This is a genomic window from Chryseobacterium sp. JK1, from assembly GCF_050632815.1.
Lineage (GTDB): Bacteria > Bacteroidota > Bacteroidia > Flavobacteriales > Weeksellaceae > Chryseobacterium.
This window is the reverse complement of sequence record NZ_JBODRU010000003.1, coordinates 57,672-115,342: the sequence shown is the minus strand read 5'-3', so window position 1 is coordinate 115,342 and position 57,671 is coordinate 57,672. Positions and strand designations below refer to the sequence as shown.

The 57,671-nt window shown below is 34.9% G+C and carries 57 protein-coding genes and 1 pseudogene (2 of these 58 cut by a window edge); 41 read left to right on the top strand and 17 right to left on the bottom strand.

The features are described 5' to 3' along the window. From ACQ76T_RS17180 to ACQ76T_RS17095, 18 genes are all read left to right on the top strand, one after another. Positions 1-459, top strand: partial view of a polysaccharide biosynthesis protein gene (locus ACQ76T_RS17180; protein WP_431344486.1) — the 3' portion only. It extends 576 nt beyond the left edge of the window; the window shows 459 of its 1,035 coding nt (coding positions 577-1,035); its start codon lies off the left edge, out of view; its stop codon occupies positions 457-459. A gap of 12 nt (positions 460-471) precedes the next feature. Continuing rightward, positions 472-900, top strand: a complete 429-nt coding sequence (locus ACQ76T_RS17175; RefSeq protein ID WP_431344485.1) for a WxcM-like domain-containing protein — start codon at positions 472-474, stop codon at positions 898-900. Next, positions 897-2,015, top strand: a complete 1,119-nt coding sequence (locus ACQ76T_RS17170) for an NAD-dependent epimerase/dehydratase family protein (protein WP_431344484.1) — start codon at positions 897-899, stop codon at positions 2,013-2,015. Before ACQ76T_RS17175 ends, ACQ76T_RS17170 begins: the two co-directional genes overlap by 4 nt. Position 2,016: 1 nt before the next feature. After that, positions 2,017-3,231 (top strand): O-antigen ligase family protein, encoded by a 1,215-nt coding sequence (locus tag ACQ76T_RS17165; protein WP_431344483.1) that lies wholly within the window; start codon positions 2,017-2,019, stop codon positions 3,229-3,231. After that, positions 3,179-4,315 carry a non-hydrolyzing UDP-N-acetylglucosamine 2-epimerase gene (gene wecB / locus ACQ76T_RS17160; protein ID WP_431344482.1) on the top strand — a complete coding sequence of 379 codons (1,137 nt, stop codon included), beginning with the start codon at positions 3,179-3,181 and terminating at the stop codon, positions 4,313-4,315. The genes ACQ76T_RS17165 and wecB overlap by 53 nt, the downstream gene beginning before the upstream one ends. 2 nt (positions 4,316-4,317) lie before the next feature. Further along, entirely contained in the window at positions 4,318-5,523 is a 1,206-nt protein-coding gene (locus tag ACQ76T_RS17155; RefSeq protein ID WP_431344481.1) for a glycosyltransferase family 4 protein, read from the top strand. A gap of 255 nt (positions 5,524-5,778) precedes the next feature. Continuing rightward, the gene (locus ACQ76T_RS17150) at positions 5,779-7,020 is read left to right on the top strand and encodes a hypothetical protein (protein ID WP_431344480.1); all 1,242 of its coding nucleotides are present in this window, start codon (positions 5,779-5,781) and stop codon (positions 7,018-7,020) included. A gap of 145 nt (positions 7,021-7,165) precedes the next feature. Next, positions 7,166-7,753: a sugar transferase gene (locus ACQ76T_RS17145; protein WP_431344479.1), complete on the top strand. Its 588-nt coding sequence runs from the start codon at positions 7,166-7,168 to the stop codon at positions 7,751-7,753. Further along, entirely contained in the window at positions 7,746-8,705 is a 960-nt protein-coding gene (locus ACQ76T_RS17140) for a methionyl-tRNA formyltransferase (RefSeq protein ID WP_431344478.1), read from the top strand. The genes ACQ76T_RS17145 and ACQ76T_RS17140 overlap by 8 nt, the downstream gene beginning before the upstream one ends. Continuing rightward, entirely contained in the window at positions 8,702-9,376 is a 675-nt protein-coding gene (locus ACQ76T_RS17135) for a PIG-L deacetylase family protein (RefSeq protein ID WP_431344477.1), read from the top strand. Before ACQ76T_RS17140 ends, ACQ76T_RS17135 begins: the two co-directional genes overlap by 4 nt. A 39-nt stretch (positions 9,377-9,415) precedes the next feature. Then, positions 9,416-10,057 (top strand): acetyltransferase, encoded by a 642-nt coding sequence (locus ACQ76T_RS17130; protein ID WP_431344476.1) that lies wholly within the window; start codon positions 9,416-9,418, stop codon positions 10,055-10,057. A gap of 1 nt (position 10,058) precedes the next feature. Further along, positions 10,059-11,195, top strand: a complete 1,137-nt coding sequence (locus ACQ76T_RS17125) for an aminotransferase class I/II-fold pyridoxal phosphate-dependent enzyme (protein ID WP_431344475.1) — start codon at positions 10,059-10,061, stop codon at positions 11,193-11,195. A 14-nt stretch (positions 11,196-11,209) separates the two neighbouring features. Beyond that, the gene (locus ACQ76T_RS17120; RefSeq protein ID WP_431344474.1) at positions 11,210-11,779 is read left to right on the top strand and encodes a sugar transferase; all 570 of its coding nucleotides are present in this window, start codon (positions 11,210-11,212) and stop codon (positions 11,777-11,779) included. A gap of 14 nt (positions 11,780-11,793) precedes the next feature. Next, the gene (rfbC, locus tag ACQ76T_RS17115; protein WP_431344473.1) at positions 11,794-12,339 is read left to right on the top strand and encodes a dTDP-4-dehydrorhamnose 3,5-epimerase; all 546 of its coding nucleotides are present in this window, start codon (positions 11,794-11,796) and stop codon (positions 12,337-12,339) included. A gap of 96 nt (positions 12,340-12,435) precedes the next feature. After that, positions 12,436-13,737, top strand: a complete 1,302-nt coding sequence (gene rimO, locus ACQ76T_RS17110; RefSeq protein ID WP_431344472.1) for a 30S ribosomal protein S12 methylthiotransferase RimO — start codon at positions 12,436-12,438, stop codon at positions 13,735-13,737. Positions 13,738-14,142: 405 nt separating this feature from the next. Further along, on the top strand, positions 14,143-14,745 hold the full coding sequence (locus ACQ76T_RS17105; protein ID WP_431344471.1) for a hypothetical protein: 603 nt from the start codon (positions 14,143-14,145) through the stop codon (positions 14,743-14,745). 28 nt (positions 14,746-14,773) lie between these two features. After that, positions 14,774-15,514, top strand: coding sequence for a hypothetical protein (locus tag ACQ76T_RS17100; protein ID WP_431344470.1), 741 nt, complete (start codon positions 14,774-14,776; stop codon positions 15,512-15,514). Positions 15,515-16,068: 554 nt separating this feature from the next. Further along, on the top strand, positions 16,069-16,440 hold the full coding sequence (locus ACQ76T_RS17095) for a septal ring lytic transglycosylase RlpA family protein (protein WP_422693741.1): 372 nt from the start codon (positions 16,069-16,071) through the stop codon (positions 16,438-16,440). A gap of 68 nt (positions 16,441-16,508) precedes the next feature. On the opposite strand, the gene ACQ76T_RS17090 is transcribed toward ACQ76T_RS17095, so the two are convergent. The 5 genes from ACQ76T_RS17090 to ACQ76T_RS17070 form a co-directional block, all read right to left on the bottom strand. Further along, positions 16,509-17,273 (bottom strand): exodeoxyribonuclease III, encoded by a 765-nt coding sequence (locus tag ACQ76T_RS17090; protein ID WP_431344469.1) that lies wholly within the window; start codon positions 17,271-17,273, stop codon positions 16,509-16,511. Further along, positions 17,273-17,563 (bottom strand): YciI family protein, encoded by a 291-nt coding sequence (locus tag ACQ76T_RS17085; protein ID WP_431344468.1) that lies wholly within the window; start codon positions 17,561-17,563, stop codon positions 17,273-17,275. The genes ACQ76T_RS17090 and ACQ76T_RS17085 overlap by 1 nt, the downstream gene beginning before the upstream one ends. Before the next feature lie 100 nt (positions 17,564-17,663). Next, on the bottom strand, positions 17,664-18,041 hold the full coding sequence (locus ACQ76T_RS17080; RefSeq protein ID WP_431344467.1) for an MliC family protein: 378 nt from the start codon (positions 18,039-18,041) through the stop codon (positions 17,664-17,666). 121 nt (positions 18,042-18,162) lie between these two features. Further along, complete coding sequence (locus tag ACQ76T_RS17075; RefSeq protein ID WP_431344466.1) at positions 18,163-19,707, bottom strand: PglZ domain-containing protein; 1,545 nt, start codon at positions 19,705-19,707, stop codon at positions 18,163-18,165. Between the two features lie 132 nt (positions 19,708-19,839). After that, positions 19,840-21,480 carry a S41 family peptidase gene (locus ACQ76T_RS17070; protein WP_431344465.1) on the bottom strand — a complete coding sequence of 547 codons (1,641 nt, stop codon included), beginning with the start codon at positions 21,478-21,480 and terminating at the stop codon, positions 19,840-19,842. A 210-nt stretch (positions 21,481-21,690) separates the two neighbouring features. Here ACQ76T_RS17070 and ACQ76T_RS17065 point away from each other — a divergent pair, with 210 nt between their 5' ends. From ACQ76T_RS17065 to ACQ76T_RS17020, 10 genes are all read left to right on the top strand, one after another. After that, positions 21,691-22,908, top strand: coding sequence for an HD domain-containing protein (locus ACQ76T_RS17065; RefSeq protein WP_431344817.1), 1,218 nt, complete (start codon positions 21,691-21,693; stop codon positions 22,906-22,908). 80 nt (positions 22,909-22,988) lie between these two features. After that, a complete protein-coding gene (gene lpxD / locus ACQ76T_RS17060; RefSeq protein ID WP_431344464.1) occupies positions 22,989-24,020 on the top strand; it encodes a UDP-3-O-(3-hydroxymyristoyl)glucosamine N-acyltransferase in 1,032 nt (343 codons plus the stop codon). Next, complete coding sequence (locus ACQ76T_RS17055) at positions 24,013-25,410, top strand: bifunctional UDP-3-O-[3-hydroxymyristoyl] N-acetylglucosamine deacetylase/3-hydroxyacyl-ACP dehydratase (RefSeq protein WP_431344463.1); 1,398 nt, start codon at positions 24,013-24,015, stop codon at positions 25,408-25,410. The genes lpxD and ACQ76T_RS17055 overlap by 8 nt, the downstream gene beginning before the upstream one ends. Beyond that, the gene (gene lpxA, locus ACQ76T_RS17050) at positions 25,411-26,205 is read left to right on the top strand and encodes an acyl-ACP--UDP-N-acetylglucosamine O-acyltransferase (RefSeq protein WP_431344462.1); all 795 of its coding nucleotides are present in this window, start codon (positions 25,411-25,413) and stop codon (positions 26,203-26,205) included. It abuts the gene before it with no gap. A 24-nt stretch (positions 26,206-26,229) separates the two neighbouring features. After that, positions 26,230-26,565: a hypothetical protein gene (locus ACQ76T_RS17045; RefSeq protein ID WP_431344461.1), complete on the top strand. Its 336-nt coding sequence runs from the start codon at positions 26,230-26,232 to the stop codon at positions 26,563-26,565. Between the two features lie 15 nt (positions 26,566-26,580). Then, the gene (gene efp / locus ACQ76T_RS17040; RefSeq protein ID WP_422693730.1) at positions 26,581-27,147 is read left to right on the top strand and encodes an elongation factor P; all 567 of its coding nucleotides are present in this window, start codon (positions 26,581-26,583) and stop codon (positions 27,145-27,147) included. A 67-nt stretch (positions 27,148-27,214) separates the two neighbouring features. Next, positions 27,215-28,114 (top strand): UDP-3-O-(3-hydroxymyristoyl)glucosamine N-acyltransferase, encoded by a 900-nt coding sequence (locus ACQ76T_RS17035; RefSeq protein WP_431344460.1) that lies wholly within the window; start codon positions 27,215-27,217, stop codon positions 28,112-28,114. Further along, positions 28,114-28,680, top strand: a complete 567-nt coding sequence (locus ACQ76T_RS17030; RefSeq protein WP_431344459.1) for a hypothetical protein — start codon at positions 28,114-28,116, stop codon at positions 28,678-28,680. The genes ACQ76T_RS17035 and ACQ76T_RS17030 overlap by 1 nt, the downstream gene beginning before the upstream one ends. Positions 28,681-28,770: 90 nt before the next feature. Next, on the top strand, positions 28,771-29,643 hold the full coding sequence (sucD, locus tag ACQ76T_RS17025) for a succinate--CoA ligase subunit alpha (RefSeq protein ID WP_002977143.1): 873 nt from the start codon (positions 28,771-28,773) through the stop codon (positions 29,641-29,643). Between the two features lie 18 nt (positions 29,644-29,661). Then, on the top strand, positions 29,662-30,333 hold the full coding sequence (locus tag ACQ76T_RS17020; protein ID WP_431344458.1) for a porin family protein: 672 nt from the start codon (positions 29,662-29,664) through the stop codon (positions 30,331-30,333). Positions 30,334-30,549: 216 nt separating this feature from the next. Here ACQ76T_RS17020 and ACQ76T_RS17015 read toward each other — a convergent pair whose 3' ends face one another. From ACQ76T_RS17015 to ACQ76T_RS17005, 3 genes are all read right to left on the bottom strand, one after another. Then, positions 30,550-31,860, bottom strand: coding sequence for an ABC transporter permease (locus tag ACQ76T_RS17015; RefSeq protein ID WP_431344457.1), 1,311 nt, complete (start codon positions 31,858-31,860; stop codon positions 30,550-30,552). 4 nt (positions 31,861-31,864) lie between these two features. After that, complete coding sequence (locus ACQ76T_RS17010) at positions 31,865-32,776, bottom strand: ABC transporter ATP-binding protein (RefSeq protein ID WP_431344456.1); 912 nt, start codon at positions 32,774-32,776, stop codon at positions 31,865-31,867. Between the two features lie 106 nt (positions 32,777-32,882). Next, on the bottom strand, positions 32,883-33,233 hold the full coding sequence (locus tag ACQ76T_RS17005; protein ID WP_431344455.1) for a T9SS type A sorting domain-containing protein: 351 nt from the start codon (positions 33,231-33,233) through the stop codon (positions 32,883-32,885). A 118-nt stretch (positions 33,234-33,351) separates the two neighbouring features. Between ACQ76T_RS17005 and hemB the strand changes: the two genes are divergently transcribed. Then, positions 33,352-34,341, top strand: a complete 990-nt coding sequence (hemB, locus tag ACQ76T_RS17000; RefSeq protein ID WP_431344454.1) for a porphobilinogen synthase — start codon at positions 33,352-33,354, stop codon at positions 34,339-34,341. 73 nt (positions 34,342-34,414) lie between these two features. Here hemB and ACQ76T_RS16995 read toward each other — a convergent pair whose 3' ends face one another. Both ACQ76T_RS16995 and ACQ76T_RS16990 read right to left on the bottom strand, forming a co-directional pair. Beyond that, entirely contained in the window at positions 34,415-35,143 is a 729-nt protein-coding gene (locus ACQ76T_RS16995) for a hypothetical protein (protein ID WP_431344453.1), read from the bottom strand. Between the two features lie 102 nt (positions 35,144-35,245). Further along, a complete protein-coding gene (locus tag ACQ76T_RS16990; RefSeq protein WP_431344452.1) occupies positions 35,246-35,539 on the bottom strand; it encodes a TM2 domain-containing protein in 294 nt (97 codons plus the stop codon). A 149-nt stretch (positions 35,540-35,688) separates the two neighbouring features. On the opposite strand from ACQ76T_RS16990, the pseudogene lptB reads away from it, so the two are divergent. Beyond that, positions 35,689-36,414: pseudogene (gene lptB / locus ACQ76T_RS16985) on the top strand (LPS export ABC transporter ATP-binding protein); the annotation flags it as partial. A gap of 361 nt (positions 36,415-36,775) precedes the next feature. Here lptB and ACQ76T_RS16980 read toward each other — a convergent pair. The 3 genes from ACQ76T_RS16980 to hmpA are packed head-to-tail and all read right to left on the bottom strand — an operon-like array spanning position 36,776 to position 38,624. Beyond that, positions 36,776-36,985, bottom strand: coding sequence for a DUF2798 domain-containing protein (locus ACQ76T_RS16980; protein WP_431344451.1), 210 nt, complete (start codon positions 36,983-36,985; stop codon positions 36,776-36,778). Next, positions 36,966-37,415 (bottom strand): Rrf2 family transcriptional regulator, encoded by a 450-nt coding sequence (locus ACQ76T_RS16975; protein WP_431344450.1) that lies wholly within the window; start codon positions 37,413-37,415, stop codon positions 36,966-36,968. Before ACQ76T_RS16975 ends, ACQ76T_RS16980 begins: the two co-directional genes overlap by 20 nt. 6 nt (positions 37,416-37,421) lie before the next feature. Then, a complete protein-coding gene (hmpA, locus tag ACQ76T_RS16970; protein WP_431344449.1) occupies positions 37,422-38,624 on the bottom strand; it encodes an NO-inducible flavohemoprotein in 1,203 nt (400 codons plus the stop codon). 432 nt (positions 38,625-39,056) lie between these two features. On the opposite strand from hmpA, the gene ACQ76T_RS16965 reads away from it, so the two are divergent. Both ACQ76T_RS16965 and ACQ76T_RS16960 read left to right on the top strand, forming a co-directional pair. Then, on the top strand, positions 39,057-40,784 hold the full coding sequence (locus ACQ76T_RS16965; RefSeq protein WP_431344816.1) for an ABC transporter ATP-binding protein: 1,728 nt from the start codon (positions 39,057-39,059) through the stop codon (positions 40,782-40,784). Between the two features lie 63 nt (positions 40,785-40,847). Beyond that, complete coding sequence (locus tag ACQ76T_RS16960; RefSeq protein WP_431344448.1) at positions 40,848-41,801, top strand: helix-turn-helix transcriptional regulator; 954 nt, start codon at positions 40,848-40,850, stop codon at positions 41,799-41,801. Positions 41,802-42,020: 219 nt separating this feature from the next. Here the strand turns inward: ACQ76T_RS16960 and ACQ76T_RS16955 are convergent, their stop codons facing one another. Continuing rightward, entirely contained in the window at positions 42,021-42,512 is a 492-nt protein-coding gene (locus ACQ76T_RS16955) for a DinB family protein (protein WP_431344447.1), read from the bottom strand. Positions 42,513-42,681: 169 nt separating this feature from the next. On the opposite strand from ACQ76T_RS16955, the gene ACQ76T_RS16950 reads away from it, so the two are divergent. The 6 genes from ACQ76T_RS16950 (at position 42,682) to ACQ76T_RS16925 (ending at position 49,901) form a co-directional block, all read left to right on the top strand. Beyond that, positions 42,682-43,266, top strand: a complete 585-nt coding sequence (locus ACQ76T_RS16950) for a hypothetical protein (RefSeq protein ID WP_431344446.1) — start codon at positions 42,682-42,684, stop codon at positions 43,264-43,266. Positions 43,267-43,601: 335 nt separating this feature from the next. Continuing rightward, positions 43,602-46,022, top strand: coding sequence for a TonB-dependent receptor plug domain-containing protein (locus tag ACQ76T_RS16945; RefSeq protein WP_431344445.1), 2,421 nt, complete (start codon positions 43,602-43,604; stop codon positions 46,020-46,022). A 191-nt stretch (positions 46,023-46,213) separates the two neighbouring features. Then, positions 46,214-46,783, top strand: a complete 570-nt coding sequence (locus tag ACQ76T_RS16940) for a cob(I)yrinic acid a,c-diamide adenosyltransferase (protein WP_431344444.1) — start codon at positions 46,214-46,216, stop codon at positions 46,781-46,783. Continuing rightward, positions 46,773-47,420: a thiamine diphosphokinase gene (locus ACQ76T_RS16935; protein WP_431344443.1), complete on the top strand. Its 648-nt coding sequence runs from the start codon at positions 46,773-46,775 to the stop codon at positions 47,418-47,420. Before ACQ76T_RS16940 ends, ACQ76T_RS16935 begins: the two co-directional genes overlap by 11 nt. An 88-nt stretch (positions 47,421-47,508) precedes the next feature. Further along, positions 47,509-48,384, top strand: a complete 876-nt coding sequence (locus ACQ76T_RS16930) for a tyrosine-protein phosphatase (RefSeq protein ID WP_431344442.1) — start codon at positions 47,509-47,511, stop codon at positions 48,382-48,384. 122 nt (positions 48,385-48,506) lie between these two features. After that, positions 48,507-49,901, top strand: a complete 1,395-nt coding sequence (locus tag ACQ76T_RS16925; protein WP_431344441.1) for an arginine decarboxylase — start codon at positions 48,507-48,509, stop codon at positions 49,899-49,901. A gap of 66 nt (positions 49,902-49,967) precedes the next feature. Here the strand turns inward: ACQ76T_RS16925 and ACQ76T_RS16920 are convergent, their stop codons facing one another. Beyond that, positions 49,968-50,627 carry an HAD family hydrolase gene (locus ACQ76T_RS16920; RefSeq protein WP_431344440.1) on the bottom strand — a complete coding sequence of 220 codons (660 nt, stop codon included), beginning with the start codon at positions 50,625-50,627 and terminating at the stop codon, positions 49,968-49,970. Between the two features lie 222 nt (positions 50,628-50,849). Here ACQ76T_RS16920 and speB point away from each other — a divergent pair, with 222 nt between their 5' ends. The 3 genes from speB to ACQ76T_RS16905 all read left to right on the top strand — a co-directional run bounded on the left by speB (position 50,850) and on the right by ACQ76T_RS16905 (position 53,431). After that, positions 50,850-51,707 (top strand): agmatinase, encoded by an 858-nt coding sequence (gene speB / locus ACQ76T_RS16915; protein WP_431344439.1) that lies wholly within the window; start codon positions 50,850-50,852, stop codon positions 51,705-51,707. A 69-nt stretch (positions 51,708-51,776) separates the two neighbouring features. Beyond that, the gene (locus ACQ76T_RS16910; RefSeq protein ID WP_431344815.1) at positions 51,777-52,619 is read left to right on the top strand and encodes a bifunctional helix-turn-helix domain-containing protein/methylated-DNA--[protein]-cysteine S-methyltransferase; all 843 of its coding nucleotides are present in this window, start codon (positions 51,777-51,779) and stop codon (positions 52,617-52,619) included. Positions 52,620-52,819: 200 nt separating this feature from the next. Beyond that, a complete protein-coding gene (locus tag ACQ76T_RS16905) occupies positions 52,820-53,431 on the top strand; it encodes an alpha-ketoglutarate-dependent dioxygenase AlkB family protein (RefSeq protein WP_431344438.1) in 612 nt (203 codons plus the stop codon). Positions 53,432-53,516: 85 nt separating this feature from the next. Here ACQ76T_RS16905 and ACQ76T_RS16900 read toward each other — a convergent pair whose 3' ends face one another. Then, positions 53,517-55,376 (bottom strand): CocE/NonD family hydrolase, encoded by a 1,860-nt coding sequence (locus ACQ76T_RS16900; protein WP_431344437.1) that lies wholly within the window; start codon positions 55,374-55,376, stop codon positions 53,517-53,519. Positions 55,377-55,527: 151 nt separating this feature from the next. After that, a protein-coding gene (locus ACQ76T_RS16895; protein ID WP_431344436.1) for an outer membrane beta-barrel protein crosses the window boundary here: on the bottom strand, positions 55,528-57,671 show its 3' portion. Its footprint extends 562 nt past the window's final position; the window shows 2,144 of its 2,706 coding nt (coding positions 563-2,706); the start codon falls outside the window, past its right edge — the gene reads right to left on this strand; the stop codon is at positions 55,528-55,530.

The following is a 57,671-nucleotide window of genomic DNA, read 5'->3' as shown; positions in this document are numbered from 1 at the left end:
CCGAACATGACAAGATTTTTAATGTCATTGGAAGAAGCTGTTGATTTAGTATTATTTGCTTTTGAACATGGAAATCCTGGTGACTTATTTGTTAATAAAGCTCCTGCAGGAACTATTGGGGATCTGGCAACAGCTCTAAAGGAAATGTTTAAGTCAGAAACTCCTGTAAAAATCATTGGTACAAGACATGGTGAGAAACTTTATGAAACACTATGTACACGCGAGGAAATGATTAAAGCTGAAGATATGGGAGACTTTTACAGAATTCCTGCAGATAACAGAGATCTGAACTACGCTCAGTATTTCTCCGAAGGAGTAGAAGATATCTCTAAAATTGAAGACTATCATTCCCACAATACAGAACAACAGGATGTAGAAGGAATGAAGAAGTTATTATTAAAACTCCCATTAATAAGAAAAGAGGTTTTAGGAGAAGATATCATGCAATATCCAGACTAATATTTGATAATCATGGAGAATCCCAAAATAATAGATGGTGGAAAGCATTCTGATGAAAGAGGAAGTCTTTTCTATAACAATGATTTTGGACTTCAGAATATTAAAAGAATATATTGTATTGAAAATGCCGATATAGAATTTATAAGAGGGTGGACTGGTCACAGGATAGAAGAAAGATGGTTTGCTGTGATGTACGGAAGTTTTATCCTGAGACTGGTGAAAATTGATGATTGGGAAAATCCGGCAGAAGAATCTGAAATATTAGAATTCAGAATGGATGCAGACAATTTAAATATACTTCATATGCCTAAAGGCTATGCAAGTGCTATTCAGGCAAGAGAAAAAAATTCAAAGTTATTGGTAATGGTCGATCACTCACTAGGAGAGATTGATGATGATTATCGGTTTCCGATAAATTATTTTAAAAAATTATTACGATGAAGAAAGTTGGAATTACAGGCCAGAATGGTTTTGTTGGTTCACATTTGTATAATACATTAGGGTTAAAACCTGAAGAATTTGAGAGAGTTGATTTCCATAAAGAATTCTTTGATTTTCCTGAAAAATTAGACGCTTTTGTTGGGCAATGTGATGTTATTGTACATCTTGCTGCAATGAACCGTCATCCGGATCCTGAAGTCATTTATGAGAACAATGTAAAATTGGTAAGAGAACTTACGGCATCATTGGAGAGAACCGGATCGAAAGCTCATGTTCTTTTTTCATCGTCCTCTCAGGAAGAAAAAGACAATCTTTACGGAAAATCAAAAAAAGAAGGCCGTGAAATTTTTGCGCAATGGGCAGAAGCTGCTGGAGGAAAATTTACAGGAATGATTATCCCAAATGTATTTGGTCCTTTTGGCAAACCAAACTATAATTCTTTTATTGCAACCTTTTGTCATAAACTTACCCATGGAGAAACCCCGGTAATTGACAATGATGGCGAAGTAAAGCTAATCTATGTAGGAGAATTGGTTCAGGAAATTATCAGTCAGATAGAAGGTAGTAAAACGAACAATGTATATGAAGTTTCACATACTTCTGTAAACAAAGTTTCAGAAGTACTTCTGAAACTTGAAAATTATAAAAAACTTTATTTTGAAAACGGAGAGATCCCTGTATTGGAATCAAAGTTTGATCTGAATCTCTTCAATACATTCAGATGTTATTTTGATATTAAAAACCACTATCCCGTAAAATTTACACAACATACTGATCCAAGAGGAGCTTTTGTAGAAGTAATAAGATTGGGAATAGGAGGACAATGCTCATTCTCTACTACAGTTTCTGGTATCACAAGAGGAAACCACTTTCATACAAGAAAAATAGAAAGATTCGCAGTAATAAAAGGAAAAGCTCTAATACAGCTTAGAAAAATAGATACCGATAAAGTTCATGATTTTTATCTGGATGGTGCAGAGCCCGCTTATGTAGATATGCCAGTTTGGTACACCCATAATATTAAAAATATAGGAGACGAAGAATTATATACAATTTTTTGGATCAATGAACCTTTTAATCCTGAGGATTCAGATACTTATTTTTTAAATGTCTAATATGGAATTGGTAAAAAAACATAATATTGGATTTATCTTTTTACTAACCTTCGGGTATATATTTTCATACTCGTTCGCTATTTTAGTAAATGCAGATTCAAATAATTATTTTTCTGTTCCTTTCCGTATCATAGTCTTATTGCTTGGTTGTTATGTTATTTATCAAAATTTTGAGAACATTAAGAAAAGAAAATTTACAATTATCTGTACATTTCTTTTCTGGATGTTCTATTTATTCAAAGCTATTTATAGTTTTAAAAATGACACTTACTTACCAGATACAATCAATGAAGAAAATAGAACTTATATAAGGATTATTTTTTTGAACCTGATCCCTTATATAGCTGTTTTAGGAATTAGTTTTACAAAAAAGATGACGGTGAAACTGAATTCTCTTATATTCAACTTCCTATTAATTATATTGGGAATAAGTTCTTTATGGACAATATTTGTATTTCAGCACTTTGAAAAATCAAGTGGAATATTTGCCAGTTACTATATAAGTGTTGGGCATTATGGTTTGTCATTGCTGATATTATCAATTTTCTCTTATTTTCAATCTCCTCAAAAATGGCTAAAACCATTTTTAGGTAGCCTAATAGGAGCATTTACCATATTTAGCTCCTCTGCAAGAAGTCCTATATTGGCTGCATTTATTATTTTGCTGATTGTATTAATGTATATCAATAAATTGAAATATTGGATTATATTAATATTCTTTACGCTACTTTTTATTGTTAGCATTTATATATTAAAGCAAACATCAGTATCTGATTTTGAATTTATCAATAGAATGTATGTTGCCATTTTTGAAACAGATGGAAGTGGACGCTCTTATTATTTATTAAAAGGATGGGACGTTTTTAAAAATAATATTCTATTTGGAGGACGTATTTTATTTGAAGACGGTATGTATCCACATAATGTCTTTATTGAAGTCTTAATGAGCATGGGGATAGTAGGATTTATTTTATTCTTTTTGTATTTTAAAGATATATTGAAATTTAAAATAAAATACACTATTCAGAAAATTTATTATTTACCATATTTTTTGTTTTTTATTCAATACTTTGTATTGGTTCTTACTTCATACAGTATCTTTGCGAATATGGAGTTTTGGAGCTTTACAGCAATAATTATATCTATAATTTTATTTTGTTACGATGAAGAAATTAAAAGTAATGACAGTCGTGGGTACACGACCGGAAATCATTAGACTATCAAGAGTATTATCAGCTTTAGATGCTTCTGAAGCTGTAGAACATATTATTGTCCATACCGGGCAAAATTACGATTATGAGCTTAACCAGATTTTTTTCGATGATCTGGGGTTAAGAAAACCTGATTATTTTCTTGAAGCAGCAGGGAAAACAGCAACGGAGACTGTAGGAAATATTCTGATTAAAATAGATCCACTTCTTGAAGAATTGAAACCTGATGCATTTTTAGTATTAGGAGACACCAACTCGTGTTTATGTGCTATTCCTGCCAAAAAAAGACAAATTCCGATTTTCCATATGGAAGCTGGAAACAGATGTTTTGATCAAAGGGTGCCTGAAGAAACAAACCGTAAAATTGTTGATCATACTTCTGATATCAATTTGACCTACTCAGACATTGCCAGAGAATACCTTTTAAGAGAAGGTCTTCCGGCTGATAGGATTATTAAGACCGGATCTCCAATGTATGAGGTTTTGAATCATTATCTTCCTCAAATTAAAGATTCCGACATTCTTACAAGACTCAACCTTGACGAAGGGAAATATTTTGTTGTTTCCTCTCATAGAGAAGAAAATATTAACTCAGACAAAAACTTTAGAGGATTAATCAGCAGCCTTAATGCTATTGCAGAAGAATATCAATATCCGATTATTGTTTCTACCCATCCAAGAACAAGAAATATGATCGATAAAATGCAACTGGAGGTCAGACCTGAAATTCAATTTCTGAAACCCCTAGGTTTCCATGATTATAATGCTCTTCAAATGAGAAGTTATGCAGTACTGTCAGATTCTGGTACAATTTCGGAAGAATCATCAATATTAAATTTCAGAGCTCTTAACATCAGAGAAGCACATGAAAGACCTGAAGCTATGGAAGAAGCATCAGTAATGATGGTGGGATTGTCTCCGGAAAGAATCTTACAAGGACTTGGTCAATTAAAACAACAGACAACCGGAACTGAAAGAAACTATAGGCAAGTGTCTGATTATTCAATGCCAAACGTATCGGAAAAAGTAGTAAGAATAATTTTAAGCTACACAGATTATATTAATAGAGTAGTCTGGAGAAAGATATAAAAATGAATATATTATTTCTTACCCTGGCTAAGATAAGTACTTTAAAAGAGCGAGGTATTTACCATGATTTAATGCGTGAGTTTTCAAGTCATAATCATAACGTCTATATTGTAAGCCCGATAGAAAGACGTGAAGGTCAAAAAACAACTGAAAAAAAAGAAAGAAATGCAACTTTCCTGAATGTAAAAACACTCAATATCCAAAAAACAAACTTTATTGAGAAGGGAATTTCAACGTTAACAATTGAAAAATTATTTTTAAACGCAATAAAAAAATATTTTTCAAAAGTGAAGTTTGATCTTGTAATCTACTCTACACCACCCATTACATTTACAGGTGTTATTAAATATATAAAACAAAGAGATAATGCCAAATCATATTTGCTTCTGAAAGATATATTTCCACAAAATGCAGTAGACATGAAGCTGTTATCAAAAAAAGGAATTTTATATAAATATTTCAGAAATAAGGAAAAGGAACTATATAATATATCTGATAAAATTGGATGTATGTCTGAGGCAAATGTAAAATTTGTTCTCAATCATAATTCTTATATATCTAAAGAAAAAGTAGAGATTAATCCGAATTCTATAGATCTGCAATTGGTTGCAGATATTTCGGAAGAAAATAAAAAAACAATCCGGGAAAAATATCAAATACCTTATAACAGAAAAGTATTTATATATGGCGGAAATTTAGGCAGACCTCAGGGGATAGATTTTCTTATAGAAACGTTACAGGCGAAGTCAGGAGATAAAGATGTATTTTTTGTTATAGCCGGATCAGGAACAGAATATGATAAACTGAAAAATTGGTTTGATAGTTTTAAACCTGAAAACGCATTATTGCTTCCGGCAATTCCTAAATCAGATTATGATCTTTTGGTTCAATCCTGCGATATAGGACTTATTTTTTTACATAAAGATTTTTTGATTCCAAATTATCCGTCAAGATTGCTTTCTTATTTAGAATTTAAAATGCCCGTACTAGCTGCTACAGATTCTAATACAGATATAGGAACTGATATTGTGAAAAATAATTGTGGTATGGCTGTTCATTCAGATGATTTAAAATCAATGGTTAATGCTATTGATACCTTAAAAGAGATGGATGGCGCTAAATTTGAAGTGATGAGACAGAATAGCTTGAATTTTTTAAAAAAAGAATTTCAAGTTGAACGGTCTTATTTCAAAATAATAGAAGCTTAACTTATGAACAAAGGGAAATTTATTTTAATATGCATTCTTTTATGTAATATTTTATTAGGACAAAAGCCGGTAATTTATTATTCGGCGTATGCTTCAAAATCGCAAAAGGATCATAATATTTCCCTGATTAAGTTTTTTCAGGATGTCTCTAATAAAAATGCGGTTGGAGTTGTTGACGGTTATAATATTGAAATCGAAAAAGAAATAACTGTAAAGAATATAGATAATATTGAATTATCTTTTAAAAATTCGAATTTGTATTCCAATAAAAGATTTTCTGGTTTTTTTATAAACTTTTTGAATTCCAAGAATATTAAGATAGACGGCTTTAGTGTAGAGATGTTTCGTTCAAAGATTCAGACATATATTAAAGAAGATTATCCCAATATTTTTAATGGGGGATTGGGCTTTAAGGGATGTGAAAATATTGAAGTTAAAAATTCCAAATTTTTGAATTTATATACCCGATCAATCCAAATAACAGAAAGCTATGGGAATGTATCTATAAATAATAATTTTTTTAGTTCAAAAAAACAAAATCAAAAGTATTTGCTGGAACATGTAGTTTTTGGGTCATCCCGAAATGCAGTCATTTCAGTCAGCAAAAACAGATTTGATAATGAAACATATGAAAATCCGGATTTCGGGATAGCTGCTATTTCCGGATATGGATTAGGAAAGAACGGAGGAAAGGTGAGTATTGTAGATAATTATATTAATAATGCAGGTAGAAGCAATTCAGGACAGCATCGTCTGTATGCTATAGACTTCTACGATGACTGTGATAATTTATTGATAAAAGGAAATACTTTTAATAACATTATGTGGGGTGCTTTAAGATTTAATGGAAGCTCAGAAAATATAGTTATTGCAGACAATAATATTTCCATAAAAAACCCAGATGATACATCGTGTATAACGAGCTCTACTACGGGTAATAGCCCCTATTTTAAAAATATTAGCATTGATAATAACAGTATTACAACCTTATCAGGACTTAATTCTGCAATCATGCTTCAAAACCAGTTTGAAAAAACAAAAACGGAAAACATTTCCATTAAAAATAATAAAATAAATAATTCTTATAATAACATTTTTATTTTAGGATATTTTGATGATGTTTCTGTAATTCAAAATGTTTTTAAGGGAACTGGATCCTCAATGGGAATCTCTTTTATTTTAAAGAATAAACAGATTAATAAACCAATATATATAATGGACAATAAGATTGATGCCTTCAATACAGGTATCTCTTTAAATTCTAAAGATAATATGATTAATTATAATAGTTTTTTTGTTAAAAATAATGAAATCATTACTGGGAACAAGGAATTTAAAGGTTTTGGAATTATTGTAAATTTGGGGATGAAAGGAAATGTGAACATTGAAGATAATAACATTCTTAATTATAACACTGGGTTATATATAAGAGAAAAAACAGTAAATACAAAACTTAATAAGTTTACTGGAAACATAAAAAATATGTCCAGAGAATAAAATTTGTGGACATTTTATAAATAGGTTCAATAGAGCTTTTTGTAATCAATCTATTTGAACAGCTTTTTTTAATTTTGAAATAGACTATGAGAATTAAAATGAAATTACTTCCGTATATATTTTTAAACATATGTAAATTATAATAATGATGTATAAGGCATTTATCAAAAGGTTATTGGATGTTTTTATAGCACTTTCAATCATTATATTTTTATTCCCTATATTTCTGATTGTTTATATTTTAGTTAGAATAGACAGCCCTGGAAAGTTCTTTTTCTTTCAGGAAAGATTAGGTTATCAGGGGAAAGTATTTAAAATATATAAGATAAGAACAATGTATGATAGGGAGAGGGTGGCAGATAGAGAGATATTAAAAGGAGATGCTGAAGTGACAAAAGTAGGATATTATTTAAGACGCTTTAAAATAGATGAGCTTCCTCAGATTATTAATGTATTTAATGGTGATATGTCTCTTGTAGGACCTCGCCCATGTTTACCGAGACAACTTACAGAATTTAATGAAGACGGGAAAAAAAGAATTCAGGTGGTTCCAGGCCTTACTGGATTGGCGCAAATTAATGGGAATATCCATTTATCCTGGGAAGAAAGATGGAAGTATGATAGAGAATATGTAGAAAATCAAAGCTTTTTATTAGATACTAAAATCATACTTAAAACATTTCTAATATTGTTTAATGGTGAAGATAAATATATAAAACGCCCAAATGTATAAAATATTAGTAATAGGAGCTGTGAATTCCACAGCTAAGATTATTCAAAAATTAATTGAAAATGGTTTGGAAGTAGTTGGTGTCCTTGGGCATAAGCCTAAAGATCAAAACAAGATTTCCGGATGGGCAGACTTGGCTTCATTATCTTATGATCTTGGTATAAATTACAAAAGTTTTACCAAAATTAATGATGAAGAAAATCTTAAATGGGCTGCTGAAAAAAAGGCTGACATAATTTTTGCTGTTGGTTTTTCTCAGTTACTGCAGGAAGATTGGTTTTCTGTTTCGAAATTAGGCTGTATAGGGTTCCATCCTACAAAGCTTCCAATCGGAAGAGGAAGAGCTCCTTTAGCTTGGATAACATTAGAACAATCCTATGGTTCAGCTACTTTTTTTCTTATGGGAAAAGGAGCTGATGATGGACCTATCTTTGCACAATCTATATTTAAAGTTGAAGAAAATGATGACGCAGAAAGTGTGGAGTCGAAAATTTTAGAGAACATTGATTTAGCATTGGATCAATGGCTTCCTGAATTGAAAGAAGGTATATGGAACCCTATTCCTCAATGTGAGCACTTAGCATCTCATTATGGAGTAAGAAAAGAAGAAGATGGACTTATCAATTGGAATGATAATGCTGTATTTATAAACAGGTTGATTAAAGCGGCTTCCAAACCGCATCCAGGAGCTTATACCTATTGTAAAGATGAGAAACTAATTATTTGGTCATGTAGACTAGAGAAGAATATTCAGTTCAAAGGAGTAATAGGAAGAGTTTTGTTGAAAAATGAAAAAGAAGAACTTCTTATCCAGACAGGTGAAGGATTGCTGTGGATAGAAGAATATCAATTCAAAGGAGATCTCAGTATTTCAATTAATGTTGGAGATAAATTGGGTTACAATATAGAAGATGAAATTTATAAAATAAAAACCATTTTAAAAAATAATAAATGAATAGAGTAATAGTAGTAGCCCCCCATGCTGATGATGAGATAATTGGGTGTGGCGCAACCATTGCCAGGCATATTAAAGCTGGAGATGAAGTAACTATAGTAATTGCAACTAATGCTTCTGTGGGAGCTCCTGAGCTTTATTCAGCGGATCAGGTTAAAAGTACACGTTCTGAAGCTATTGCAGCACATCAGTTTTTAGGAATAAAAGATACCATTTTTTTAGAATTTCCGGCTCCAGCACTAAATGCTTATCCAGAATTTAAAATATCTTTAGAAATTTCTGAGATATTTAAGAAAATAAAACCTACTCATTTGTATCTTCCTCATCCTGGGGATATTCATCAGGATCATAAAGCTATTTATAGGGCATCTTTGGTCGCTGCCAGACCTCAGGGAGAAAATAAAATATTAAATATTTATTGCTATGAAACCTTGTCCGAAACAGAATGGACACCCATGCAGGAGAAAGCTTTTGTTCCTAATCACTTTGTAGATGTTACTGATGTATTTATGAAAAAGATAGAAGCTATGAAATTTTTTGGTTCACAAATAAAAGAATTTCCTCATTCCAGATCAATAGAAGCTTTTAAAGCTTTAGCTATATATAGGGGGGTAACTGTAGGAGTAGAAAGAGCAGAGGCTTTCGTTATTGAGAGACAAATAGTTTTATAATTAAAAGAATCGTATAATTTTAAAGGGAATCAAAGAAATATGAAGAAAATAGCAATTATTGGAGCAGGAGGATTTGGACGTGAGGTGAAAATGCTGATCGATCATATCAACCAGAAAGATAAACAATTTGAAGTTCTGGGGTTTTATGATGACAAACATTATGATCATGATATCAACGGAGTTCCTTATTTAGGAAAGATCGAGAAAATAAACGAAGTAGATCACACTTTATGTATTGCTGTAGCAATTGGAGATCCTAAAACAAAGAAAAAAATTGTACAGGGAATAAAAAATCCTAATATTGAATTTCCTACTTTGATACATCCTTCAGTAATTATAGGACAGGACGATACTAAAATTGGAAAGGGAAATATTATTTGTGCGGGAGTTATTATCACAGTCAATATAGAAATTGAAGATTTTGTTATTCTTAATCTGTCTTGTACAGTAGGGCATGATACTGTTATAAAAAAGTATAGCTCATTTATGCCAACGGTTAATATTTCTGGTGAAGTTGTTATCAATGAAGCTGTATATGTTGGAACAGGAGCAAAAATTATCAACCTTCTTGAAATCGGCGAAAATACTATTGTGGGTGCAGGAGCAGTAGTTTACAAAAAGCTTCCTGCAAACTGTACAGCAGTAGGAATTCCAGCTAAACCTATAAAATTTCACGAATAATATGAATACTAAAATCTGGTTGTCCTCACCACATATGGGAGGTAACGAATTAAAATATATCAACGAGGCATTCGCAGAAAACTGGGTAGCTCCATTGGGCCCTAACGTTAACGGATTCGAAACGGATCTGGAGCAGTTTTTAGGTCAGAATGCAAAAGTAGCTGTGCTTTCTGCGGGTACTGCGGCATTGCACCTTTCTCTTATTGAATGTGGAGTAGTTCATGGTGATGAGGTGATCTGTCAGTCGATGACATTCTCTGCTTCTGCCAATCCTATTGCTTACTGTGGGGCGGTTCCTGTTTTTATAGACAGCGAACCCGATACCTGGAATATGTGCCCGAAAGCTTTAAAAGAAGCTATTGAAGACAGAATTCAGAAAGGTAAAAAACCAAAAGCAATCATTGTTGTACATTTATATGGAATGCCTGCAAAAATGGACGAAATTTCGGCTATTGCTTCGGAATATCAGATTCCAATCATTGAAGATGCTGCTGAAGCTTTAGGATCTACTTATAAAGATCAGGCTTGTGGAACATTCGGACGTTTCGGAATTTTAAGTTTCAATGGTAACAAAATTATTACCACTTCAGGAGGAGGTGCATTAGTATGCCATACTCAGGAAGATAAAGATAAAGCAGTTTTTTTATCTACACAGGCAAGAGACAATGCCCCCCACTATCAGCATTCTCATATCGGGTTCAACTATAGAATGAGTAATATTGTGGCAGGAATCGGTAGAGGACAGATGGAAGTTCTTAATGACAGAGTGGCCGCCCGTAGAGCAATGCATGATTTCTATCTTGAACTTTTTAAAGATATAGAAGGAGTAACTGTATTTTCAGAGCCTGGAAATGAATTCTATTCCAACCACTGGTTGTCAGCAATCGTTGTAGATCCTGAAATTACCGGTAAAGACAGAGAAGGCTTAAGACTAGCATTTTTGGAAGATAATATAGAATCGAGACCACTTTGGAAGCCTATGCATTTACAGCCAGTGTTTGAAAGTGCGCCTTATTACGGAGAAAATGTTTCAGAAAAACTTTTCGATAATGGTCTTTGCCTTCCGTCGGGCTCTAATCTTACTGATGAAGACAGGGAGAGAATCGCGGCAGTAACCCATACTTATTTCGGGAACTAATATCGCAAAATATAATGAATAAGTATAAACATTGGAAAGTGGTTTTTGATTTTACCCTGGCGGTACTATTAACCATTTTTCTTTTGCCATTACTGATCATTATATTTATTATTGCAAGTGTGGATACCTCTTCCAAAGGACTGTTCTTTCAGAAAAGAATCGGGCAGTACGGGAAAACTTTTATCATTTTTAAATTTAAAACAATTCACGAAACAAAAAGGACCTGTTCCAAAACCGGGCAGGTTCTCAGAAAATTCAAACTGGATGAACTTTCTCAATTGTTTAATATTCTGAAAGGTGATATGAGTTTCGTAGGTCCCAGGCCTGATATTGAAGGGTATTATGACAAGCTTGTAGGAGCGGAAAGAAAAGTGCTGGAACTGAAACCGGGGTTAACCTGTGAAGCCAGTATAAAATACAGAAATGAAGAAAATCTTCTGAAAAATCAGAAAGATCCTATAACATATAATGATGAAATATTATTTCCGAATAAAGTAAAAATGAATCTGGATTATTTTGAAAAGATGTCTTTCAAAAATGATATAAAGATTCTTCTGAAAACAGTAACAATCATATTGAAATAGAATTTTACACAATCATGAAAATTAAAGAAACCCCACTTAAAGACTGCTATATCATAGAGCCAACGGTATTTGAAGACGAAAGAGGCTACTTTTTTGAAAAGTACAACGAAAAAAAATTCGAAGAACTTACAGGAATGAACGGCCATTTTGTACAGGACAATATTTCCAAATCTTCTTATGGAGTATTAAGAGGGCTTCACCTGCAAAAAGGAGAACATGCACAGGCAAAATTGGTATCATGTCTTGAAGGAAGTGTTTGGGATGTAGCAGTGGACCTCAGAGAAGATTCCCCTACATTCGGAGAATGGTTCGGAATAGAGCTTACTGCTGAAAATAAATTACAGCTGTATGTGCCAAGAGGCTTTGGACATGGTTTTGCTGTACTGAGCACCCATGCTGTATTCTCTTATAAATGTGACAACTTTTATAATAAAGAATCAGAAGGAAGTGTAAAATTCAATGATCCGGATCTTAATATCGACTGGAAAGTGGATGAAAAAGATGCCATACTTTCGGAAAAAGACCAGAATGCCCCTGGATTTAAAGAAAAAAACTTTTAAAGTATATCCCTGAAAACCACTTTTCTAAAGTGGTTTTTTATTTTTTTATACTAACTCTTCAATATTTTGTATCTTTGCAGACTCAAAATCAAAACGATGCGTACAAAATCTGTAGGGAAGAAGAAAATCAATGTAGTCACTCTTGGATGCTCCAAGAATGTATATGATTCTGAAGTATTAATGAGCCAGCTGAAAGCCAATGGCAAAGAAGTGGTTCACGAAGACCGTGGAGACATTGTGGTAATCAATACCTGCGGATTCATTGATAATGCTAAAGAAGAGTCTATCAATACTATTCTGGATTATGTAGATGCAAAAAACAGAGGCGAGGTAGAGAAAGTATTCGTTACCGGATGCCTCTCAGAAAGATACAAACCAGATTTGATCAGAGAAATTCCGGATGTAGACCAATACTTTGGAACAAGAGATCTTCCTATTCTGCTGAAACATCTTGGAGCAGATTACAAGCATGAATTAGTAGGAGAAAGGCTTACGACCACTCCAAAGCATTATGCATACCTTAAAATTTCAGAAGGTTGCGATAGACCATGTTCGTTCTGTGCTATTCCTTTAATGAGAGGAGGGCACATTTCAACTCCTATTGAAAAACTGGTTATTGAAGCTCAGAAACTGGCTAAGAAAGGAACAAAAGAATTGATTCTTATTGCTCAGGATCTTACTTATTACGGACTTGATCTTTATAAGAAAAGAGCATTAGGAGAACTTTTGAAAGAGCTTGTAAAAGTTGAAGGAATAGAATGGATCCGTCTTCACTATGCTTTCCCAAGTGGCTTCCCAGAAGATGTATTGGATATTATCCGTGAAGAACCTAAAGTATGTAATTATATAGATATCCCTCTTCAGCACATCAACTCAGATTTATTAAAATCTATGAAGAGAGGTACTACTCATGAAAAAACGGATGCTTTGCTGGCTAAATTCAGAGAGAAAGTTCCTGATATGGCTATCAGAACAACTCTTATCGTTGGATATCCTGGTGAAACAGAAGAAAGATTCCAGGAGCTTAAAGACTGGGTTAGAGAGCAGAAGTTCGACAGACTTGGATGTTTTACCTATTCTCATGAAGAAAATACTTCGGCTCACGTCCTGGAAGATGATATTCCACAGGAAGTGAAAGAAGCCAGAGTAGAAGAAATTATGGAACTTCAGTCTCAGATTTCCTGGGAAAAGAATCAGGAAAAAATAGGAAAAGTATACAGATGTATGTTTGACCGTAAAGAAGGAAATTACTTTATTGGTAGAACAGAATATGATTCTCCGGACGTAGATAATACTGTTTTAGTCTCTGCAGAAGATACTTACATTTCGATTGGTGAGTTTGCAGAAGTTAGAATTACTTCAGCTGAAGAATTTGACTTATATGGAGAATTGGTATAAATTATAACCGTTTGTATTTCAGATACTAAAAAAATAATTTTTGCTAAAATATTAACGTAAATTAACATTGATATCCCTACTTGGTAAATATTAATATATTGATAGTCAATTGTTTATTTTTTTAAGATATTAAGATTTTTTATTTTTTTTATTATAAAGTATTTATATTAGAAAATTATGTCTTAAATTTGCCCAATAAGCAATGTTTTTAAATCATATGTTTTTCAATAAGTTAATTGTTAGATTAGAACTAAAAATCGAATAAAATGTACATTTATTTGATTTTATGATTGCTAATATAATAAGCACTAATTGGGATACGTCTCCTTTTTTGGAAATATTGATGGAAAATAATGTAATTAAAATCTTTAAAAACTTATGAAAAAATTTTTATTATCAGCTACAATGCTGGTTTGCCTTTCGGCTTTTTCAAAGGCTCAGCAAGGGCGAGTGGGGATTAACACAACCACACCTGCCGCAACTTTAGACGTAGTAGCTACTACTACAGACAATACAAGACCTGATGCCTTACTAGTCCCTCGTATGACAAGAGCTCAGTTAACGGCTAAAGATGCTGCTTACATTGCAGCACAAAACGGAGCGCTTGCTTTCGTTACAACTATTGATGGTACTGCAAGTGCTAAAACTACCAACGTTACAACTGTAGGTTTTTACTACTATGATTCCCCATCTTCTACGTGGAAAACTTTAGGTGGATCAGCGCCTAATCCTGCGTTGAATGTTACAAGTCAGGTTAGTAACTACACTGCGCAAGCAACGGATGATATTATTTTGTTCACTACTACTGGTCCTACACAATTAACTTTACCTACAACTGGAGTAACGATTGGAAAAAGAATTTATGTTTCTGTAATTGGTACTACTGATATTACACTAAATCCGGTTCCAAGAGAAACAGCTAATCAGACTTTGATTACTGGGCAGGGTAATATACTTATGTACACTGGTGACGCTGCTAGTCCATGGTCAATAATTTCCGGATACTAATATTGTATAACTTTTAAAAATTAAAGTAATGAAAAAATTCACTAATAAATTTTTAGCTGTTATACTAATGACAGCTGGTGCAAGTTTAACTTTTGCACAAGTAAGAATTGTAAATAATACTTCCAATACGGCAGTTAATAATATGTCTGCTTTTATTGATGCTTCTTCTAACTCTACCGCTAATGGTACTTCTAACGTAGGAAAAGGATTAATTTTCCCAAGAACAGACTTAACGACATTTACAGCGTTCAGTGGAGCACCTGCTGGAATCGCAACATCTTTCCCAACTCGTTTCGATGGTATGGTTGTTTACAACACTGCTACAAGTGGAGTTGCTGGTGTAGGAACAACGCAAGGTACGCTTTCACCTGGATACTGGTATTATGATAATAAATCAACAACTGTAGCTGGTGGTACTTGGAAGCCATTAGCAACAGCAGCTGTAGATCCTAAAGTAACAATCGGAACAACAGAAACTGCTACCAATACAATTATAACAACTCCAACAGGAACTAAGCAACTTTATACCATTAAAGGAACTTTTACCGCGAGTGGTACTTCTACAGCAGTAAATATTCCTGCTCCTACTGGTATGACTACAATGTATGGAATCACTATCTATAAGACAGGTACTGGTGCAGTATATGATAGAAGCTTATACTCTTATACTGTAGCAACTACTGCTGGGAATGCTATTACAGGTTCTCCTAGTATGTCTGTGGTTTACCCGGCTGATACATATGATTATGTATTAGAATACCTAAAATAAACAGTACAAATTTAATTACATATTATAATAACCAATGAGCTCCCTCATTGGTTATTTATTTTAAAAAGATGAGCAGCGCTCAATTATTTTTTATCGCTCTTTGATATCATTTATTTAGTTTTCACGAAATACTTTCTTTTTAAGGCACAGCTCAGGTCTCAAATCTATGTTAAAGTGATTTTTGTATTGGAGGATTATTCTTTTGAAAAGGCTTATACAAATAAACTTTTTTCATCATAAGATTCTTAAGGACTTTGATAGGTGAAGGAGGATTTTTAGAAAAAACAGTAAATTTTTGAATTTTGTAACTTATTGATTATTAGTGATGTTTAGGTTTGTTGTTTTTAAATTATGCACGAATTAGTTAATTATGTTAACTTTTTAAGCGTTTTTTTAACACTTTTTAACAGTGTGCTTTAAACTCCCTATCCATAAGGGGTTGCAGGGTTTGTTAAGATATGTTTAAGATTTAATTAACGTTTTTTAACATATCGAATAGGGACTTAATAGGATTCCTGATACTTTTGCCCTGTCAAAACCAATAAAAGTTCAAAATGATGAAAAGATTCATTCTCGTAATCATAATGATGATTTCAACCTTAGGTGTTTACTCTTTTACAAGTAATGCCTTAGATGCGAAAAAAACAAGTTATGCATCGTACTACCACGATAAATTTAACGGTAGAAAAACCGCTAGCGGAGAGATCTTTGATAACTCAAAGTTTACTGCAGCAAACAGAACGCTTCCGTTTGGAACAAACGTTAAGGTAACGAACCTTAAAAATGGTAAAGAAGTAATAGTGAGAATTAATGACAGAGGACCTTACCATTCATCAAGATCTTTAGATATGTCTAAAGCAGCGTTCGATGAAATCGGAGATACTAATCATGGTACAATTCCGGTGGAATATGAAATTGTCGATTAAATTTATGATTTAAATTAAAAAAGCCAGCTGATTCAGCTGGCTTTTTGTATGTATATGTTATACCAATATTATACGTCCAATTCCAGTAAAGCAGGGCAATGGTCGGAATGTACGGCTTCCTTTAAAATAGCAGCCCTTGTAAGCTTCTCTTTTAAACTGTAAGACGTAAAGTTATAATCCAGTCTCCATCCCTTATTTCTTTCCCTTGAATTTTGTCTGTAACTCCACCAGGTGTAATTATCAGGATCACCATTGAAAAATCTGAAACTGTCTATCAGTTCACATTCATTCATAAAATTGGTCATCCACTCTCTTTCCATAGGAAGAAACCCTGAAACATTCTTTAAGCCAACAGGATTATGAATATCGATGGCCTCATGGCAGATATTGAAGTCCCCGGAGATAATCAGATTAGGAATCTCTTTCTTCAAATTCTTGATATATTCCAGGAAATCATGACAAAACTGCATTTTAAATTCCAGCCTTTCAATATTGGAAGCAGAAGGTACATAGACAGAAATAGCCGAAAAACCGTCGAAATCCGCACGGATGATTCTTCCTTCATTATCATAGTTTTCTATTCCGCAGCCATACTCTACGTGGTTGGGCTTTATTTTGGTAGCAATCCCGACTCCACTGTAGCCTTTTCGAACGGCTGAGTGCCAGTAACTGTGATATCCTAATTTTTCAAGGCTTTCAATATCTATCTGGTCGTTTCCGGCTTTACTCTCCTGAATACATATGATATCAGGATCCGCAGCTTTCAGCCAACCCAAAAAATCTTTAGTAAAAGCCGCCCGGATTCCGTTGACATTATAAGTGATTAATTTCATTAGTCTTCTATAAAAAGTTTAAAATTTTCATTGTATTTCGTTGGGACAAACGCCGTGATCTCATAGTCTGCTATTTGATGAATGTAAAAAGGATCTTCAGAAATAATTTTTTCAATCTCATCTTTAGACGCTGCATTACCAATGATGACACCTCCCGTTCTGGGCTCTTTTCTTCCAGAAGCTATAAAATGCCCCAATTCGTAGTATTTAGTAAGAAAAACATTGTGTTGAGGAATAAATGACTCTACATTTTCTATAGAAGTCTTGTAGGTAAGCGAAATAATAAACATGATTTATTTTTTACGAAGATATGAACTCTAATAAAAAGGCGGAAATAAAAAAGCCGGTTTTGAATTTCAAAGCCGACCTTTTATAGTATAGTAATAAGTACTACTTTTTAAAAACTGTTTTACCGTCTTTTGTAAGTTCTATTTGCTCACCTTTTCCTCTCAGTTCATAATGATCGTTCTTATACCATATTCCCGATGCAGGTTTTTGTCCCTGTAATTCGATCGTTTCGTTGTTGAATACAACCGTTGCTGTATTTTTAGTATTGTTGAAAGTCATTTCCAGTGTTTTTCCACTGCTGTCTTTAGATGTACTTTTTACAATTTCATCTTTAGTGCCGGGAACTGCTGCTGGGTCAGATGGTTTGGATGCAAGACTGTCTACAGTTGTAGGAGCGGCATCTGTTGCTTTTTTTTCCTTATTACACGAGGTTAAGAATAATGCAGCCAGTGCTGCTGTGATAAAAATGTGTTTTTTCATAAGTTTATATTTTTATGGATGTCTGTAAGCATGCAAAATGAATGCCTTAAAAAATAGAAGCGGAAAAAATCGATCGATTTTTTCCGCTTCTAACCCCAAATTATATAAACTATGAAAAAAATTATTTGGGTTCTAAAACACTGATAGGAATAATACATTCCTCCAATGAAATACCACCATGCTGGTAAGTTTCCTTATAGTAATTTACAAAATGATTGTAGTTCTTAGGATAAGCCAGGAATATATTGTTTTTAGCAAAAATATATTTTGAACTTAAATTTCCTTTAGGGAGAAATAATTTCTCAGGATTGGTAATCGCCCATACATCACTGTCATCATACGTTAAGCTTTTACCTGTTTTGTATCGAATATTGGTAGAGGTTTCTCTGTCTCCTACAACTTTGCTTGGTTTTTTTACATACACGGTTCCGTGGTCTGTAGTGATCACCAATTTGTATCCGTTTTCTGCCGCCAGTTTAATAATCTTTAATAATGATGAGTTTTCAAACCAGTTCATGGTAAGAGAGCGGAACGTTTTATCATCACGAATCAGCTGATCAACAATATGATTATCCGTTTTGGCATGAGAAAGAATATCGATGAAATTATAAACAATCACCAAAAGGTCGTTGTTTTTATGTTGATTAAAATCATCGTAGATTTTTCTTTCAAAATCGGCATTCAGTACTTTAAGATATTTCATCGATTTGGAACCAAGTCCAATTCTTTTCATCTGATCTTCCAGGAAGTCACGCTCAAATTCATTTTTATTTCCTTCCTCATTATCGTTAAACCATTTGTCTGGGAAACGTTTTTCAATTTCAGAAGGCATCAGCCCTGCAAAGAAAGAGTTTCTTGCATATTGAGTGGCTGTAGGAAGGATGCTGTAGTAATAATCTTCCGATATTTTATTATAATATTTGGTAAATAATGGCTCAATTACTTTCCACTGATCATAGCGAAGGTTGTCCACCATCAGTAAAAGTACTTTTTCCTTTTCAACTTCAGGCTTTACTTTCTCTTTGAAAAGCGTATGACTCATCATAGGCTTGTCGGAACCTGTAAGCCAGTGTTCATAATTTTTTTCAATAAACTTGGCAAACTGAATATTGGCTTCCTCCTTCTGAGATTGTAAGAGATCGGCAAATTCATTGTCTGCTACTTTATCAAACTTAATTTCCCAGCTCAGGATTTTTTTATAATATTCTGCCCATTCCTGGTAAGTTCTCAGGTAAGAAAGTTCCATCGAAAGATTTCTGAACTCCTGTTGATATTGTAAAATAGTTTTCTGCTCCACCAGGTTTTCCTCCTGAAGGTTTTTCTTTAACGAAAGTAATATCTGATTGGGGTTTACAGGCTTTAAAATATAATCGGCAATCTGAGAGCCGATAGCCTCTTCCATAATATGTTCTTCTTCACTTTTGGTTACCATAACGATTTTTAAAGAATTGTCTTTTTCCTTAATCATAGGAATGGCTTCCAGTCCCGATATACCGGGCATATTTTCATCAATAAGCGTTAAAGCAAATTTCTCTGAATCCATAAGTTCCAAAGCCTCATTCACGTTATTAACAGGCGTTACCTGGTAACCCTTCTTTTCTAAAAATACGATATGAGGTTTAAGTAAATCTATTTCATCATCGATCCATAATATCTTTTCTGACATAATTTATTTTTTACATGGTTATTCTATCAAAATGTTGACCAATTCCTTTTAAAATCTCACAAAATCGAAATATTAAAAGTTAAATATTAGTTAAATGGAAATGCTTCTCAGCAGATCAGGTTTCTGTTGTATTCAGTTATTCGTTTTTATATACAGCAAAGCTCTTTCCAGAACTTCGTCTTTTCCTTCTTTAATTCCCTGTACAGTAGGTTTTATAATGATATCCGGGATAATACCAATTCTTTGGGTTTCTCTGCCGTCGGGGTAATAAGCGCCAAGACCGGTAAAACGGGTATGAAGACCGGCAATCTTAAAAGTAATGACATCTCCGTTAGCCCCTGAAGTATTACTTCCGATAATTTTAGCTTTAGGGTGCTGCTTAAACATCATTGTTGTTGTTTCTGCCTGGCTCTGGGTACTCTCATTTACCAAAACGATAATATTGCCTTTATAGTATTCCGGATTTGTCCTGCCTATGCTGTTTATTCTGCTGTGAAATTTACCGGGATAATCGGTTTCCGGGAAATTAAACTGATAATAAAGTGTATTTTGAGGGAGGAAAAGATAACTTAAAGGGTGAATAGTCTGTTTTGGATAATTTCTAAGATCAAAAATGATAGATTGGGCAGATTGTAAATGGTTGTACATTTCATCAAGATCTTCCTTTTCGATGACTCCCATATTAACGTACCCGATTGTGTTTTTCTGATCGATGAATTTCCACCTTGCCGGGACTGAAGTTTTTTCATAAATAATATCCTTCGTAGGGTAAGTTTTTACGGCAACGCTTACATTTTGTCCGTTTCTTTCAAGTTTTAAAGAAAGAGAGTCTTTATTACTGAGAAGAAAAAGATGTTTGGCCTTATGAATTTTTCCCCAGGAATTGGACGCCGGAATATACTTGCCAAAAGTATTAACCATTTGAGGGATCGTTTTCCCTTCAATATCATAGATCACATCTCCCACATTCAAAGTACTTTCCTCATGAAACCTGTTGCGTAAGATTTTTGTTACAACCAGTTTCCCTTCTGCATAAGAGTATTCTACCGGAACCTTTCTGCTTCCGTAGAGGCTAAAATTAATATTTTTTGAATAAAGATAGGCATGGGAATCATCGGTTTTGCTTATCAGTTCAGCTAACACTAAATGATAGCTGATGCCATTATTGATGCTGACAAACTTTGGGATCATTTCCGAAAGTACATCGTTCCAGTTTTGATCGGTTTCATATTTATAAGGAAAGAAATATTCTACATAATTCCAGTATCTGAAAAGCTCAAGTAAGCTGATTGCTCTGGAAGTGAATGAGGAACCATAAGATTTTTCGTTCCGGAAATGGATTTTTCTGTCATTTTTTCCTAAATAATAATGATCTCCTATATTCCGGTTGTTTTCAATATAATGTAGCTTTTGTCCAACTTCTTCTGTGAAAATATGGGTATTGTTGATCCAGCTCAGGTCGAAATTTTTAAGAAAATAGATTTTGTCATCTTTTTTTGAACATTCTATACAATTGTCAACCTTTCCTAAATTATCAATCCAATTGGCGTATAGTTTATTTAATGCCGTTTTATTGTCAATATTTTCAAGTTCTCCCATTTTTTTCAGGAGTTGTTGGTCCCAATCAAAATTTCCTTTAGCGACCTGAGGGTGATAATATTTTAAGAATCCCCAAACCTTGCATAAAGATTCCAGTTTCTGATTTTCAGATAAAATTTGTGCAGAGAAATTTAAACTTAAAAAGAATAAAATGAAAAGAAAATACTTCCTCATTAAAGGCTATCGTGTTTTTCTCAAAGATAAATCTTTCATTCAACAGAAGCAAACGCTTTTAGAAAAAATAGAAATTACCAATTCAAATAATCCGAAAGCTTTGGAATAGAATTAGTACTTAATAGAAGTATGGTTAATATTTAAACCGATAATTTAACAAAACGGTCCCATTTAAAATCCCTAACTTTGTTTACTAATACTGACGTTTCAATGCAGAATAAGCTAAAAATCATCAACGATCCTGTTCACGGATTTATCAAAATTCCACACGAAATTTTATTTGACATCGTTGAACATCCATACTTTCAGAGACTAAGAAGAATAGGGCAGACCGGGCTTCTGAACCTGATTTTTCCGGGTGCTACCCATACAAGGTTTCACCATGCCCTGGGAGCGATGCATCTTATGTTTACAGCATTGGAAACCTTAAAACAGAAAGGTATCGATATTTCAGAAGAAGAGGAAAAAGGAGCGATGTTGGCTATTTTGCTGCATGATATTGGTCATGGTCCGTTTTCCCATGCCTTAGAAAGTATGCTGATGGATGACTGGCATCATGAAACCCTTTCTCTTTTATTGATGAATAAATTAAATGAAGAGTTTAATGGGCAGTTGTCTATGGCAATAGAAATGTTTCAGGGGAAATACCACCGAAAGTTTTTTAATCAGCTGATCTCATCCCAACTGGATGTAGATAGACTGGATTATCTGAATAGAGACAGCTTTTTTACAGGAGTTTCCGAAGGAAATATCAATACCCAAAGGATTATTTCGATGATGAATGTTTGTGAAGAAGGTGAACTGGTGATTGATGCAAAAGGAATTTATTCCATCGAAAATTTTCTGACGGCCAGAATGTTCATGTATTGGCAGGTTTACTACCACAAAACATCTGCTTTGGCAGAATTTCTTTTGGTGAAAATTCTTGAACGAGCAAAATATCTGATTTCTCAAGGGATTGAGTTGCCCGCTACAGAAAATTTGCAGTATTTTTTATATCGGGGGAAAAGCGCCGCTACAGATGAAGATGTAGAAAGATTCACAAAACTTGATGATAATGATATCATTCAGGCCATGAAAGAATGGCAGAATTCTGATGATTTTGTCCTTGCCTACTGGTGCCAGTGTGTCATTCAAAGAAATTTACCGAAAACCATCATCTCTTCTCATTCTTTTGATCCGCTGATAATTGATGAAAAAATAAAAAAGACAAATGAATTTTTCGGAATCGATAACGGAAAAGAACTTGTACACGAGATAAAAAGAAAACTTGTGCCTTACCATGCAGAAAAGCAGCCTATCTATCTGTTGCAGAAAAATGGAGAAAGAATAAGACTTCACGAGTCTGAAGATCAGCTTTTATCAGGACTTATGATGAATAAAACAACACGCTATATTCTTATGTTTCCGAGGGATATATCACAATGAGATTCTTAAATAATATTAAAATTTACGATCTGAAACCAAAATATGTTTGCAAATTATAGAATTTCTTATCTTTGCAGAATATGGAATTTACAGCTTCGCAAATTGCAAGTTTTATTGACGGAAAAATAATAGGTGACGAGAATGCACTTATTACAGGGGTTTCTCCAATTGAAAATGGAGAATCAGGACATCTTTCTTTTATAGCACAAGATCGGTTTTCCCATTTTTTAGATACCTCAAAATGCTCTGTGATCATCGTTTCGGAAAAACTTCTGGACAAAAATAATTATATCCCTACCATAATCGTTGTGAAGGATGCTTATCTTTCTTTTCAGATTCTGATGAATTTATATCAGGAAATGAGAGGGAGGAAAGAAGGCATTGAAGATGGCTCATCCATCCATGATACGGCAGTGATCGGTGAAAAAGCTTATATCGGAGCATTTACATATGTTTCGGAAAAGGCTAAAATCGGTGACGGATCACAAATCTATCCTCATGTATATATAGGTAAAGGCGTAAAAATCGGTAAAAACTGTAAAATAGACAGTGGTGCCAGAATTTACGATTACTGTATCATCGGAGATAACTGTGTCATTCACTCCAATACTGTTGTAGGAGGAGATGGGTTCGGGTTTCAGCCGACTGCTGAGGGATTCAAAAAAATTCCGCAGCTTGGTAATGTAATTATTGAAGATGATGTGGAAATTGGTTCCAACTGTAGTATCGACAGAGCTACAATTGGTTCTACAATCATCGGAAAAGGAACTAAAATTGATAATCTTATCCAGATAGCCCATAACGTAAAAATAGGGCAGAATAACGTAATTGCTGCACAAGCCGGCATTGCAGGTTCTACCACCATTGGTGACTGGAACCAAATCGGAGGTCAGGTAGGAGTTGTTGGACATATTAAAATCGGTAACCAGGTAAAAATTCAGGCCCAAAGTGGGGTGAACTCCAGTGTTGACGACAAAGAAACATTATACGGCTCACCAGCCATCAGCTATAATGACTATTTGAGAAGCTATGTTCATTTCAGAAATTTCCCTGAGATCGTAAGTAGAATAAATAATCTTGAGAATAACTCAAAAGATAATCCTAATGAGTGATATGCAAAAAACGCTTCGGGAAGAGGTAACTCTGTCCGGAATTGGACTTCACACAGGTAAAGAAGTAAAACTTACCATTAAACCTGCTAAAGAAAATACAGGTTTTGTATTTGTAAGAACAGACTTGGAGGGACATCCTCTGGTAGAAGCAGATGTAAATTATGTTGTAGCAACAGAAAGAGGAACTACATTAGAAAAACTAGGGGTGAAAATCACAACCTGCGAACATCTTTTAGCAGCCCTTGTAGGTTGTGATATTGATAACGCAGTGATGGAAATGGATGCCTCTGAACCACCTATTTTGGATGGATCTTCTAAATACTTTGTAGAAGCTATTGAAAGTGTTGGAGTAATAGAGCAAAGCGTTGCCAGAGAATATTTAGTAGTAAAAGAAGTGCTTACTTACAGTGATCCGGCTACAGGTTCGGAAATCACAATTATCCCTTCAGATACGTACGAAGTAACAACTATGGTAGATTTTGGGACCAAAGTATTGGGAACTCAGAATGCCACTCTTAAAAATATTTCAGAATTTAAAGACGAAATCTCTTCTGCAAGAACTTTTAGCTTCCTGCATGAGTTGGAAATGCTTTTAGATCACGGATTGATCAAAGGTGGTGATATTTCCAATGCTATCGTATATGTAGATAAAGATCTTACTCCTGAAACAACAGAAAAATTAAAGAAAGCCTTTGGAAAAGACAACGTAGCGATCAGACCCAACGGAATTCTTGATAATCTTAATTTAAATTACCCTAACGAAGCTGCAAGACACAAATTGCTGGATGTAATTGGTGACTTAGCCTTAGCAGGTGTTAAAATAAAAGGTAAAGTGATAGCCAACAAACCGGGACACTATGTGAATACTCAGTTTGCTAAAAAACTTAACCGCCAGTGGAAGCTTCAGAAAAAGAAAAACGTTCCGGATTTTGATCTTACAAAAGAACCTGTATTCGATATCAATGGAATTATGCGTCTTATGCCTCATAGACCTCCATTCTTATTGATTGACAAAGTTCTTGAGCTTTCAGACTCTCACGTAGTAGGATTGAAAAACGTAACCATGAACGAGCCGTTTTTCGTAGGTCACTTCCCTAAAGAACCTGTGATGCCTGGAGTTCTTCAGGTAGAAGCTCTTGCACAAACAGGAGGTATCCTTGTGTTGGCAAGCGTTCCGGATCCGGAAAACTATTCTACTTATTTTATCAAAATTGATAAAGTGAAATTCAAAAGAAAAGTAATTCCTGGAGATACCCTTATTTTCAAAATTGAATTGATCGAACCTATCAGAAGAGGGATCGTCCATATGCAGGGGTACGGATACGTAGGAGACACAGTAGCAGTAGAAGCAGAGCTAATGGCTCAAGTTGCAAAAAATAAAGTTGATTAAATGATTCATCAATTAGCAGCCGTAGATAAACGCGCAAAAATCAGCAAAAATGTAATTGTAGAACCTTTTACTACAATTGCAGGGGACGTAGAAATTGGAGAAGGAACATGGATTGGTCCTAACGTTACCATTATGGAAGGTGCAAGAATCGGAAAAGATTGTAAAATCTTCCCGGGAACTGTAATTTCTGCAATCCCTCAGGACTTGAAGTTCGATGGAGAAGATACACAAACAATTATCGGAGATAATACGACTTTAAGAGAGTGTGTAACCGTAAATAGAGGAACTAAGGCACTAGGATTTACAAAAGTAGGCAGCAACTGCCTTATTATGGCCACTTCACACGTAGCTCATGACTGTATCATAGGAGATAATGTGATTATTGCAAATGGTTGCGGTATTGCTGGGCACGTGGAAATTGGAGACTTTACCGTAATGGGAGGATTATCCGCAGTTCAGCAGTTTGGTAAAATCGGGAAACATACCATGATCTCAGGAGGATCTTTGATCAGAAAAGATATCCCTCCCTATGTAAAAGTAGCAAGAGATCCTATTTCTTATGCAGGTATCAACTCTGTAGGATTAAGAAGAAGAGGATTCTCTAACGAGAAGATTTTCGAAATCCAAAAGATTTACAGAGCTATTTTCCAAATGAAAATGAATGTTTCTCAGGCGTTGGCATACATTGAAAAAGAAATGCTTCCTACAGCTGAAAGAGATGAAATCTTACAATTTATTCAAAATTCACCAAGAGGTATCGTAAAAGGATATGGTACCGGTAAGGATAGAGAATAAGTAACTATAAACTACTATCAGACGATGAAAAGCCTAATCGTGTTAATCACAATTTCTACAACAACTTTTGTGTTTGGACAACAAACTGAAAGAACTGAGAACGTTAAAAAAGAAAAAGTGTTTACCATAGAAAGAAAGATGGCCGAAGAATCCAATGACAGTATTGCTAAGAATAACATCACTGATATTCTGAAGCAGAAAAATACCGGAAGCTCTATCTTAGGTACATCCAATGTATACAAGTCTGAAATTCAGAACAATGTAAGCAGATTGAATAATAATGTCAATACATTCAATAATAATACATTTAACAGAATGACGATGCAGGGCCAGGGAATACAGTTGAATAAAAGAAAATAAATACGTACAAAATTAATGGCAACAAGTAACGATATCAGAAAAGGTCTTTGCATCGAATATAGCAATGACATTTTTAAAGTAATCGAGTTCCTTCACGTAAAACCAGGAAAAGGACCTGCTTTCGTAAGAACAAAATTAAAGTCAGTAACCAACGGTAAAGTAATTGATAACACTTTCTCTGCGGGACATAAAATTGAGGAAGTAAAAGTAATCACAAGAAAATTCCAATATCTGTATGATGATGAGAACGGATTCCACTTCATGAATAATGACGACTTCTCTCAATTATATATCAACAAAGAAATGATCGAGAACGCTCAGTTTATGAAAGCGGGTGAAGAAGTAACGATCATTCTAAAAGAAGCTGACGAAACACCTCTTTCTGCGGAACTTCCACAATCAGTATATCTTGATGTGATTGAAGCTGATCCGGGAGTAAAAGGAAATACAGCTACCAACGCCCTTAAGAACGCTATCGTTGAAACAGGAGCTAGAGTAATGGTTCCTTTGTTCATTGAACCAGGAGACAGAATTAAAGTAAGCACTGAAGACGGTAGCTACTTAGAAAGAGTAAAAGAATAAATAAAATTTACATAAATTCGGGTTGCATTAGCAGTCCGAATTTTGTTTTATAAGAAAATCTATTGTTATGAGATTCCATTCTCCGCAAAAGCTTAAAACCATTGCAGATTTAATAGGCTCTACATTTGTAGGCCCTGAAGACTTTGAAGTATTGGGAACCAATGAAATTCACATGGTAAAACCAGGTGATATCGTTTTTGTAAACCATCCTAAATATTATGACAAAGCACTCAACTCTGCAGCAACTATTATTTTGATCGATAAAGAAGTAGATTGTCCTGAGGGCAAAGCTCTGTTGGTTTCTGATGATCCCTTCAGAGACTTTAATAAGATCAATACTCATTTTACGAGAATTTATAACTTCACAGAAGAACTTCACGATGCAGAAATAGGAGAGGGAACAAGAATTCATCCTTCAGCCGTGATCGGAAACAATGTGAAGATCGGAAAAAATACCCTTATCTTCCCCAATGTTGTCATTGGCGACAGAACGGAGATTGGCGACAATGTTATTATTCAATCCAACACCGTTTTGGGAGGAGATGCTTTTTATTACAGAAAATTAAACGGAAACTTCGACCGTCTTATTTCCGTAGGGAATGTGATCATCGAAAATAATGTAGAAATTGGAAACGGTTGTACCATCGATAGAGGAGTTACAGACTCTACCATCATTGGGGAAGGCTCTGTTTTGGATAACCAGATCCAAATCGGTCACGACACTGTTATTGGGAAAAAATGCCTTATTGCTTCTCAGGTTGGTATTGCAGGATGTTGTGTCATTGGTGATGAAGTTACTTTATGGGGACAGGTTGGTATCGCTTCCGGTAATAAAATAGAAGGGGGAACCGTACTATTGGGAAAAACTGGAGTCAACAGAGATCTGGAAAAAGGGACCTATATTGGGATGTTTGCAGAAGATTTTAAAACCTATCTGAAAAAAGAAGTAAAACTAAGAAAATTGTAATGAAAAACCTACTAGCGCTCTTTCTTCTTGTATATTCATTCAGCTTTGCTCAGAAATCAGAAATTGAATCAAAAATTACATTTAGCGACAACAGAATCGTAAACGCTAAAATTCCCTTTAAAACCAATCTTTTTGAGAGTGATCAAATTGATGAAATAACCCTTTCGGATAAAAAGGTTAAAATTCTTGAAAACGAGAAAGCCGTTAAATATCCTGCCACCGAAATTCAGAAAATAGAATTTACAGATCTTAAAAATAAACCAAGAACTTTTATCTATTTTCCTGCAGAATCTACAAAAACATTGGTAGAATTGATATATGGTGGAAAGAAAATAAAATGGGTGAAAGCATACAGACGCCATGGCTATGACGGGTCTACTCTTGTCTCAGATGTTTTGTTCAAAGGAGATATAAGACAGCCATTGAGTATCCTGGTCAATAACAGGAAAAAATTGAAACAGTTAATGGTTGAAAAACCCGAACTTGAGCCGCTTATTGAAAATATTAATTATAACAGACTTAAGGAGCAGGATTTAATCGATCTGTTGAAAAAATATGATGAATAAAATCAGATTTAAAAATTTTTTTAACGACAAATAATCGTTATTTTTGTCTGACGTATAAACTGAAAATAAATAAATTAAAACAACAATAAAATGTCAATTTTAGTAAACAAAGATTCTAAAGTAATTGTACAAGGATTTACAGGGAACGAAGGAACTTTCCACGCTGGTCAGATGATTGAATACGGAACCAACGTTGTAGGTGGTGTTACTCCAGGAAAAGGAGGAAGCGAGCACTTAGGAAAGCCGGTATTTAATACAGTTGCGGACGCTGTTGAAAAAGCAGGTGCCAATGTAAGTATCATCTTCGTACCACCGGCATTTGCAGCAGATGCTATCATGGAAGCTGCTGAAGCAGGGATCAAAGTAATTGTATGTATTACAGAAGGTATTCCTGTAGCTGATATGGTAAAAGTAAAATCTTATATTGCTGACAGAGACTGCAGATTAATCGGACCAAACTGCCCAGGAATCATTACTTCTGAAGAAGCTAAAATTGGTATTATGCCAGGTTTCGTTTTCAAAAAAGGTAAAGTAGGTATCGTTTCAAAATCAGGTACCCTTACTTACGAAGCTGCTGACCAGGTTGTAAGAGCAGGTTACGGTATTTCTACAGCTATCGGAATTGGTGGTGACCCAATTATTGGCACTACTACAAGAGAAGCTCTTGAATTATTCATCAACGATCCAGAAACTGAAGCGGTTGTAATGATCGGTGAAATCGGTGGAGGACTGGAAGCTGAAGCTGCAAGATGGTACAAAGCAAGCGGATCTACTAAGCCTGTTGTAGGATTTATCGCTGGACAAACAGCTCCAAAAGGTAGAACAATGGGACACGCTGGTGCTATCGTAGGTGGTGCAGAAGATACAGCTCAGGCAAAAATGGAGATCATGAGAGAAAACGGAATCAACGTTGTAGATTCTCCAGCTGATATCGGTGCTACTGTAGCAAAAATTCTAGGATAATATAAAAAACCAAATCATATGAAAAAACTTTTATTAGCCTCTGCCCTCGGTCTTTCTGTTTTATCTTTTGCACAAGTGCAATGGAGAAACACAAGGTTTGGGGTTACAGGAGGTTTAAACTACTCTAGAGTATCCAATGCCCATAACCCTTCAGGCCCAAGATACACTTTTCAAGGTGGAGCTTTGGCATTAATCCCCGTAGGGAAGGCAAACCAGTTCTTTATTCAACCGGAAGTACTGTACTACGGTGCAGGAGAAACAGGGAAAGATAAAGATGCTAAAGGGGTAAATGGTTACGATGCAGTATATGCTAATAACTATCTTAGTGTACCCGTTTATTTCAAAGGATATTTTTCTGAAGCAGAATCAGAATTCTTTGGATTGATAGGACCTAGATTTAACTTTTTATTGAACCAAAACGTTAAAAATGCTCCTATAGGCAGACCTTATTACGATCCGGATGTGACAGACCCTGGGCAACCGGCAGGCGTTAATGGTAAAGCTAACAGCTTTAACTGGGGACTGGCACTGGGAGTAGGATATAGCTATAAGAGACAACTCGAAGTAGCGGTAAAATATGACTTAGGTCTTGGTGATACTTACCCTGGTCTTGCAAAAGAATACAAGGGTACTGATAAAAAGAAATCTGAACAGGTTCTTGCACTTACTTTAAGTTATATATTCAAATAGAATTATTTATTCAGAATATAAAAAATTCCGGAAACGTTGTTTCCGGAATTTTTTTGTTTTTAGAACTTTCCTGAAATAGGTAGTAAAGATGACCTATTTTTCTTATTGCAAATAGATTTTATTCGGAGTACTGCTTAGAAACAAAAAAGGACAAATTCACTGATTCGCAAATTTGTCCTTTTCTATATGATAGTAGCCTTTCAGCTCAATATAACATTATCCTTTGATCCATTTCCAAAGCTCTTTCAGCGTAGCTTTATTTCCGTACATCAAAATCCCTACACGATAGATCTTTCCGGCCAGGAAGATCATAAAAATAGTAGTGGCCAGTAATAATATAATAGATAAGGCGATCTGCCAGGCAGGAACTCCAAACGGTATTCTCGCAATCATTGCAACGGGAGAAGTGAAAGGAATGATGGATAACCAAAAGCCTAATGGACCATCAGGATTATTCATCAAAGTAAAACTTCCGTACATTCCTAATGTCAGTGGTAAAATAGCAAATAAAGTGAATTGCTGTGTTTCAGTTTCATTATCTACTGCAGAACCAATTGCTGCATAAATAGAGCTGTAGAAGATATATCCCAGAAGGAAAAATACAATAAATACAAAGATAATTAATGGGAAGTTCAGTTCCAGAAGGCTATGGGAGATCTGAGTTGCCAGTTGGCCCATATCCAGTTTGCTTGCAATTTCATCATTTCCACCCGGAATTCCTTTCTGAAGAGGTGAGAATCCTGTATTTAAGACTAGTGCTCCAATGACAGACATGGTGATCCAGATAATGAATTGGGTAAGTGCAACCAGAGTAACACCTAGAATTTTACCCATCATCAGTTCAAAAGGCTTTACAGAAGAAATGATAATTTCTACTACACGGTTGTTCTTTTCTTCAAGAACGCTTCGCATTACTCTTACGCCATAAATAATAATGAACATGAAGGTAACATACATCAAAACCATGCTAAGTCCCGATTTTACCCCAAAAGAAAGATCAGAATCCTCCTTATTGTTGTTCGTAACATTGATTGTTTTTAAGCTGAAACTCTTATCAAGATCATTAAGTTGTGCCTGCTGAATGCCCAACTGCTTTATCTTTTCCTTTTTCACGATATTGCTGATGTCGGAAACGATTCTTTGCTTGGTATCAAAACCTATTTTTGTATTGATAACCAGTCTTGCGTCCTTTTCAAGTTCGTCAAAGTTTTGGTTTTTCAGCTCCGGTAAAATAAGGATTCCATCCAGAGATTCATTTCCTTTTAGATTATTAATCTTCGACTTTTCATCCGCTGCAGAAACAAATACATAATTCAACTTGTCATTAGACTTCAGCTCATTGGTAAAAAGTCCGCTTTTATCAACCACTTCTATGATGCTGTGTGATTCGTTGGCTTTAAACATAAGGCCGATCACTGCACAAAAAGCAATAATCATCACAGGAGCCAGTAAAGTCAGTATAATGAAAGATTTTTTCTTAACCTGTGTAAGAAACTCTCTTTTTGTAATTAAAAAAATATTATTCATAAAATTAAGAATGGTTACTTACGGCATTAATAAAAACTTCATTCATACTAGGAATTCTTTCGTCGAATGATCTCACTTTACCTACATGCACCAGATCCAACAAAATATTATTCTGCTCCGCTTCATTTTTCAGATCAAAAGAAACAAGATTGTTTTCATTGGAAAAATTGAAAATTTCATATTTACCTTTAAAACTTTCCAGTTGGTCATTATTTACCTCAGAAAGCGTAATTCCAAAAATATTTTTCTTGAATTTTTCTCTTACATCGAAAACTCTTCCGTCGATAATCTTCTTGGAATTGTTGATCAAGGCAACATAGTCACACATTTCTTCCACACTTTCCATTCTGTGGGTAGAAAGAATGATCGTAGTCCCGTTATTTTTAAGATCAATGATCTGATCTTTAATTAAGTTGGCATTCACGGGATCAAAACCTGAAAAAGGTTCATCAAGAATTAAAAGATGAGGTCTGTGAAGTACAGTTACTACAAACTGAATTTTCTGCGCCATTCCTTTAGACAGTTCAGAAAGCTTCTTTTTCCACCATTGATCGATATGAAGTTTATCAAACCACTTTTTGGCTTCATTCAGGGCATCATTTTTACTCATCCCTTTCAACTCTCCGAAATAAAGGAGCTGATCACCAACCGTCATGTTTTTGTACAGTCCTCTTTCTTCAGGCATATACCCGATATCTTTGATGTGATTGGGATTCAGTTTTTCTCCATTAATAAAGATTTCTCCTGAATCGGCTTGTGTGATTTGATTAATGATTCGGATGAAAGAAGTTTTACCTGCTCCGTTTGGTCCTAAAAGTCCATAAATACTGGCTTTGGGAACATGGATACTAAAATCATCCAGGGCGACCTTTTTTCCGGCATTATAGGTCTTTTTAATATGTTCAGCTTTTAGCATTCAATTGTTTTTTTACAATTAGTATAAAAAAGTCCTGAAAGTTACGGAAATATTAAAACAGAATAGAGGTAAAAGAAAAAATCCTGATGATTATCAGGATTCTAATTTATTGTTTTACGATTTGAGTAACTTTTTGCGTGTTGTCACTTAATAAGTAACGAATCATGTATTTTCCGGGTTTTAATTTTTCAATATTGATTTCTCCGGAATTCATGTTCACTGTATAACTGGCAACCTGCATACCCAAAATAGAATAGAAAGTCACACTTTTGATTCTTAAAGAAGAATCTTTTGCCTTAATGATAAGGAAATCCTTTGCGGGATTTGGATAGGCAAGCAATACTCCATCATCTGCCTTTTGAGTGATGGAACCCGGCTCTCTCAGCTGAGCTTTTAAATTGTTGGAAAATCCAACAAAAGTGCCTACAAATAGAATTAAAAGTAAAAGTTTTTTCATCAAATTTATAATTTCTCGAATATATATAACAAATATAACAAATTCTACAATTTCGTACAATAGTTTTTTGTAGAACTTATATTAAATTTGTAGAAACTTATTCAAAAAGTATTCCAAAATGATACATTCAAGAAATAGAAGACTTAGAGTTAATGAATCTATCAGAAGTTTGGTAAGAGAAAATGTGCTTACAACTGATGATTTTGTAATGCCGATCTTCGTAATGGAGGGCGAAAACAAGCAGGAGGCGATCCCGTCTATGCCGGGAATTTTTAGGCGAAGTATAGATTTAACCGTGAAAGAATGTAAGGAATTATTTTCTTTGGGTGTAAAAGCTGTCAATTTGTACATGAAAGTGTCGGACCATTTGAAGGACAACACAGGAAAAGAAGCATGGAACAAAGACGGTCTGATGCAGAATACTATTAAAGCGATCAAAGATGCTGTTCCGGGGATGATCGTTATGCCAGATGTGGCCCTGGATCCTTATTCCATCTATGGCCATGACGGAATTATTGAAAAAGGAAAAGTTTTGAACGATGCTACAAACGATGCATTGGCCAGAATGTCAGTATCTCATGCAGAAGCAGGAGCAGATCTTGTAGCACCGAGTGACATGATGGACGGTAGAGTAATGGTGATTCGTGAAGCATTGGAAGAAAGCGGATTTACAGACGTAGGTATTGTAAGTTATGCTGCAAAATATGCAAGTTCTTTCTATGGACCTTTCAGAAGTGCTTTAGACAGCGCTCCGAAAGATGATATGGAAATTCCGAAAGACAAAAAGACTTACCAGATGGATTTCCATAACTCCCGCGAGGCATTGAATGAAGTGTATAAAGATATTGAGGAAGGAGCAGACGTTATTATGATTAAGCCGGGACTTCCTTATTTGGATATCGTTTCCAAAGTGCGTGAAGCAATTGATCTTCCTATTGCAGTATATAACGTAAGTGGAGAATATGCCATGGTGAAAGCTGCGGCTCAGAACGGTTGGTTGGATAATGACAAAACAATCATTGAAAGCCTTACCTGTTTTAAAAGAGCAGGAGCAGATATGATCTTTACCTATTTTGCTAAAGAAGCTGCTATTCTTTTGAACAAATAATTCAACAGAGTTACCATAAAAGAATCGGGCTGTTCCTTGGAACAGCCCGATTCTTTTTTTTGATAAATGATATTTACATGATATTAAAATCTTTTCCTTTTGTAAACTTTGCCGCAAAAGGAGACTGATTTCCGGAATATTTCAAAATAAAATGTTTCTCGGTATCAGTATCAATTTTAGCGTCTACTTCTACATTTTGGGTCTGAAAACTTAAATTCACGTCAGAAGATGAATCTTTTTCCAGAAAAATTTCCACACTTTCTGCATAGAATAATGAGGTACTCAGATAATTGAACTTAATATTTTTTCTGTATGTTTTAGACTTGTCCTGAGTGAAAAGAGAATAGTTCTTCAGAATCTCAATTCCGGGAGAATCAATATTCGTAATTCTTGATTTCGTTACATTATTTACCCTTACAGAAAAGCTTTTGGCACTTTTAATATTTCCGTTGATACCGATATTAAACAATGAAGGTAACGCCATCCCATATTCATCCATGCTCTCTTTGGTGAATTCAAAATCAGGAATCAGAGCAGGATGCTTCGGAGTATTGATGAGTTGTTCTTTTATCGTATTTAAAGTTCCGTCAGAAAATAAATATCCGATGAGATTGTTTCCGGTGGTTCTCCAGTTTCGGCCGTTCCATTCAAAAATTTCGCACAGTAAAGTGTCGGTGGAAGAGTGGGGAAGAAGATCCATATCCTGCCATTTAAATACTTCCTTAGCGTAAGGTCGTCGGTTGGTCAGGGTAATGCCCAGATCCAACGCCAGCAGATCTGTAAGCTCTTGGTTATTTTGCATAATAATTTTGTTGTTGATGTAAGATGAATAAAACGGTATTTTACCTCATCATTTTCCAGTAATAAAACTGGATTTTTTAGATTTTGTCTGAAACCGTGTTTTTTATAGCCAGCCTTTTTTTCCATACACATAGGTATCGTCAAACTGTTTATCACTCATAAATAAATATAAAATTCCCTCTATAAAAGGAATAATAGAAGCTGCGCCAACAGTAACGATATTAAGGACCAATTGAATAATTCCTTCCTTCGTATATCCCAGATAGAATTTATTTAAAGCCAGCCAGCCAACAAGAATCCCCAGTATGGCGGCAGGAATTTTCTTTTCTGAACGATAAGGAACATTGCTTTGTGAGCTTTGACTATTTTCTGTTTTTGTGTAACCGTAATTTTCCATTGCCTTAATATTTATAATTGATTTGTGATAAATAAGTAGCTTAAAATGACGAAAAGTTACAATACGCTCATCTAGTGAGTTTAGCTTTTCAAGTAAACAAAAATTTTAATTGGTATAAAGCGAGTTTATATTTTTGATATATTTGCCCTATGATTTTACGAGGAGAAAACTTAATCAAAGAATACGGTCCGAAAAAAGTTGTAAAAGGCGTTTCTGTACAGGTTCAACAGGGAGAAATTGTTGGTTTGCTGGGGCCGAACGGAGCAGGAAAAACCACATCGTTTTATATGATCGTAGGGTTGGTTAAGCCCACTTCAGGGAAAATTTTTCTGGATAAACAGGAAATTACTACCGATGCAATGTATCGCAGAGCTCAAAAAGGAATCGGTTATCTGGCTCAGGAAGCTTCGGTTTTCAGAAAACTATCTGTAGAAGAAAACATCATGGGAGTATTGCAGCTTACCAAGCTTTCAAAACGTGAGCAGCAAATTAAATGTGATGAACTGATTGAAGAATTTTCTTTACAACACGTTCGTAAAAACAGAGGTGACCTTCTTTCCGGAGGAGAAAGACGTAGAACCGAGATTGCCCGTTGTTTGGCAACAAGTCCGAATTTTATCCTTCTGGATGAGCCATTTGCCGGAGTAGACCCGATTGCGGTGGAAGATATTCAGAAAATTGTAAGAAGCCTTGTCGATAAAAACATCGGAATCCTGATTACGGATCACAACGTACAGCAGACCCTTGCTATTACCAATAAAACATACATTATGTTTGAAGGAAAGATCCTGAAAGAAGGACTTCCGGAAGATCTGGCTAATGATCCACAGGTAAGAGAAGCCTATCTGGGTGAAAACTTCGTCTATCAAAGTATTTTAGATAAACCAAAGAAGAAAAAATACGCTTACAACATTTGGGCAGGAAATTTTGATTCTAAAGCTCATCTGCAAGGTTTTGTAGATGAAAACTTTAAACAGTTTGATGACCTCAGACTGATGTACGGTTTCGAAGATATCAGTTTTGCTTCATTAGCCAATTCTGAAATAGAGCACATCTTCAATGATGTGGTAGATAAAAATGCGAACAACTCATTTGTGTTCCAGAAAAAAGAGGTCAATACTCAATATTCACTGGAACAGGCAGAAGCAGAATCTAAAGAAGCCAGCAGACCAGAACTTCACTATCTTACTACCTATATGTACGAAGGATAGGCACAGCTCTAAGGTAAAAAATTCTTCAATGTGTGTTTTTGTTTTTTCCCATGGCTTTCCAACAAGGAAAAATGAGAATTTTGAAAACTAAAGTTATAGTCAGGGCAATGCACCAGGACTCTAGCCAGTTATAAATAAAATATTCATCATAGATCTTTTCATTATTATGTAATGAAGTGAGTGTAAAAGTAATGATGGCCGTGATAAAGAGGCTCTTAATTATTGTTTGCTGCATTCTTTTGATTGGCAAATATAATTTCCCAAGTATTAAAAGCGAGGTCAGATAAATGATGCTGATTCATACTGTCGATGAATGCTTGATAAGCGATATCTAAAAATGATTTTAGCTTACAATCATAGGAGACAAATACACACGATTTTGAAAAACAATTAATGACTGGAGTATCATCTTGTTCCAATAGATGTATAAGATCACCTAATCCTGTTTTACTTGCTTTCTCAGAAATCGTAATTCCACCATTTTTCCCTCTTTTTGTTATGACTAGCTCTTTTTGAGATAGAAACTGAACTACTTTAATAAGATGATTACGAAGAATATCAAGTCTTTCGGACAATTCATTCAAGGAAGATGAAGAGGCTTTATCGTTTTGATTTAAATAGATTAAGACCCGTAAACTATAGTCAGTAAAGTGGTTCAGTTTCATTGATTGTTAATTTAGATGAAGCAATTGAGGCCCAAATTCTTCATAAAGGATATCTTCTTGGGCAATGCCTAACTGTAGTAAAGAATTATATTGAGCTTTAATAAATGCTTCGGGACCACAAATATAATACTTTGCCTTGTCAATAAGAATTTCTTCCTTTATTTCATGTAAGTCTATTCTTCCCTTTGTAACAACATCAGATGGGTTTTCAACCGTTTCATAAAAAATATGTGTGGTTAGCCATTGATTATTTGTATTCAAGTGGTTCACATGATCTTTAAAAGCATGTACTGTTTCATCTCTGCAGCTATGAAGCCAAACAACAGTGTTATTTTGGAGAGTATTTTTTTGAGTTTCCAGCATACTCAATAATGGAGTAACACCTACACCACCACTTATGAGTACCAGTGGATTTTTAGATATAGGATTGGCATGGAATACTCCAGCTGGAGCACTTACCCATATTTCATCACCTATTTCCTTTTGATGTAATATATTAGAAACAACCCCGTCAGGTAAGTTTTGACTATTTTTTTCTCTTTTTACCGAAATTCTGTAATGTTCAGGATTGAAAGCAGAAGACAAGCTATATTGTCTGGGTTGCTCGTGCCCCAATTCAGGAATAAATGTTTTGATAGAAATATATTGCCCCGGTAGATAATCTGCAATCGATTTATTATTCTTAGGTTTTAAATAAAACGATTTTATTTCATTGCTTTCCTCTATAATATTGGCAATGACAAAAGCTCTCCAGCCCTTCCAGCCTCCTTCTTTTTTCAAGGTAGATTGATAGAGTTCATGTTCGATAGAGATCATAATTTGGGCTAATTCATTATAAGCTTGTGTCCATGCTTCTATAAGTTCATCACTGGCTGCCTCTCCTAAAACTTCCTTTATTGAGGAAATCAAATGGAGACCTACAATATCATATTGTTCCGGACTAATATTTAAGCTTACATGTTTATTTCCTATAGATTTTAAAACATTGATAAGAACTTCCGGATTTTCAATTTGCTCAGCATAGGCCAGTACAGCTCCGGCTAAGGCATTTTGCTGTTTTCCACTTGCCTGATGGCTCATATTAAAAATATTTTTCAGTTCAGGATTATGCTTAAACATTCTTGTATAAAAATGTTTTGTTAAATCTGTTCCATTGGTTTTTAGAACTGGAACGGTTGCCTTTACAAGTACTTTTTGGTTCGTATTCATTTGGTCTTTTTTATATGATGAAACAAATGTATAAAAAAATAATCTAATTGTTGTATTTAAAATGCAACAATTTCAATTTAAGTTTTTCATTTAAAAATCAGCTCATTAATCAGCGCACGTATTTTGGTAGATCTGATGATATTATTTCTAAAATCTTCAAAGAATATATTTTTAAAAGAGGGAAGAGTATATTGTATTTCCATAATGAATGGATGGAATGATGAACACCATTTTGAAAATAAGGAATTGAAAATTTTTAGTCCACATAGAAAACAAGTCGCATTAAGTTGGCTATTTCTATGAATTGTTTTAAAAAAGGTTTAATTTTACTAGGCTCTATAAAAAAAAATAATGGCAAAACCTTTCAACAGAACCGTTACTTTATTCGGAATCTATAAACAGCTGGTTCCTTTCATAAGACCTTACCGCCCTATGATCTATGGAACCCTATTTCTTACTTTTCTGGGAGCGCTTGCAGCACAGGTCAATCCAATTGTGCTGAAATATACAGTGGATGAGGTAACCAAACTAACCCACCTTCCTCATCCGATGTCGGAGGGTATTCATATTTTGGTTATTATTTCCATTATTTTGTTAGGGAAGGAACTGTTGAATATTTTTATCAATTTCGGACAGAAATTTTATGGCGAGAAGATAAGGATCAATGTTAGTTCCATTTTAGCACAATCAGCCATTGATAAAATTCTGACTTACCGGGTCGCTTACTTTAACGATGAAAACCATGAGTCTGGAAAATTACAGATCAGAATAGACCGTGGTATTGAAAGCTTAACGAAACTGGTACAAAACTTTTTTATTGATATTCTTCCGTTATTTTCCAATGCAATCATAGCATTGATTATCATGTATATGCAGAATGTATACGTGGGAGCAGTGTCTACCGTTATTGTTCCCATTTATTTTTATATCAGTTCTCTACAGGCTAAGAAACTGAGTGGAGTACGCAGGCAGCTCAGAAATCAGAGAGAAAAGAAGACTTCAGGACTTTTGAACCTCATCAATTCGATCATGGTGATCAAAAGCTTTGTCCGTGAAAAATTTGAAGGTAAAAAACAATATGATCTTCAGATGCAGCTGATGGAAAGCCAGATGTTCACCAGAAAAACCAATTTTATTTATGATGGCTTAAAAACTTTTCTGGAACAGTTTGGTGTTGTACTGATTATCCTGTTAACAGTATATCTGGTACTCGATCAGCAGATGACCATTGGGGCAATCATGCTTCATATCATGCTTTTTAACAATGTTTCGGCACCTATCCGCCAATTACACAGAATTTATGATGATATGAACGATGCAATGATCTATGCAGAAGGATATTTTGATATTTTAAATGCTGATAATGAAGCTGAACCCAACGGAGGCTTTATCGAAAAAGAAATCAAAGGAACTTTTGAATTAAAAAATGTAGACTTTACTTATCCCAACGGAACAAAAGCACTGCATGATGTTTCCATGAAAATTGAAAACGGAAAAACAACAGCCTTGGTAGGATTAAGCGGTGCAGGAAAATCAACGGTGATTAATCTTTTATGTAAATTTTACCTTCCCGACTCTGGAGAAATTCTGCTGGATGACGTCAACTTATGTGAGTATGATAATACGTTCCTCAGAAGCGATCTTGGGTTAGTTCTTCAGAAAAACCATATTTTTCAGGGAAGTATTGAAGACAATATTCGCTACGGTGACATGAATGCAAGCTTTGAACAAATTGAGGAAGCTGCCCAAAAAGCCTATCTGCATGATCAGATTATGGATCTGCCCGAGGGTTACAGACATGATGCAACCCAACTTTCCGGAGGTCAACAGCAAAGAATTGCTATAGCCAGATTGTTTTTGAAAAATCCCCCGATTATCTTTCTGGATGAACCTACTGCCAGTCTCGATGCTATTGCTACAGAACAGATCAAAAACTCTCTGGATGCCATAAAAGAAGGACGTACTGTGATCATTATTTCACATTCATTATCTCAGATTTTAGATTCTGACACTATTTATGTGATGAAAAAAGGAAGGGTAGTGGAAAACGGAACTCATGACGAACTTTACAGTAAAGACGGAACTTACCGAGAAATTTTTGATGCCTCTGCCAGAAGTTTAAACCTGGATAAACTGGTCAACACCTACAAGGAAAATTAAACAAAAAAGCCATTGTATTAATAAGAAAACCTCAAAAAAGAATTTTAGCTTTGCCGAAGCAATATGAATGATCATTATCTTAAAAAACTCGACAGGGTAACCGCTATTCTTACCCAATTGCAGTCTAAACCAATCGTAAGAGCTCAGGATTTGGCTGAAAAATTTGATGTAAGCATAAGAACCATTTACCGGGACGTTAAAACCCTGGAAAATGCAGGAATTCCTATTGTAGGAGAAGCCGGGAATGGATATTCTTTAATGGAAGGATATAAACTTCCTCCCATTATGTTTACCAAAGAAGAGATTCTAAGTTTTATCACTGCCGAAAAGCTGATGCAGAAATTTTCCCATCAGAGCTTGGGAAGCCACTACCAGGCGGCCATGGAGAAAGTACGTTCCGTATTGAAATATTCGGATAAAAATTTGATCAAAAATATTGAAAAGCAGATTGATGTTTTTAGTTTTCATACTGATTCCGGCGATTCACTGAAAAATGTAATTCCCATCATTCTTGAAAGTATTGCTGAGAAAACACAGCTCAATATTAAATATCAGACAGTAGACGGAAGAGTAACCAACAGAACCATCGAAACAGTCGGAATGTTCTTTGAGTTTAACTTTTGGTACATTATGGCATTCTGTACCCTTAGAAAAGATTTCAGACAATTCCGTATAGACAGAATTCTGGAAATTATGAAAACTCCCAATCCTTTTTTTCAGGAATATGGGCAGGTTAATGATTACCGAAAAAGATCCAACGGAAATAAAGTGACAGCAAAACTTTTGGTAGATAAAAAAGTAATGCCTCACCTTGTCAATTCAAAAAAGTATTATGGATTGATTCATGAAGCAGAAACAGAAAATGGAGTAGAGCTCACCTTTGAAACAGAATGGATCAATGATGGATTTCCGCGATGGCTGGTTACCTTTGCAGACTACGCCACAGTTCTGGAACCTCAAAGTCTTCGCGAAAGACTCAATGAAATGCTTATCAAGATGATAGAAAGACATCAATAAAACCTCAACAGAATAACTGCTGAGGTTAAAAGTGACTTAATTGAGGCAATAAATGAAATGGTTGATAAGCAAAGTGACCGGGACCACAAAAACAGAGAGCCTATCTGTTAAGTAATGATATGAGTTCTGCTAAGATTGAGGAAAAGCCACCGTTTATAAATGACATCGTATGGTGACCTTTCCAGGCTTCTGTTTTTTAAGATCTTGTCTTTTGCTGTATTAGAATCTTTCCCAGAAGAATGGAGGTTCAATACCTAATGCTCTAAGGTAAACATACCCTTGTCCACGGTGATGAACTTCATTGTCTACAAAATAAAGAATGTTCTGATATACAGGGAATTCATATTGTCCAAATAAGTTGAAAGTCTCCTGGAAACGCTCTTCAGAGATCAGATTAAAATAGTGATTGATTACCTCTGTTTCCTCATCCCACTTTTTCAAAAGCTCCTCTTTTGATTTTGGAACAAAAGCTTCTTCATTATACGCTTCTGTAGTTCCTTCAACAATTCCTTTTAAAGCAGGCCCTGCAATACCAATTAATTCCATCGCCAGTTTGGCAAACGTTCTCATTCCTCCAATTGAAAATTCGAACAAATCTTTTTCAGGGAAAGCTTCAATAACTCTTCTTGTCAAGTTTCTGTGTCCCTGCCAGTCATTCAATAATTGTTCAGAAGTCATAAATTGTTTCGTAGCTGTTGCTGTAGTTGTCATAATTGTATGGTTTTTGTTTATTGTGATACAAAGGTAAGAGCAGGTAATGACAACAGTTTGTCAGTAGTGTTTTCCCCGATTAAAAAATATTTTTTCACTTGTAAAATATCCTGGCCTGCTTTTCGTTAGAAAGATGTATATTAATAAAAAGAATTGAACATTTAGAATTATGAAGAAGTTTGTTTTGCCCGTTATCACTACTCTTTTATTAGTATCGTGCAATAAGATTGAAGAAAAAATAGACCAGACCGTTCAGAAAACAACAGAAAAGGTACAGCAAAAAACTCAGCAGGTCGTAGAAGAATCCGTTAAAAGAGCAGTAGACGAGTCTGTAAACTCTTTAACGAATTCAAAGAATGCTACACTGAACGAAGTTTTCCCAGGTACTGCTACGTCCATTATTTCAGAAGAAAAAGGAAAGAAGATTAAAATTCCCGGGAGACCCGAAGGCTATATTTTTAAATATAAAGCAGATATTGCTGTGTTGCTTCCGTTTTTAGAAAATCAACCAACTTCTGATGAAAGTAAGTCGGATAAGAAAGCCCGCAAAATTGATGGACAAAATATCATCGATAAAATAAGCCTTGCTTCTAAATTCCTTCCTGAAAATACTTTTGATACCAGTTTCCTGGAAGATATTAAGAATGATAAAAACATTGAATACTATAAACTGAAAAGATTTCCCAACAGTAGTACTATTATCTACAATCCTAAAAATCAGACCATCATACAGTACGTAGAGGTAAATAAATAATTTGGATATGGCCGGTTTTTCCCGGCCATTTTTTGTGTACTGTCATTGCGTGAATAAGCAAAGCACTCCAGATTTACTGAAAACTATTTGCCAGTAATAATGAAATCATGTTTATTTCTGATGTCAGATAATTACTTTTTTTTATACAAATAGGGCCTTATTGCTTCATTTTTTTTCGCATTATTAATAAATTACTTTATGTTTTGTAAATTAATTATTGTTTTTATGAAATAATATTATTTTCATTTATTTGTTATATTTTTTATGTTAAATATTTTATTTTAGTAATTAATATTTATATTTTTAATAGATTTGTTAAATTATTAACAAATGATATGAAGAAAAAATTATTCAATAAAAAAGTATGTGCATTAGTATTAAGTGGAGCAGGTACCATGATATATGCTCAGGAAAGTGTAAAAGAAAACAATATTGATGAGGTTGTGGTAACCACGGGGAGAACTAAGCCCAGAACTATCATTACTTCGGCAAATCCTATTGATAATATTTCTGCCGTACAATTAAAATCCACAGGGCAGGTAACTTTTGATAAAGCTCTTACCTATGCCGTTCCCTCTTTTAATTCATCACAACAAACTGTTTCTGATGCAACAGCTCACTTTGATCCTGCAGATTTAAGAGGATTAGGGCCATCCAGAACATTAGTTTTGGTTAATGGTAAAAGAAAAAATCAAAGTGCTTTAATTTATGTAAATGATACACCTGGAAAAGGTGAGGTAGGTACGGATCTGAAAAGTATTCCATCTGCAGCCTTGCAGAATGTAGAAGTGTTGAGAGATGGTGCATCTGCACAATATGGTTCTGATGCTATTGCAGGAGTCATCAATATTATTCTGAAGAACAGCATTGGAAAAAGTACCGTTAATCTTTTTTCAGGTGTCACTTCAAAAGGAGATGGTTTTAATATCGGGGCCGATTTTAACACAGGAGTCAGAGTTGCCAAAAATGGAAGCCTGAATCTTACATTGGGATATTCTTCCCAAAATAAAACGAACCGAGCAGGCTCTGTTACAAAAGATGAACTTTTTGGGGTGGATAATGCCTGGACGCAAGCTAATCCCGGTTTAGGAATGATTATTGGGCAGCCGGAGACCAAAGTGGGCAATATGTTTGTCAATTTTGAACTGCCAACAGGTGAAACAGGTAAATTTTATGCTTTTGGGGGTACAACTTACAGAAGTGGGACCAGTTTTGCTTTGTATAGAACTCCCTATTGGGTAACTTCAGATTTTGGTTTATTAACTCCACAAGGACAACCTTACAATGGATTTCAACCGCAATTTAAAACAGATGTTTACGATTATAATTTAACCTCCGGGTGGAAAGGCATGTTGGGAAAATGGAATTTTGATGGGAGTGCAACCTTTGGCTCGAATGCCGTAGATTATGCTGTAGCAAATACCATTAATACATCTTTGGGGCCCAATTCACCAACCCGTTTTAGAGCAGGAGGTCATCAGTTTAGTAATATTATAGGAAACATAGATATCAACCGAAATTTTGGTACGTTTGTGTTAGGAGCTGGTGTTGAAGTGCGTAATGAAAACTATCAGGCGAAGGCAGGAGAGGAAGCCTCTTATATAGGAAGTGGTGCAGAATCATTTCCGGGGCTGCAGCCTCAAAATGAAGTCAATAAAAACCGTCAGAATATTGGAGCTTATTTGAATGCTGAATGGGATGTTACGAAAAACCTTTTAATTGGAGGAACGGTGAGATATGAAAATTTCAGTGATTTCGGAAACAACGTTTCATGGAAAGGAAATGCAAGATATAAGTTGTTAGATGATAAATTGGTTTTCCGTGGATCTGTTTCTACAGGATTCCGTGCACCTTCATTACACCAGATTTATTATTCCAATGTTCAAACCAAAATTACAGGGAATACAGTAGCTAATCAGGGTACTTTTAATAATGACTCTCAAATTGTAAGATCCGATCTCGGAGTACCAAAATTAAATGCTGAAAAAGCCTTTAACATTACTGGGGGATTTGCCATAAGACCTTTTAAAAACCTTACCATTACGGCAGATTATTATAGAATAAAAATTAAAGACCGAGTACTATTCTCAGGAGATATTGGTTATATAACTGGAGCTCCGGGTAGCCCTGATCCAACAAACCCTGTGGAAGTAATATTAAACAATAATAAAATAACATCCCTGAAGTTTTTCACTAATGCTGTAAATACTGTTACTCAAGGGGTCGATTTGGTAGCTAATTATTATACTTCCGCTATTGGCAAAGGGAGATTGGGTGTTATTGCTGCTTTCAATTATAACGAAACTAAAATAGTAGATAATATTGCTGTTCCCTCCATTTTGGCCAAGAATGGCTACTCAGAAAACTTTTTTGACAGAAAAGAACAATCCAGAATTACCACTGCAAGACCAAAAACAAAAACTATTCTTAGCCTTTCGTATGATATTTCAAAGTTTAACTTCAACCTTAATAATACTTACTTTGGCTCTGTTACATGGCAGCACGCAACTGATCCTGCCAAAGATCAGACTTTTTCTGGTAAGGTAATTACAGACATAGTTTTGACATATAAAATAACAAAAGACCTTAAAGTTTCCGGAGTAGTAAATAATTTATTAAATGTGTATCCGGATGTAATAGACAATAAAGGAGATGTAGTAACGGATCTTGGGGGAAGGTTCAAATATCCTTGGGAGGTAAACCAGTTTGGATTCAACGGAACCGTTTTTCAGCTGAATGTTAATTATACTTTTTAATCCATAGATAAAGGAATTGGGATTTGCTTTGTAATCCCAAAAGGGAAGCAATTTCAAAAAGTATGAAGCCGGACTATATAATATTACCTGACGTTAATTCTTAATGTCAGGTAATATTTTTTTCAGATAGAATAGGGCGTTATTACTACATTTTACTTTTTATATTGTACAAAAAAAGGTATTTTAGTACTATGAAAATTTATACAAAAACAGGAGATAAAGGACAAACAGCATTGTATGGCGGAACAAGAGTTTCCAAAGCCAGTGCAAGAGTTGACAGTTACGGAAATATAGACGAACTCAATTCATTCATCGGAATTGCCAAAAGCCATATTGAAGATCAGGACGTTCTGAAACAATTGAAAAAAATACAATTCGATTTATTTACCGTAGGTTCAGAAGCTGCAACACCAGCAGATAAGTTGATGCTGGCTAACGGAAAGTCACGTCTTCCGATCATTATTTCAGAAACAGAAATTGAAGAACTGGAGCAGTGGATGGATGCTTTTGAAGAAAAACTGGAGCCCCTTCAGTATTTTATCCTTCCTGGAGGTGGCAAATCTGCAACATTTTTACATGCAGCAAGAACCATTTGCAGAAGAGCAGAGCGTTCATTAGTATTTTTAAATGAAGCAGAAGAAGTTCGTCCGGAACTTATCAAATATTTAAACAGACTCTCAGACTATCTTTTTGTTTTGGCAAGATATATTTCAAAGCTCAACAACGAACCGGAAGAATATTGGAACCCGAATGAAAGATAAAGCATTACTTTTCATCAACGGAGACGCTCCAAAATCATTACCCAATCCTGAAAATTACGGTTTAATTGCCTGTACAGACGGTGCTTTTCATTATGTGAAAAGAATGAATTTTCCTTTGGATACGCTGGATTTTATTTCCGGTGATTTCGATTCTCATTCCGGATCGGATGAAGAAATGTATCAGGATAAATTCATTCTTACCTTGGATCAGGATAAAACAGATTTTCACAAAGCTTTGGAAATTATTTTGGAAAAAGGATTTTATGAGGTAGATGTCCTAGGGGGAAGTGGAGGAGAACAGGATCATTTTCTAGGAAATCTTACGGTAGCTTATGCTTTTAAAGACTGTATGAACATTAAATTTTATGATGAATTTTCTGAGTATTACTTTATTCCTAATCATTTTACATTAAAAGGAGCAAAAAACAGAATGATTTCTCTTTATCCTTTTCCGGCGGTGAATAATATAACAACCAAAGGGCTCAATTGGCCTCTAACCAATGGAAGTCTCAGTATTACTTCCAGAATAGGAACCCGAAATTTTGCTGTTGAAGATGAAGTTTCAGTAGAATATGAATCAGGAGATCTTTTATTATTTGTAGGAATCAGAGCAATAGAATACCCTGCAATTTATTAGAGTGATTATTATCAATAGAAACGGGCTGAAGCCCGTTTAATAAAAATACACGAATCCATTGGCTTTAGCCAAAACTTATTAAAGACCATTGAATAAACTAATCAAAATATCAGTTTTCACCATTTCATTGTGCAGTATTCTATCATGTAGAACACAGCATTTTGAATCTCCTCAGTATGGAAAAAATGAAACTGAAAAAGTCATTACAATTAAAAAAGTAACAAATTTCCGAGCGGTAGGAAATATTAAAAATACAGAAGGAAGAACATTAAAAGAAGGGAAATTCTATAGAAGTGCTCATCTTCACAAGCTTAAAAGCAGATCTTTTAATGATCTTGAAAAAATGGGAATCAAAGAAGTGATCGATCTTAGAAATTCCAAAGAAATAGCCCAAAAGCCAGATCAGCTTCCCACTCCAATAACTTATAAAAAATATTCAGCATTTGAAGACGAAGGAGATCAGCTTGCCCAAGCCAAAAAATTGGTGTTAAAAGGAAAAGTGAATGCTTCCGATGCAGATAAAAGGATGATTGATTTCTACCGGGAATATGTTACAGAAAACCCGGAAACCATCAAAACCATTATCACAGAAATAATGGAGTCTAAAGACCCGATTCTTTACCATTGTACTGCTGGTAAAGACAGAACCGGAATTATTACAGCCCTTATTTTAACGATCCTGAAATTTGATAAAGAAACAATCTACAACGAATATCTTTTATCCAACAATTATAGAAAAGACCTGGTGGAGAAGAGACTTCGGCTTGCCAATACATTGCATTTCTTGTATCCTAAGATGGATTTGCAGGTACTTGAAAAGCTAAGTTGGGTAGAAAAAAGATACCTTGATGCCGCTTTTGAAGAGATCAACAAAAAATATGGCTCTACTGACGGATATATCCAGCAGGTATTGGGAATTTCTGATGCTAAAAGAAATGAGTATATTCAAAAGTTTACGTATTGATTATCAGACATAAATTTTTACAGAATATAATATTGTGTCTTAAATTAAAATTATGATAATTTTAACACCCGAAAATCAAACTTTTTTAGCAATTTTGCATTTCTTAATTCACTTGTTTAGAAATGAAAATAAAGTACTCGGAACTTATTGATCAGACATTATATTTTCCTACTGAGGAATTTAATGTTTCTGAGAACAATTTGTTGTTTCACGATGTTCCATTGATGGACGTTGTTGAGCAATTTGGCACTCCGCTAAAGATTAGCTATTTGCCGAGAATTTCTCAAAATATTCAAAAAGCTAAAAGCTGGTTTAAAGAAGCTTTTGAAAAAATTGAATATAAAAAGAATTATACCTACTGTTACTGTACAAAATCCAGTCATTTCAATTTTGTATTGGAAGAAGCTCTGAAGAATGACATCTCAATAGAAACATCTTCGGCGTATGACATGGATATTGTAAAGTCTCTTTATGAAAAAGAGAAGGTAGATAAAAACATTGAAGTAATCTGTAATGGTTTCAAAACGGATGATTATCTGACGAAGATTTCAGATATGATCAACAATGGTTTTGAAAATATTACTCCAATTCTTGATAACTACAGAGAACTGGATAAACTTACAGAGAGTATTGACTCTACATTTAATATTGGAATCAGAATCGCATCAGAGGAGGAACCAAAGTTCGAATTCTATACCTCGAGATTAGGGATTGGGTATAAAGATATTATACCTTATTACAGCCAGAAAATCGCTGAACACCCGAATGCAAGATTGAAAATGCTTCACTTCTTCATCAATACGGGGATTAAAGACACTTCTTACTATTGGAACGAATTGTACAAATGTCTTCGCGTATATGCACGTTTGAAAAAAATTGCTCCGGAAGTAGACTCTCTGAACATCGGTGGCGGTTTCCCAATTAAAACTTCATTGAACTTCGATTACGATTATCAGTATATGGTAGAAGAAATCGTTTCTCAGATCAAAAAATTCTGTGAAGAAGAAGGAGTGGAGGAACCTAATATTTATACTGAATTCGGAAGCTTTACCGTTGGGGAGAGTGGAGCGAACCTTTATAAAATCATTTCTCAGAAACGTCAGAACGACAGAGAAAAGTGGAATATGATTGATTCTTCATTCATGACAACACTTCCTGATACCTGGGCGATTTCAAGACACTTTATCATGCTTCCGCTTAACCGTTGGGAAGATACTTATGAAAGAGTGTTCTTAGGGGGATTAACTTGTGATTCAGATGATTACTATAACTCAGAACAGCATACCAATGCCATCTATTTACCTGTTTTCAGTGACACAAAACCTTTATATATAGGATTTTTCCACACTGGAGCTTATCAGGAAACAATCGGTGGATATGGTGGTGTACATCACTGCCTGATGCCTCAGCCGAGACACGTACTGATTCAGAAAGATGAAAACGGTGAACTTCATTATGAAATTTTCCGTGAAAAACAGGAACCGGAAGATGTACTAAGACTTCTTGGATACAAATAGTTTTCTTACCAAAAGAAACGAAACCTATAAAGCAAAAGCTCTCAGATTTTCTGAGAGCTTTTTTACTTAAAAATAATTGGAAACTTTGTCAAGTTCAAGATCTTCATAATCTGAAACCACAGTATCAGCCAATGTATAATCCTGATTTTTTGAATGAGGACTTCTATAAGCCGCACAGAATATCTTAGCTCTGTGAGCGGCAAGAATTCCATTGGTAGAGTCTTCGATAACCATACAGTTTTCAACCGGTTCACCCGCCATTTCAGCAGCGAGTAAAAAGACTTCCGGATGAGGTTTGGATTCTTTTAAATCTGCCCCACTTATTTTTCCGCTGAAATATTGTTCAAGTCCGAATTTTTCAAAAACCATATTGATCGTTGTCATGGTCGCAGAAGAAGCCAGTATAAGTTTTATTCCGTTGTCATTGTAATGCTGGATCAGTTTTCTTACCCCAGGAATGAGGTCAAATTCCTCATCATTGTAAAAGTAATCCTTGAAGTGTGCACGCTTGATTTCGGCAATAGCTTCGTACGTCTGAGGTAAATTAAACTGATCAATTAACGTTTCAGAAACTCTTTTAGTGGAAGCACCGGTAAAAGAGGTGTACAGATCTTCGGAAACGGCAATTCCCAATTCATCAAACGTTTTGAAATAAGCTTTTCTATGCAATGGTTCTGTGTCTACAATCACTCCATCCATATCGAAAAGAACAGCTTTTAAAGGCATATTATGAGTTTTATACAAAAATAACTATTTGAGTTGAGAGTAGAAAGGGAATAGGTACAGGTAACAGATAGATTATCGTTAAGTCAAACTTTTACCCCTGTAAACTCTCATACTCTCATAAATCCTCATACTCTCCAACACTCTTACGTTCCAACTCATAAACTCTTCGTATCTTTGTGGTCAATATTTCAAGTTTAAAACATTAAAATTTTTAAATAAAGCATGAAAACATACGCAGGAATTCCCGAGGAAAACGCAACGTTAGAGAATTCAAAAGTAATGTTGGTAACAGTTCCTTATGATGGAACTTCAACATGGGGAAAAGGAGCAGATAAAGGTCCTGAATTATTCTTAGATGCTTCTGAAAACATGGAGCTTTATGATATCGAAACACAAACTGAGCCTTACCTTCAGGGAGTATATTTGGCTGGAGAAGTTTCTGAAAATTCAAGTCCTGAAGCGATGACAGAAGCGGTTTACCAAAAAACAAAAGAGCTTTTGAATCATGAAGGAAAAGTATTTACTCTATTTGGAGGAGAGCATTCTGTTTCTATCGGTTCTATTCGTGCAGTAGGTGAAAAGTTTGAAAATCTTACCGTTCTTCAGTTAGATGCCCACACAGATTTACGCCCTGAGTTCCACGGCTCTACTTCTAACCACGCTTGTGCAGTGTTTGAAGCGAATGAGAAACATAATTTAGTTCAGGTGGGAATCCGTTCTATGGATGCTGAAGAAGCTCAGTATCTGCCGGAAGGAAGAGTATTCTTTGCTCACGAGATTGCCAATAACGAGAACTGGGTGAATGATGTATTGGAAAAAGTTTCAGGAAACGTATATATTACGATTGACCTTGATGCTTTTGATCCTTCCATTGCTCCATCTACAGGTACTCCTGAACCAGGTGGTTTACAATGGTATCCAACATTGGAACTATTAAGAAAAGTATTTGAAAAATGTAACGTTGTAGCATTTGATATTGTAGAATTAATGGATTCTCCAATGGCTAAGCCAACTGCTTTCCTTGCTGCGAAGTTATACTATAAAATGCTTGCTTATAACGATATTTATAACAACAACTAATATTCCGCAAGAATCGGATTTTTTCTGCCGTATATTCTTTGGAAATTTGTGAGGTAAAAACAATATATGATGTCCACACAAAATCAAATAGATTATAACAGAATTGCCAAAGCGATAGAATATATCCAGAGCAATTTCAGACTTCAGCCAAGTTTGGAGGAAGTGGCAGAAAATATTCACTTAAGTCCCGCTCATTTCCAGAAAATATTTACAGATTGGGCCGGCACAAGTCCAAAGAAATTTTTACAGTTCATCAGTCTTGAACATGCTAAAAATTTGTTGAAGGAAGAAAAAGCAAGTCTTTTCGATACCGCTTATGAAACAGGACTTTCCAGTACAAGCAGACTTCATGATTTGTTTGTAAAAATAGAAGGAATGTCCCCTGCAGAATATAAAAACGGAGGCAAAAGTCTTGTTATTAACTATAGCTTTTCGGAAAGCCCTTTTGGTAATATAATCGTTGCCTCTACAGAGAAAGGAATCTGTTATATGGCTTTCGAAAGCAATAAAGAAACAGCATTGGGAGATTTGAAACAAAAGTTTCCCAATGCTTCTTTTTTTGAAAAATCAGATACTCTTCAAAAGAATGCTTTGTCCATATTCGATAAAGACTGGACGAAGCTCAATACCATCAAACTTCACTTAAAAGGAACCGATTTTCAACTTAAAGTCTGGGAAAGTTTACTGACAATTCCTATGGGTAAATTGTCTACTTATGGCAGCCTTGCTGAAAAAATAGGAAGCCCTAAAGCATCTAGGGCTGTTGGTACCGCTATTGGCCGTAATCCAGTGGCATTTCTCATTCCTTGTCATCGCGTGATTCAATCTACAGGTCATCTGGGTGGATATCGATGGGGCAGTGAAAGAAAACAGCTGATTGTGGGTTGGGAAGGTTCACATATTTACTCGTAACATATTTTTATCACAAAATATTTTTAAAGGATTATATTAAAATTACCCGTTAAATTTAGGTTTTGGCTGAAGCCGATGGATTGTTGACCTATTTTTATTAAACGGACTAAAGTCCGTTCCTATTGATAGAAAAAATGTGTCATTTGTGAAAACATTGGTGCCATTTGTGTTTAAATGTAAAAGAAATTAATTAAAAAGTTATGCTTAGCCTCTTCGAAGAAATATCCGACTATCCCCCTAATGTACTTCCGCACGACGGAACCGTTCATTATTATGGAAAGATTTTCTCTAAAGAAAAATCTACCCAATTTTATAATTACCTGCTTAGTCAGATTCCATGGGAAAATGATGAAGCCATGATCTTCGGAAAATTAATCTTAACGAAAAGAAAAGTAGCTTGGTTTGGAGATAAAGCATTTGAGTATACCTATTCAAAAAGAACAAAATATGCCAAACTATGGACTCCCGAATTACTGGAATTAAAGAAAAAATGTGAAGAAGTTTCTGGAGAAACCTACAACTCCTGCCTTCTCAATTTATATCATGACGGAAGCGAAGGAATGGCCTATCACAGTGATGGTGAAACCGATTTGAAAAAACACGGTGCCATTGCTTCTCTCACATTTGGAGCAGAAAGAAAATTTTTATTCAAACATAAAACAACCAAAGAAAAAGTAGAAATATTCCTGGAAAACGGCAGTCTGTTAGTTATGAAAGGCACAACGCAGGACAATTGGCTGCACCGACTTCCACCCACTACAAAAGTGAAAACACCCAGAGTAAATCTGACTTTCAGAACGATTGAAGAATAACTTTAGCCTTGTCAAGGTTTAAAACCTTGACAAGGCTAAAATTTCTAAAGCAAAAAAGCTGTTCAAAACGAACAGCTTTTTCAATTTATTTAATAATCTCAGCTTCAATAGAACTGTCATCGTATACTTTAATAAATGCCTTGGTATAATCCTCTTTAGTGGCAAAATTCGGATTATCTAAAAATTTCTGTGGATTGATCGCAAAAAGCGGAAACCATGTACTGCTGATCTGGATCTGAATTTTGTGGCCTTTCTTAAAAGTATGAACCACATCCTGAAGTCTGAAATTGACAGCCGTTTTCTGATTGGCAACCAAAGCTTCTCCTTTTTCTCTTGAATTTCTGAATCTCGCAGGCATAATTTCACTTCTTACCATCTGGTGGTAGTTTCCGTAGATAACACCGTCTTTCTTTTCTACAGGTTTGAAATCTTCAGGATATACATCAATTAATTTTACAGCAAAATCTGCATCTGTAGAGGTTGACGCAATATTCAATTTAGCCATAATTTCACCTGCAAATGCCATATTTTCGGTCAAAACATCTGTGGTGAACGTTAATACATCAGGTCTTCCTACTGCAAATCTCTGATCCTCCGACATATAATTTTTCGGAGTAAATCCATTAAAATCTTTTAAATGATCAGAACTTAAAACCGGATTATCAGGATCACTGTAATATTCTGAATATCCTTGTCCTGCTGTCTTTTTTAATGTTTTATCAGCTAGGTAAAAATTAACTTTCTGGGCGTTTTTTGGTGGATAAGAAGTAAATTCTTTCCATTCTTTAGCTCCAGTATCATACATCAAAGCTTCCGGAAGTCCTGCATCTTCTTTCGTATTTCCTTTCAGATAATGTTTGAAGAATCTGGTTTCAATATTTTTCTGATAATAAGTGGCAATACTATCTCCAAAATAAGTTTCACTGTGGAAATGTTTTCCCTGTTCCTGCGACCATCCTCCATGAGAGAAAGGTCCCATTACGATTGTATTCTTAGCTTTTGGACTTGTTTTTTCAATCGTTTTATAGATGTTCAGAGGGCCGGAAAGATCTTCTGCATCAAACCAACCTCCAACAGTCATTACCGCATGATTGATGTTTTTTAAATGAGGAAGAAGTCCTCTTTTCTGCCAAAATTCATCATAATTAGTATGATTCATAATCTCCGTCATGAAGAAATTATCTTTGTAGTATTTTTCATAAGCATCTTTCAGGGTTCCAAGATCTCTGTAGAACTTTAATCCGTCTTCAGAAGTCTGTTTGATGAAAGAATCCATGTACCAAGCTTTGTTTTCAGGCTTTGTTTTTTGAACTCCAAATACTGGGAAAGTTCTGAAATATCCCAACATGAATCTTCCGTTGTGAAGAAAATCATCATTCCAGAAATCAGAAATGGGAGCCTGTGGAGAAGAGGCAACAAGAGCCGGATGCTGAGATAATGTTCCTACAGCAGTATAAAAACCTGGATAAGAGGTTCCGAATTGTCCTACTTTACCATTGTTGTCTTTAACGTTTTTTAAAAGCCATTCGATCGTATCATACGTATCTGTACTTTCATCAGTATCTTTTTTCGTTTTATGTTCCACCTGTGGAGTCATGTTGGTAAAAGTGCCTTCACTCATATATCTTCCGCGTACATCCTGATAAACAAAAATGTATTTGTCATTCATCAAATAAGTATTGGGGCCAATTTTTGTTTTGTATTCATTTTCCCCGTAAGGTGCAATGCTGTAGCAGGTTCTCTGCATCAGAAAAGGATATTTGTTCTTATTTGAAATATCTTTCGGAATGTAAACTGCCGTAAAAAGTTTCACACCATCACGCATAGGAATATAAAATTCTTTCTTGGTGAAATTGTCTTTAACGAAATTGTCTTTCTGTTCCGTTTTTTGAGCCTTTCCAAGAATGAAAAAAAGAATAAATAAAACTGAAATATGGATTTTCATAAAAAAAATTTGGTGCTAATTTAAAAATAAAAACACGTTTAGCGATGAATCTTCTTTAAAAAGCTTTTTCTGGGAAAAAATAAGGTATACAAGAGAATCGGCCGGAGATGTCCGGCCGATGATTTTTAATTATATAGAATTATAATGTTTTCTACCTTTTACCTTTAAACTGGTTTAGTTTCATACTCAGGGAAAACATAATGTAACGCTTTAGAATCAAATCCTCACGGTCTTCAAAATAAGTGTCTGTAATATTCCTTTTTACACTTTGATTCTGATTTAATACATCATAGATCTTCACTTTTGCCGTAAACTGTTTTTTATAGAAAGAGTATCCCAGGCTGGTGTTCCAGAAGTAAAAATCTTTTTTAAATCCTGCTGCAATATTGGAGTTGGTATTATATTCGAAATCATTTCCGAAAATCAATCGGCTTTGGAACAGATAATTGGTTAATTCCAGCTTTAACGATTGGCTGGCGGTATTTACACTTTTAATATCAGAATTTGAATATCTGGAAAAAGTATAATTGATTTTATAAGAGGGTTTTATGCTAAGCTTATCCTTAATATCAAAATTTAGATGTAAGGTCGGACTTATATTATACGAATTACTTTTAATAAGCTGTCCATTGATAGAACTGTTGTTATACATATAATTCATCATAAACCTAGGGCTTATGACCAATTTTTTATCCTGCCATTTAAAAGTTTTGCTCAAACTGGAACTAATATTGAACCCTTTATTTCCACTGATATTGTCATAAGTGACAATCTGCTTTCCGGCATCATCATATCGGGTGTAATTGATTATATCGTTGTTTCTGTAAGTAAAACCTGCATTGATGTAATAATTGGTGCCAGAAACCATGTTATAGCTGTTAAAAGATACCATACTGCTGTTCATCCAGGAATTTTTCAGGTCTGGATTTCCGGTGTACGTAGACAAAGGATCAGATTCATCTTTGTAAGGAATTAATTTTTCAGCACTTGGAACAGTAAAGCTCGAAGAGTTTGAGAATATTAATCTTTGACGCTCTGAAAGGGAATATTGAACATTCACCATATATCTTGGAAGAACAAAGTTTTTTTTCAGCTCATAATTCTGGCCTTTAAAAACAGAATTTACTTTCATATCCGAAATATCAAGATTTACGCTGGTCCATGTACTTATTTTCTTTTTGTTAAGATAAAAAGACAGCTCAGGAGAAAACTGATTGATTTTTTGTTCCATACTGTTGGACAGGAGAATGTTGTATTTGGAATACTGTCCGGTAGTTTCATCAAAATCATTAAAATCTCTGAAATCCCGCGATAATTTCGAACTGTAATTTATCTCCATACTGATTGATGCAGAATCGGAGATAGGTTCCGTATACGCTGCCGTGAAGCTATAGTCATTACCCTGGCTTCGGTTTTTCTGTAGCTGGTTCCTGTTATCTGCAGTTGTTCCGGATTCTCCATAGAATGTATTTTCTGATTGATTGACGGTATTTGTTAAAGATTCGGAAATAGAAGTATTCATTCTTACAGACAATGAACGTCCTTTTTTCTTCAGATTTTTAGAAAAGCTGATGTTAGGGCTGAAAGTATTATTTTGATTGTTTGAAAAACTCGAAGACTGACTCTTATTAAGGAGCTGATCATTTTTTGACGTTGAAGATTTTGATTGGCTGGAACTACTGCTTTCCGATTTTGAAAAAGAAGGAGATATATAAAGATTTGTTTCAGGATCCAGCTTTATTCTGGTTGAGTTATCAAAATTATATTGCCTGGATTCATTTTCACCACTGTTTTCAGAATTGGTTTTCAGAATATTGTTTGGAAGCAAAGTCGTTCTGGATACTTTAGAAGCCGTTTCCTGATTAGACTCTGAATATTTTAAGCTGAGATTATCAAGATCTGCATCCGTGGAAATTTTATCATTATAATTCAGTCCGATCGTTGAAGACCTTTGAATTCCGCCACCACTGCTTTGTGTTCCACCCCCGCGAATGCTTCCCATATTGTCGAAAACATTATCTCCGGAAACACTTTTTGAATTGATATTATTAGAAGACAGCATAAGACTGAGCTTGGTATCACCTTTAAAATAGCTCACCATTCCGCTTCCTTCATATCGTTTGTCGGAACCATATCCGATGATAGCTCTTGCAATCAGTCCTTTATTTTTCTTTTCATCGATATTGAAGTTGATGGTTGTATTTTGAGATTTTGGAGGCCTTTTGCTGAATTCCTCCTCTTTCGTTTTAGTAGTTGTAACCTGAACGTTTTTAATAATATCTGCCGGGAGGTTTT

Coding starts and splice junctions, on each gene's coding strand:
- ACQ76T_RS17165 (WP_431344483.1), top strand. CDS start 2,017: ATGGAATTGGTAAAAAAACATAATATTGGATTTATCTTTTTACTAACC.
- ACQ76T_RS17030 (WP_431344459.1), top strand. CDS start 28,114: ATGAAAAACCTACTAGCGCTCTTTCTTCTTGTATATTCATTCAGCTTT.
- ACQ76T_RS17020 (WP_431344458.1), top strand. CDS start 29,662: ATGAAAAAACTTTTATTAGCCTCTGCCCTCGGTCTTTCTGTTTTATCT.
- ACQ76T_RS17125 (WP_431344475.1), top strand. CDS start 10,059: ATGAATACTAAAATCTGGTTGTCCTCACCACATATGGGAGGTAACGAA.
- ACQ76T_RS16995 (WP_431344453.1), bottom strand. CDS start 35,143: ATGCAAAATAACCAAGAGCTTACAGATCTGCTGGCGTTGGATCTGGGC.
- rimO (WP_431344472.1), top strand. CDS start 12,436: ATGCGTACAAAATCTGTAGGGAAGAAGAAAATCAATGTAGTCACTCTT.
- speB (WP_431344439.1), top strand. CDS start 50,850: ATGAAAACATACGCAGGAATTCCCGAGGAAAACGCAACGTTAGAGAAT.
- ACQ76T_RS17085 (WP_431344468.1), bottom strand. CDS start 17,563: ATGTTTATTATTTCGCTTACCTACAAGACTTCTATAGAAAATGTAGAG.
- ACQ76T_RS17080 (WP_431344467.1), bottom strand. CDS start 18,041: ATGAAAAAACACATTTTTATCACAGCAGCACTGGCTGCATTATTCTTA.
- ACQ76T_RS17140 (WP_431344478.1), top strand. CDS start 7,746: ATGTATAAAATATTAGTAATAGGAGCTGTGAATTCCACAGCTAAGATT.
- hemB (WP_431344454.1), top strand. CDS start 33,352: ATGATACATTCAAGAAATAGAAGACTTAGAGTTAATGAATCTATCAGA.
- ACQ76T_RS17035 (WP_431344460.1), top strand. CDS start 27,215: ATGAGATTCCATTCTCCGCAAAAGCTTAAAACCATTGCAGATTTAATA.
- ACQ76T_RS16960 (WP_431344448.1), top strand. CDS start 40,848: ATGAATGATCATTATCTTAAAAAACTCGACAGGGTAACCGCTATTCTT.
- hmpA (WP_431344449.1), bottom strand. CDS start 38,624: ATGAATACGAACCAAAAAGTACTTGTAAAGGCAACCGTTCCAGTTCTA.
- ACQ76T_RS16945 (WP_431344445.1), top strand. CDS start 43,602: ATGAAGAAAAAATTATTCAATAAAAAAGTATGTGCATTAGTATTAAGT.
- ACQ76T_RS16940 (WP_431344444.1), top strand. CDS start 46,214: ATGAAAATTTATACAAAAACAGGAGATAAAGGACAAACAGCATTGTAT.
- ACQ76T_RS17065 (WP_431344817.1), top strand. CDS start 21,691: ATGCAGAATAAGCTAAAAATCATCAACGATCCTGTTCACGGATTTATC.
- ACQ76T_RS17090 (WP_431344469.1), bottom strand. CDS start 17,273: ATGAAATTAATCACTTATAATGTCAACGGAATCCGGGCGGCTTTTACT.
- efp (WP_422693730.1), top strand. CDS start 26,581: ATGGCAACAAGTAACGATATCAGAAAAGGTCTTTGCATCGAATATAGC.
- ACQ76T_RS16990 (WP_431344452.1), bottom strand. CDS start 35,539: ATGGAAAATTACGGTTACACAAAAACAGAAAATAGTCAAAGCTCACAA.
- ACQ76T_RS16900 (WP_431344437.1), bottom strand. CDS start 55,376: ATGAAAATCCATATTTCAGTTTTATTTATTCTTTTTTTCATTCTTGGA.
- ACQ76T_RS17170 (WP_431344484.1), top strand. CDS start 897: ATGAAGAAAGTTGGAATTACAGGCCAGAATGGTTTTGTTGGTTCACAT.
- ACQ76T_RS16920 (WP_431344440.1), bottom strand. CDS start 50,627: ATGCCTTTAAAAGCTGTTCTTTTCGATATGGATGGAGTGATTGTAGAC.
- lpxD (WP_431344464.1), top strand. CDS start 22,989: ATGGAATTTACAGCTTCGCAAATTGCAAGTTTTATTGACGGAAAAATA.
- ACQ76T_RS17105 (WP_431344471.1), top strand. CDS start 14,143: ATGCTGGTTTGCCTTTCGGCTTTTTCAAAGGCTCAGCAAGGGCGAGTG.
- ACQ76T_RS17070 (WP_431344465.1), bottom strand. CDS start 21,480: ATGAGGAAGTATTTTCTTTTCATTTTATTCTTTTTAAGTTTAAATTTC.
- ACQ76T_RS16925 (WP_431344441.1), top strand. CDS start 48,507: ATGAAAATAAAGTACTCGGAACTTATTGATCAGACATTATATTTTCCT.
- ACQ76T_RS16980 (WP_431344451.1), bottom strand. CDS start 36,985: ATGCAGCAAACAATAATTAAGAGCCTCTTTATCACGGCCATCATTACT.
- sucD (WP_002977143.1), top strand. CDS start 28,771: ATGTCAATTTTAGTAAACAAAGATTCTAAAGTAATTGTACAAGGATTT.
- ACQ76T_RS16955 (WP_431344447.1), bottom strand. CDS start 42,512: ATGACAACTACAGCAACAGCTACGAAACAATTTATGACTTCTGAACAA.
- ACQ76T_RS17015 (WP_431344457.1), bottom strand. CDS start 31,860: ATGAATAATATTTTTTTAATTACAAAAAGAGAGTTTCTTACACAGGTT.
- ACQ76T_RS16965 (WP_431344816.1), top strand. CDS start 39,057: ATGATCTATGGAACCCTATTTCTTACTTTTCTGGGAGCGCTTGCAGCA.
- ACQ76T_RS17145 (WP_431344479.1), top strand. CDS start 7,166: ATGATGTATAAGGCATTTATCAAAAGGTTATTGGATGTTTTTATAGCA.
- ACQ76T_RS17045 (WP_431344461.1), top strand. CDS start 26,230: ATGAAAAGCCTAATCGTGTTAATCACAATTTCTACAACAACTTTTGTG.
- ACQ76T_RS16975 (WP_431344450.1), bottom strand. CDS start 37,415: ATGAAACTGAACCACTTTACTGACTATAGTTTACGGGTCTTAATCTAT.
- lpxA (WP_431344462.1), top strand. CDS start 25,411: ATGATTCATCAATTAGCAGCCGTAGATAAACGCGCAAAAATCAGCAAA.
- ACQ76T_RS17130 (WP_431344476.1), top strand. CDS start 9,416: ATGAAGAAAATAGCAATTATTGGAGCAGGAGGATTTGGACGTGAGGTG.
- ACQ76T_RS17095 (WP_422693741.1), top strand. CDS start 16,069: ATGATGAAAAGATTCATTCTCGTAATCATAATGATGATTTCAACCTTA.
- ACQ76T_RS16935 (WP_431344443.1), top strand. CDS start 46,773: ATGAAAGATAAAGCATTACTTTTCATCAACGGAGACGCTCCAAAATCA.
- ACQ76T_RS17075 (WP_431344466.1), bottom strand. CDS start 19,707: ATGTCAGAAAAGATATTATGGATCGATGATGAAATAGATTTACTTAAA.
- ACQ76T_RS16905 (WP_431344438.1), top strand. CDS start 52,820: ATGCTTAGCCTCTTCGAAGAAATATCCGACTATCCCCCTAATGTACTT.
- ACQ76T_RS17120 (WP_431344474.1), top strand. CDS start 11,210: ATGAATAAGTATAAACATTGGAAAGTGGTTTTTGATTTTACCCTGGCG.
- ACQ76T_RS16950 (WP_431344446.1), top strand. CDS start 42,682: ATGAAGAAGTTTGTTTTGCCCGTTATCACTACTCTTTTATTAGTATCG.
- rfbC (WP_431344473.1), top strand. CDS start 11,794: ATGAAAATTAAAGAAACCCCACTTAAAGACTGCTATATCATAGAGCCA.
- ACQ76T_RS17155 (WP_431344481.1), top strand. CDS start 4,318: ATGAATATATTATTTCTTACCCTGGCTAAGATAAGTACTTTAAAAGAG.
- ACQ76T_RS17005 (WP_431344455.1), bottom strand. CDS start 33,233: ATGAAAAAACTTTTACTTTTAATTCTATTTGTAGGCACTTTTGTTGGA.
- ACQ76T_RS17055 (WP_431344463.1), top strand. CDS start 24,013: ATGAGTGATATGCAAAAAACGCTTCGGGAAGAGGTAACTCTGTCCGGA.
- wecB (WP_431344482.1), top strand. CDS start 3,179: ATGAAGAAATTAAAAGTAATGACAGTCGTGGGTACACGACCGGAAATC.
- ACQ76T_RS17010 (WP_431344456.1), bottom strand. CDS start 32,776: ATGCTAAAAGCTGAACATATTAAAAAGACCTATAATGCCGGAAAAAAG.
- ACQ76T_RS17135 (WP_431344477.1), top strand. CDS start 8,702: ATGAATAGAGTAATAGTAGTAGCCCCCCATGCTGATGATGAGATAATT.
- ACQ76T_RS17175 (WP_431344485.1), top strand. CDS start 472: ATGGAGAATCCCAAAATAATAGATGGTGGAAAGCATTCTGATGAAAGA.
- ACQ76T_RS17100 (WP_431344470.1), top strand. CDS start 14,774: ATGAAAAAATTCACTAATAAATTTTTAGCTGTTATACTAATGACAGCT.
- ACQ76T_RS16910 (WP_431344815.1), top strand. CDS start 51,777: ATGTCCACACAAAATCAAATAGATTATAACAGAATTGCCAAAGCGATA.